Raw genomic sequence first — 57,130 nt, 5'->3', positions numbered from 1 at the left:
GTTCGCCATACGGGAGAGGGCGCCCGCGGAAGCGAGCCCGATTCCCATTCCGGTGATAGAATTGCTGAGATCAAACGGCGGGAGTCCGCTCATGGAGTAGCAGCCTATGTCGGACGCGTAGTAGGATTTGCCGTAATCCTCCTCGAGTATCTTAATGGCTGTAAAAATAGGCCTTTCGGGACAGCCGGTGCAAAAAACCGGGTTCCTCTTCGCAACGGGCTGTTTCAAAAAGCTAGCCGCTTTCTCTTTATGTTTTTCGGTAAATTCGCTTCTTTCCTTTATTCTCTCTTTTTCGTAATTCGAGCGCGTGTTCTTAAGTAAAAAATTCCCGACGCCCTTGGCTATATGATCCGGCGTGTACTCGCCCGCCTGAGGGAGAATATCCTTGCCGAATATATCGAGACCCAGCTTGGACCTCTGGGCGATGGACCTTATCTGCTCTTCGAGAAGATTGGGCATTCCCTCCTCCACTATGAGCACCGCTTTTTTGTCCCGCAGGAATAATATTATCTCTTCAGGCACGAGCGGGTTCGTTACATTTAAATTGAGAATCGGTATTCTCGATTCCCCGTGGAGGTTCGCCTCGCCCAGATTGTAGAGGCACCTCATCAGGGAGTTGAATATCATTCCGTGCGTGATGATTCCTATATCGCTGTCGTTGCCCTCGAAGAACTCGTTAAGCTTTCTCTCGAGAATAAATCTCCTGGCCGCGGGAATCCTCTCATGGTACTTCTTCTTTTCATGGTCGAACGTATATGGGGGAAGGGGAATCTTCTCGAGATCGGTCATCAAGTCATCAAGGCGGTTATTCATGCTTATCACCGGGTCATCGTTGTCCTTGCACCTCATCTTGTTTCTTATATGGGCTACTCGCGTGGAGAGAAGAAACATAACGGGCATATTGGAATACTCGGAGAGCTCGAATCCCGCCTCTACCATATTCGCCACATGCTCGAGGTCCCCCCTCGGGTCTATCACTGCCATCGTTGACTTAAGCGCGAACGGAAGAGCGCGTTCGGCGACGCAGGTGCTGTCGCAGCCATAATCTTCCCCTACGATTATCATAGCGCCGCCCGTGACCCCGGACGACGATATATGGGAGAGGGCGTCTGAAGCCACATTCGTACCGACGATCTTCCAGTTCACCGATCCGCGTATGGGATAGCTTATAGAAGCGGATAGAAGAGACGCCGCCGACGCTTCGTTCCCCGAGCAGTCGAAATAAATTCCCTTATCTTTAAGCACGGCCTCGTATGAATCTGAAATCGCGTCTATCAAACCTGCGGTCGGAGAGCCGGGATAGCCTCCCAGATAACTTACCCTGGACTGAAGAAACGCTTTCAGTATCGCGAGCGGAGTGTCACCAAAGAGGGTTTGGCCCTTTCCGTAATTCAGTTGATCGAGTAGTTCTTTTGAATATGCCATAGCTTCTCCAGCTTCTGAGCCACATTAGAACTTCCGAATGTAATAATCTACCAGAAAAGGGATATTTTTACCAAAAAATAAAATCTGAAAATACTAATAAAGCGCTCGACTATCTGCCGTATTCCGGGATAGCCAGTCTGTTCTTTACATGTTTGAAATACTCCATCAAAGCCAGCTCCTGGCCCGGCGTCACCAGATAAAAAGGCCTTTTCAGCTTTACGGTCTCAAGCGCGGTCAGGGGGCCGATTTTTAAATAATGAATCAGGAAACAGGCTATCATCAGATTCGTACGACCCATTCCGGCGTAGCAATGTACGGCAATCCGTCTGTTATTTTTAACCTCGGACTCGGTGAACTCGACGAATTCCTCAAAATCACGAAGCTGGGGCGCTCCGAAATCGTCCACAGGGATGTGCTTTACGGTAAACCCGCTGTAATCCCTGAAATGCTCCTCTTCCTCAAGGTTTACTATTGTCTCGATTCCCATGGCCCACAGATAATCAAGGTCTTCTTCGAGATCGTAAAACAAGCCGGGCCTTTCCATACCGGCAATCTTGTCCTCTATCACCCAGGAAAACCTGTCAGGCACGGCTGACTCCTCCCCTTTTTAAGCTCGGCCACGAATTTATCCGCCTGTCTGGTGGGCTCGGGAAGCCTGTACCCCCGTGCGCAAGCAAGCGCAATATCCCGCGCCGAGTCCGTATCTATTTTATGCCCCACGGATACGAATACGGGCTTTATCCCGTCCCTGGTCCTTAAAACAGCGCCTATGCATCCCCCCTTTTTTGATAAAAGGGGCGACCACGAGCCCTTATCCCCCCCCGGCTCCTCAAACGTCCCGTAGAGCCTCTTTTTGGCGACTCCGAGCGCAGGCGTATCAAGCAGAACACCTACGTGGCACGCTATACCGAAACCGCGCGGGTGCGCTATGCCCTGACCGTCTATCATGAGAAGATCGGGCTTATTCCGGAGCTTTCGGTATGTCCGGATGATGGCCGGTCCTTCTCTGAATGCGAGCAAACCGGGGATATAAGGGAAATTATTCTCAACTTCGGAAAATACGCGTTCGATCTCCACCATATCCGGATACGAGAATAATATTATTCCGCAGAGGAGCTTGTTCTCCTCCGTGAGTACGGCTAAATCGGCTCCTGCTATGGTCCGCGGTTTCCCCAGGACCGGAGAATTTATTACTCTTTTGCTCAATTCCCTCTGAATTTCAAACGCTTCTTTAACAGACGGCGGATCACCGCCGTAAAGCCGTTCGATTCTGCTTAAATCAATGGAATCCATATATCTCCCTGATGACCCTTTTGAATCTCGGAGCGTAAATCAACTCAAAGGCAAGCTCCTTTCCCGGAAAGAGCCTGAGCGCGAAATTTCTTACTTTCACCACGTGCTCAAGCGCTTCCTCCCTTGTCATTGCCGTCTGATACATGAGGGATATGGTGAAATCCGCCATAAACCTGAGCATCTTGATCTTCCTGTTCTCTTCCGTAATTTCTTCTCTGGTGGGTTTTACATTTTCCATTTTTAATAAAAACGGTATTTCGCCGCCCCTAGTCTTTAGTATAAGAAGTATACCTCAAGCCCGCGGCCAAACAGAAGCTCCCCTCAAGCCCGGCCATAGTTAGCGGTTTATTTGTCCAAGCGTGTAAAATTCGGTAGAATCAACGGCATCCGCGGCCACAGGCGAGGAACAAGATATGAAGCTCAGAATGGCGTTTGTCATGGACCCCGTTGGGACGATCAATACAGAGAAAGACACAACATTCGTGCTGATGCTCGAAGCTCAGGCAAGGGGTCACGAAGTATGGTACCTCGAGCTCAAGGACATATTCGTGAAGAACGCCAGGGCATTCGGTAACGCAACGGAGCTCACACTCAAGAGGGGGCAGAATTATTACAAACTCGGCGCAACCGGGACGGTAGAGATGGAAAGCTTCGATGCCGTATGGATGAGGAAAGACCCCCCTTTCAATCAGGATTATATATACGCCACTTACATACTGAGTCTCATTGACGAGAAAAAAACCAAGGTAATAAACGAGCCCCGGGGCATAAGAGAGTCAAACGAGAAGCTATATACCCTTTACTTTCCCGAATGGATACCCGAATCCCTGGTCACAAAAGACCTTACGCAGCTGAGCACTTTCCTGGCCGAGGTCGGGGGGGAGATTGTGGTAAAACCGCTCGACGGCCACGGAGGGGAAGGCGTTTTCTACGTCCGGGAAGGAGACAGAAACGCTAACGTGATACTGGAAACCGTCACGGATTTCGGAAAACGCTACGTACTCGCGCAGAAATTCATAGAGAAGGTAAGCGAGGGGGACAAGAGGATTATACTCCTAAACGGCGAGCCTCTCGGGGCTGTGCTCAGAGTGCCCAAAGGGGGAGGCGAATTCAGGTGTAATTTCCATTCCGGCGGAAGCGCCGCGAAATCCGACCTTACCGAAAGGGACATCGAGATATGCGAGGCTCTCGGGCCCAAACTCAGGGAGGACGGGCTTTACTTCGTCGGCATCGATGTCATCGGCGGCTATATAACGGAGATAAATACGACCAGCCCAACCGGGGTACAGGAAATAAACAGGCTTAACGGGGTTAAGCTCGAGGCCGAGGTCATAGACTTCGCGGAGGAGCTTTGCTCGAACTTACGCGCCCGGTAAAAAAGCCTATAATTTAGAATTTGATAGTGCAGCTGAAAACAGGAGTTGACTATGAAAATATCGAAAGAGGACGTTTTAAAGGTCGCCGAGCTTGCGAGGCTGGAATTCGGGGAGGAAGAGCTTGAGAAATTCACGGAGCAGCTCGGAAACATCCTTAGTTATATTGAAAATCTGAACAAACTGGATACAGACGGGGTAGAGCCCACTTCGCACGTGCTCGACGTAGCCACTCCCCTTAGAGAGGACGAGGTTCAGGACTGGCTCACGCCGGGTGAGGCGCTTCAAAACGCGCCCGAGGGAGTGGACGGTTTCTTTGTCGTCCCGCAGGTCATTGAGGACTAAGGAGAATTACATATGGAACTGCCTTTTTTGACAATCTCAGAAGCGTCCAGGCTGATAGAATCAAAGGAAATTTCCCCTGTCGAGCTTACGGGATCCATACTTGAAAGAATCGGCGCGGTCGATCAAAAGCTCAATTCATACATAACCGTACTGGCCGACAAAGCGCTCGAGTCCGCGAAAGCAGCCGAGAAGGAGATTTCCTCGGGCAGTTACCGCGGCCCGCTCCACGGTATCCCGCTCGGACTCAAGGACATATTCGTCATGAAAGGCGCCCCGTCAACATGCGGGTCGAAGATGCTTGAGAACTTTTTCTCCCCGTACGACGCCACAGTGACGGGGAAGCTGCTCGACGCAGGGGCGGTAATTGTCGGGAAAAACAATATGGACGAATTCGCCATGGGTTCTTCCACCGAAACCTCTTATTACGGACGAACGAACAATCCATGGGATACGGGAAGGGTTCCCGGGGGCTCGAGCGGCGGCTCCGCTGCCGCGGCAGCGGCCTCCCTGTGTCTCGGGTCGGTAGGGACCGACACGGGGGGCTCAATACGCCAGCCGGCGTCTTTCTGCGGTGTGGTCGGCATGAAGCCGACGTACGGGCGGGTGAGCAGGTTCGGCATGATCGCATTCGCCTCGTCGCTCGATCAGGCGGGCCCCCTTACGAAAACCGTCCGGGACACGGCTATAATCCTTAACGCGATATCGGGCCACGATGTCAAAGACTCCACATGCGTAAATATCCCGGCGCCGGATTACACCATCAGCCTCAGGGACGACATAAAGGGGATGAAAATCGGCGTGCCCGGGGAATATTTCATAGAGGGAATGGACGGGGAAGTAGAGGAGGCGGCCAGGAAGGCCATAGCGCTACTCGAAGACCTGGGGGGAGAGGTAATTGAAATATCCCTTCCCCATACGGAGTACGCGGTCCTCACGTACTATATAATCGCCCCGTCCGAGGCGAGCTCCAATCTGGCCAGGTACGACGGCGTGAGGTACGGATTCCGCGCCGAGGAAGCCGGGTCACTCAGGGAGATGTATTTAAAAACACGGGCCGAAGGGTTCGGGAGCGAGGTAAAAAGGAGAATAATGCTCGGCACTTATGCCCTTTCCGCGGGGTATTACGACGCATATTATGTGAAGGCGCAGAAGGTGAGGACGCTCATTAGAAGGGATTTCGACGAGGCCTTTAAGAAAGTGGATGTCATAGCCGCGCCGACCACGCCTGAGGTAGCGTTTAAGTTCGGAGACAAGACGGACGACCCGGTCAAGATGTATTTATCGGATGTGTTAACCATCCCCTGCAATATAGCCGGACTGCCCGGAATATCAGTCCCTTGCGGGTTTTCATCAGACGGGCTTCCCATAGGTATTCAGGTGCTCGGTAAAGCTTTCGAAGAGGGGTCTGTGCTGCACGCGGCGCACGCGTATGAGCGGCACGCGAAGTGGTACGAGAAGAGACCCGGGATATAAAATAATCGATGTTCCATTTTCATATCTGAAACGGTAATATGTAGATAGGGAGATACGAACCATGACTGAGAAGAAAAGGGTCTGCATGATATGCGGGAAGCCGTCCGAAGCTTCAATCTGCGAATCATGCAAGGCGCAAATTCAGGGTGAGGCGGCGGAGAAAAAAATTAAAGCGGAAAAACAGGCGGCAGTCGGCTCTGAGGTTGAAAAGGACAAAATAGTTAAAAAGCACGAGCAACGAAAGAAAATAATTACCGAGGACTGACTGAGATTAAACCATTCCTTTACTTGCCCCTATTTGTCCCAAATCGCGAGCGCCCTTTTATAGGTCCGGCTTTTGGAATAGCCGGACTGTTTTGAGACCCGGCTTACGGCATCCTTCAAGCTCGTACCCTGATTTTTAAATGATTCGAGGGAGTTATCAATAGCGTCAATATCTACCTCGTCCGTTTTGCCTGAAACACCTTCAACAACAATTACAATCTCGCCCTTGACAGCATTGCGCTCTTCGAGGATGGCTATTATCCGAGAAAGCTTCCCCCTCAAGGTCTCCTCATACAGCTTGGTTAACTCCCTCGACAGAGAAACGTCCCTGTCTCCGAGCACTTCCGACATCACCGTCAACGTCTTTATAACCCTTTTCGGGGATTCATAGAATATGAGGGTTTCAGGGTAGCTCTTTATCCGCTCCAGAAAACCGGTCAACGCCTTTTTAGCTCTGGGCGGAAATCCGAAAAAGGCGAAACTAGACGTGGGGAGTCCCGAGACGCTTAAAGCGGATACTGCCGCAGACGGGCCCGGAACTGTCAGCACCTCTATATTTTGCTCCGAGGCAAGCTTGACGAGTCTGTAACCAGGGTCGGAAACCCCGGGCGTGCCCGCGTCTGAAACGAGGGCTATACTCCTTCCCTCCTTCAGTACAGATAGGAGATCCTTCGCTTTTTCTTTCTCATTGTGCTCGTGGTAACTGACAAGGGGTATGGTAATTCCGTAGCGCGAGAGGAGCTTCTTCGTAACCCTGGTGTCCTCACAGGCAATTATATCTACTTCCTTAAGCACCCGGAGCGCCCGTACTGTAATATCCTGGAGATTGCCGATCGGGGTTGAAACGATATAGAGCCGCGCACTCATTTAGTCAAAACATACCCTGACATAAGCAAGAGCTCGATTTTTATTTTCACCACTCGCACGGGCCCTACAGAGGTTAAAATCATAAATCTTTCAAAGAAAACTTCTATTTTCAGTCAATATTACATCTCTTATGCGACTCGTAATTTATACATTTATCGTTATCCTTTCCGCCGTCGAGGTTATCCAACCCGATCCCGCCGTCAAGAAAGTCTTCCCCGTCATTGCCCTCGATGTAGTCATCGCCGTCCCCTCCGTAAAGGACATCGTTATCCCTCCCGCCTCGGAGGTCGTCATTGCCCGCGTCGCCGTAAATAATATCTTCGCCGGAGCCGCCCGTAATCGTATCGTCGCCATCGCCGCCGCAAATAACGTCGTTGCCGTCAAGACCCTTGATTGTGTCATCCCCTCCCATACCAACGATTACGTCCGAACTGAACGTTCCGTTTAAGGTATCGTCCCCATCCGTACCCACGATACTAGCCACTTTACCCTGGCATGTCGGGGGAGCCTGAGGTTTCGCCTCATCCTGAGCGAAAGAAAAATCAGCACTGATCAGAATAAAACCCAATAGGGCCAAGACACTCACGATTGTTATTTTCATCATAACCCTCCCTGAATAATATATTTAATTTCAATTAAACAATTTCGCGGAGAAAAAGTCAAGCCGCCTCGCCCTCCCCGCGGGCGGCAACCTTGAAAACATAACGGAAAACCGGCATCTAAATACTCCAAAGGCAAACGGATCGGAGGATATAAAAATGCTTATTCACCTTTCATTAATGGCGATCATATTTCTACTGCCCGTAGCAGCGGGCGCGGAGCCGGAAAGCCCGGTATGCAGTCAAAACCGGGACGGCATAGTCAAGGATTATTACCCCGATGGAAAAATCAAGACCGAATGGATGTGCAGGGACGGACATTTGAACGGAGAAACCAAACTCTATTACGGAAACGGGAAGTTAGAGAAGAATTCGATGTATGTAAATGATGTAAGACAGGGCGTGACGTACGGATACTACGAAAGCGGCGAACTGAAAAGCGTCTGTAATTATAAAGCGGGGAAGCTTGACGGGCCCCATAAAATCCTTGACGAGGACGGCCTTATCAAGGAATTTACAGTCTATAAAAACGGGGTAGATGTGGGAATCGAGTGACAGGTTCGAAAAAGAGCATATTAAGCGATTATGAGATGGCGGAGGGCGAGGGATTCGAACCCCCAAGTCGGTAAGGACGCCGGTTTTCAAGACCTTTATAGTGTCTGCTCATAACTTTCTGATATTATTGAAGTATTTGCAACTCCCCTTCAACTGATTTTGTACGGAAAGAATAATGATGGCTGGCTCCTGGAAAATGCCTGGAAAGGAACATTGTTATAATTCAAGAATATTCATTCGCTATATTACGCGAGAAGAGCGGCAAGATAGCAGATGCCCGAACTATTTGCTCAAATCGGAGGGCTGAGGAATAAGATTTCTATATTATCACGTTCTTTACAAACGAGATGGTCTTATTCGTAGAACCTAACCGGCTGCACGATTTTGCGTCAAACCCGTTTTAAAGCAATAAAGCGTCTTCTGCCGTCTCGGCTCTCCTTATAATCCTTGCCTTTCCATCTCCTACCAAAACAACGGGCGGGCGGGGGAAAATGAAAGCACTTGACTGAGGGATGTTATACGCGCCCACGTTTTTAATAACGAGCCTGTCTCCGGGACTGAGTTCCGGAAGATTTGCTCTGCATATGATGTCTGTCTGAAGACAAAGCGGACCGTAAACGGTCGTTTCTTTTAACTCTCCTTTTGGCTCAGATACAAATTCTATGTCCTGATATTTCCAGAAGGAGGTGGGAAGAAGGTTGATACCACTGTCTATTACTACCGCTCTTCCCCCAGTTGGAATATCTTTAACGGCGACGACCGTGGAGATGAGATCGACCGCATTGCTCACTATTGCTCGTCCGGGCTCCAATATGAGAATTGGCAATTCGCTTTGTTTAAATCCATCCAAAACCGGCTCGGCGACGGCTTCTGCATAAGGAGAGAGCGAATCGACCGCGGGGAATCCGCCTCCCATATCGAGATATTGTATTTCCGCATTGTACCGCTCGCGCGCCTCTTTCGCGAAGCGAACGGCCTCTTTCGCCGCTCTCTTATAAGCCTCGGCTTCTTTCGGCCAGATTAGTTTTATGTTTTTGGCAGGGGCGCTGTTTTCACCATCGGGCTTGATTATATAACTTGTAAGGTGAATGTGAAGCCCTGTGACCCGGAGCAGATTCTGTTGTGAACATTCTCTTAGAATTTGAGCTGCTTCGCCGGATTCGAGGTTGAAACCGAATCTGTCGGGCAGCTGGTCTATCCCTACATCCGTATTGATTCTGATTCCTATGTTAACCGGTTTTTTGCGTTCAGAGGCGATCCCTTCCAGTGTTTTAAGTTCATGATAATGATCAACGTTAATTAATGCCCCTTCATTGAGGGCTTTTTCAAGCTCTTTCTTTCTCTTATAAGGGCCGTTAAATACTATGGAGCTTCCGGAAACGCGGAGCTTTCTTGCCAGTTCATATTCAAAACCCGATGCTACCTCGGCCCAGGTCCCGTCGCGGTGAATAATATCCAGGATACCGGGGAGGTAATTGACCTTGTACGAATAGGCGATCTCCACTCTGGGGTACTTGTCGGAGAATTCCGCACGGAATGTGCTCAGGTTCTTTCTTATTACGTCTGCCGAGGCGACGAATAGAGGGGAACCGTATCTTTGAACGAGATCATGTATGTTATATTCACGGACTTGCTTCATGAGAAGTCATCAAGATGCGTAAATCCTACTCTCTTTAACTAAGTCTCTACCAGCGGAAATATAATCGGCGGTTTAATTAAAAAATACCCGGATTAGGCAAAGCCGGTGAATTTGGATATATATTTTAATCCCGTGTCGGGCAGGACCGCGACAATATGCTCGTTTTCTTCGGATTCGACTGCATGTTTCATTGCAGCCGCAACAGCAGCGCCGCTCGATCCGCCCGCCAAAATTCCTTCCTCTCTCAAAAGCCCGCTGACGGTCTTAAGCGCTTCTTCGTCGTCAACCTGGATTATTTCGTCCACATAGTCGAAGTTGACAACCCCCGGTATGAAATTCTTGCCGATTCCTTCTATATCAAAATCGGAAGCCTCCGCCAGTAATCCTTGCTCCAGATAGGCCTTGAATACCGAGCCCACGGGTTCAACACCGATTATTTTTATGCTCTTTTTCTTTTCTTTTAAATACCTGCCTACGCCTGTTATTGTTCCGCCCGTTCCTATGCCGCATAAAACTGTATCGACTTTCCCTTCCGTATCGCGCCAAATCTCGGGGCCGGTTGTTTTAAAATGGGCCTCGGGGTTAAGCTGATTAAAGTACTGATTAACATAGAATGCGCCCTTTTCCCTCGCTATTTTCTGAGCCACCTTATAACAGCTTTTTTCATCCTGCGGAGGGAGTCCTTTCGGAGTTAGAACCACTTCAGCCCCGTAGAGCTTAAGCGCCTGTATTTTCTCCTTGCTAATCGTTTCGGGGAGCGTAAATATGCATCTGTAATTTTTAACGGCGCCGATAAGGGCGAACGCGACTCCCATGTTTCCGGATGTGGCTTCGACTATGGTGCCTCCGGGTTTAAGAATGCCTCTGCGTTCGGCATCTTCCACTATGTATATGGCGACCCTGTCTTTAATGCTTCCGCTCGGATTGTAAAGCTCCAGTTTCGCGTAAATCCCGCTTTTTATTCCCTCCGTTAAATTACCAAGTTTAACCAGAGGGGTATTCCCGATAAGCTCTAAAATGTCGTTCGCCACATTCATCGGCCGCCCTTTATTTTTTTCAGAATCTGTCCGGCCCGCTCCGTTTTCTTATCCTCGAAGAACCTGATTAAGCTCTTTCTGTAAATGCCGCTTCTAGCCTCGGCGATTGCAGCGGGAAGAGATTTTTTAAAGTGCTCAAATGCCCAGATGTCGGGTCTTGAAATATTTAGCCTGATGAAGTCCGTCGCACCGATATCACCGAGCCCGTCTCCCGGATATACGGCTACGTTATGTTTAAAAAGCGCTACTGTCAGCTCCTGCGCCGTAACGCCCGTCTCAGAAACGTCTATTACCATGGAAAACCCGTACTTGGGCTCTACCGGAATGGACACCCCCTCGGTATCGTTAACTATACCTTTAATGATCTCAAAGTTACGCCTGATTATGTCCCGGGATTCTTTGACATAATCATTGTCCTTAAGGGCGGCTAAAGCTCCGTACTGAGCAATAAGATTGGTATTAAGCCTGGTTAAAGAAGTTTTCGTAATCATGCAGGCTCTCAATAGCTCGGTATGGCCCGCGAGAAAACCTATCCTTACTCCTGCCATCCCGTATCCGTGGGATACGCTGAATGTGGAAACGACGTTATCGACATTTGTCTCCCTGAAGAGTGAGCTCATAGGATGGTGTTTTGAACCGGGGTCGATCTGATGAGTATTATGTGTAATATCGTTAATTACGATGATTCCGTGTCTCCAGGCAATTTCTACAAGCTCGATCAGTTCGTCCTTCATCTGAACAGTGCCGAACGGGTTCAGGGGATCACAAACTATTATCGCCTTCGTTCCCGGGGTGATACGCTCCGCTACCTGATCCGGATCTAATCTGTATCCGTTTTCGGAGTCAAGGGGAATCCTGACCGGCCTGCCGCCTGCCATCAGGATTGACGATTCGAAGTGGAAGTAGCCGGGATCTGTTATTATTACTTCGTTTCCCGGATTTATTATGGTTTGAAGCACATAGGATATGGCCGCCTGACTGCCTTCCGTTCCTATTACCTCGAACTCATCGCTCCTCTCCCGTTTGAATTTTAAATTCGCGCAAACCTCTCTTAAAGGATTAATCAAGTCTGGGGAATAGGGGTTGACGTTTGATTCGTCGGTATGTTTACGCATCGCTTCCACTGCGCTCTCAGGGGGTCCGGCGTAGCATGTCATCCAGCCGAAGTCAGCCCACTTTCTCTTATCTAAATCGATTCTCCCCTCTTTGTATAAGTCTCCGGTATCGAGACCAAGTATATTGATCGCGTCGCGGTAGGTCATATAGTTCCACATCCCGTGAGGGCTGTCGATGACGGATTTGACCCTGTCCGATAACACCTTGCTCAGAAAAGGCGAATTCCGTTGGCTGCTTTCCCACCCGAGCACAAATCTTTCCTTTTTCATGAGTTTCTCGTCTTAATGAATGATTCAGGTACGTCCAAATTCAATTTCTCATCAGAACCACCGCGTAAATCCCGTAAGGGTCCATCCGGATTTCCGGATCCTTGAAGCCCGCTTCCCGAGCCCAGCCTATCACTAGCTCTTTGGGGCGGAGGTGCCATACGCAGCTTTCACCCTCCTGATTTACCAGAGTTCTGGCAATAAGCTCTATTTGTCTGTTATACGTCTGTACGTTAAATAGAAGTGCTCCGGGGTTCAGTATGTCTTTTAATTCGAAGAGGTGCTTCTTTATCAATTCGTCGTCGTGAATAATTCCGTAGAGGCCAGCTTCGATTATGAGGTCCGGTCGGGGGGGAATCCGACTCAAACTCTCCCTGTCAAGAGCGTCACCGATCTCGTAGCTTACGTTTTGCTTCATCTCCGACCGCTCGGCTATGGCCTCGCTTTCCTTGAGGGTTCTTTCATTGATATCCCGCAACAGTACCTTTACGTTAGAATTTTTTTCCTGGAGTGCGTCATAAATATAGTCGGCCTTACCGGAAGCCAGGTCGACTATGAAGGTCTCCTTCCCGTTTCTTTTCCCCAGGTAGTTCGTGATCATATCCTTTTGGATTTGCTTCACCGCCCTGAAAGCCTTGCAGGTAGTCTGATCAAGAAAAGCGGCATCTAACGCTTTCCCGATGCGAAATTTGCCGTGCGGTCTGTTTTCATATATATAGTTCATGACTATCCCTGAATCAAAACCGTGGCGGTAACCGATTCTTAATCCGTCGGATAACTGACCTACGGTTCTTAAAAAAAGCGAAATGAGTTTGTAATAATATTTTCTTGGCCGATACCAGGGCAGGGGCTCCTGAAGCTCTTCAAAACTTGGAATTCCGTTACGCAGCATACCATTTTATCTCCTCGTCTTCTCTGTCGGCGTAAATGGCATCGGCGACCGTTTTTACCTCTTCGGCGCGCTTTTTTTTCTCCGGAGTATTCGCGCTTGGCTCAAAATACTTCTCCAGGTAGCCGAGATGTGCCTTGACGTCACTACGGACTTCGTCTATTACCTTTCGGCTTTTCGGGTCCGCTACACCGTAGTACAAATCGAGCAAAGAAGAAAAATGTATAAGAGACCCCCACGCATATGCGAAATCATCGAACGGGTCGTTGTAGGATTCAAGAATGTCGTAAATTTTCTGTCCTATTTCGGGCGGTTTGTAGGTCTCCGGCTTTTCGCCAAGCTCCCTGGCCCTGTCCGAAAAGAGTTTGGCGTGCTTTGCGTTATCGGCGATTATCTTCGCGGCAACGAGCTTCGTTTCAAGGTCCTTTATGGATTTCAGCTTTTCACCGAACAGATCCACCCAGGCAAGCATTCCATACGTGTGCCTGCTGAATGCCTTGGCAAGCCGTTTAGGGTCTGAAAGAACTTCTTTTAATTTACCGGGATTACGTATGCTCATTAGCTTTAATCTCGTTAGGCGTTTTGCAATTTATCTTCAGTACATCTTCTTTAAAATATTCATAATTTCCTCGTCCCCTTTTGCGGGGACCTCCCAATCGACCTGAACAACTTTTACGCCCTGGGACTCGAGCGCATCTTTGAAAATATCGAGGCCGATATTTATTACCTGTATTTCCTGACCGAGTATATTCGTTTTATGAGCGCTCCCCGATATACGGGCTGAGATAGATTTTTCCATCTCGGCAAGCGCCTGATCGGCAATTTCACCGGACTCGGCTTCAACCGCCATTACCAAATCCGAGCCGCCTGCCCGGGATATCTCATCTGTCAACAGTCCTGCATCCTTGAGCGCGTACTTTGCTTTATCAGTTGCCATGACAGCAACCGCTTTTTTAACATTTTCTTTTTCCGTGATGCTCTTTGATATTCGCATAAGCCGGAGCGCATCTTGATAGTGGTTCTTTTTTATAATGAATTTCAACACTAACTCATTCTCCCGTTTTTTTACCTGATTGTACGCACTCAATCTCCCGCCCCCGTAACCTCGTATTCTATGGGACAGGACTTTGTGACTGCGTTGCTTACGAAGCAGTATTTTCTTGCAAGAGCTATGATTTCTTCTAAATTTTTTTGCGGCAGAGAGCTTATTACCTTTACAATGATGCTGGTGAAAGTGAAACTCTTTATATCCGTTTCCCCAAGCACCTTCACGGTCATGTCATCGAGTTTTATTTTTTTGTTCTTGGCGGCGTAGACGAGCGCAAGGCAAAAGCACGAAGCTATTGAGGAGAGAAAGAGCTCTGTGGGCATCATCCCCGTATCCTCCCCGCTAAACTTATGAGGCTCGTCAATGTTGACTTGAAACTGTCTTGCCATAACTTCGACCTGATATCTTTTTTTCCAGACTGCTTCGACCTCTAACATAACGTCCCGTCAGTAATTATTTTAATCGACTATGCGGCTCTCTTAAAATCTCCCTGTAGTGTTCAACATGTTTAAGCGCCGCATTTTCCCAGCTGTACATTTGAGCGGTTTTTTCTCCGTTTTCAACAAGGCGAGACCTGAACTCGGGATTCTCCAGAACCATTAGAATCTGATGGGCGAGAGCTTTATAGTCGTCGGGATAAATAAGCACTGAATTCTTCCCGTCCTCGAGAAACTCCGTCATAGGTTCTATATTTGATGAAATAACGGGAACCCCGGCTGCCATCGCCTCAAGCAAAACCAGTCCCCATCCCTCCTTGACGGAAGGAAACACGAATACATCGGCCGCGTTGTAAAGAAGGGACATTTCGGCGCCGGGAACATTCCCCAGTACGAAGATATCGTTATCCGGCTTTAACCCGAGCTTCCCCAGCTCCGTAAAAAACTCCTCGCGGTAGGCTCTATAATCGAATAGAGTCTCCCCCCCGCCAATCAACCATACTAATTTCCCGCCCTTGGATTTTATATATGCTCTCGCAATGTTAAACGCTCTGAGCGCGGTTATGGTGTTTTTGCGTGGCTCGATCCCCCCTATGCTCAACATCACTTTACAGCCGCCCACAGAAAAACCTTCTTTGGCCTTCTCCTTTGTTTCTTTACCGTGACCTGTCTTAAATGTTTTAAAATCGACCCCGTTATTGATGACAGTAGAATTAAGGGAGTATTCAGAACGAAGCTCCCTGTCCCAAAATTTGCTTACAGAGATTACGTAGTCGGGTTTTACGATACTTTTTTTCTGGCATTCGATGAGTGAGTCCGATGTAAAATCATCTATGTGGTGGATGGTTCTGACATAGAATCCGATAAGGCCCATTTCACGAAGACCGAGCAGCGCATTTGCCGAGATGCAATCTTCCGCGTGGAGAATATCGTAATCAACATTTACTCCGGCGAGGTAGTCGGTATATATTTCAATGTAGTCTTTTATTTTGTCATCTATACTTTCATATTTTCTTTCGGGGCAGGGGATAAGCGTGTAAGGGGCTCTTACCTCCCCTGAAAAGTCATTCCCGGCGGAAAGCGCGTATATATGCACGTCGTGTTTCAAGCGCGCTAAGCTCTCGGCCAGATTTATCGTGTGCGTAACTCCGCCCCTGGGTTTTGTCGAGTATGTAAGAAGAGCAATCTTAAGCGGTTTCATTTAATTCCCTGAGTTCGATTCTCGAGATTAGAAATCTGATACCATAACAAATACCGATAGAGATATCCGCACCTGAGGTCTCTCCCATCCCGATCAGAGTTTTTGCTACATTCGCTACATGGTCTGCGTTTTTCGTGATAATGCCGGATATCAAATCCAAGGCGGCCTCCGGGCCCTCTCCGAGAGCGGCCTCGTTCAAAAAACTGATGCTGTATATAGTTGTCTTGTTCTTTGCCAGTCTTGCGATCTCTTCAGAAGCCTTCTTGAAGAAGCTAATCGGGGTTGTCTCGTTTTTGTCGATTATCTGTGCGCCCGTGTTCAGGCTCAATATGAGACCGGCCAGAAAATCATCGCATGAGGGTGTGAGTCCGGGGCCGAGTCCGAGAATCGATTCTGCGTTTTCGGTTATGGTTTCGAGCTCACCGTAGAACAGCCCCCACATGAGCCTTTCTATGTGCGGCCTCGCTTTCCCGGAGACCGTTGGCTCCTGCTCCTTGAGGAATATTTCCATCGGGCCGTAGAGTTCCAGGTTTTCCGAAAGCGGGATCAGTCCTTCTCTGGAGGGACATGTATAAATTACATCCTGCAGAACCCTCAGATTTAAGTTTATTTCTTCAAGGCTCAAGTCCGTGTACAGTTCCGAGAGTTTTGGCGGATACCATGTGGACGCATTCTCGAGATTGATTAAAAACCCGTTTTCTTCAATGCCTAATTTGTTTTCATTCAGGATTATTTCCATACCTTCTTTTATGTTGACTGATTTAAAACTGAGGCCCCCGGGTTTCTCGAGCACTATGGATGTCGGGCTGATAAATTCTTTGTTGGCGATTACTTTAATAAGTATGTCACCGCCGTCTCCGATATAGAACGCATGATCGAAAACGCCCTGCACTACTGCTTTATTCCTCGATTTTGTTAGTGTGTTTAGCGCCCTGTGGCCGATTGCTTTCGCCTCTAGTATAGAGGAGCTTTTTTTCTCTTCAGTATTCATTTGGGCAGGATGTGATAAAATCAAAATTCTCTAATAGCTCTCATAGATTATAGCGGCGTTCGATACGAAGTATCTTCCTTGTGAATGAAATCGTATATCGTTCAGTCATATTTCTTCCAGCGCGGACGCTTGCCTCCGGGATACGAGGTGTAGAGAATAATTTTTCTCCTGACATCCCAGGGGATAATCAGGTACACCGGAACGAATATTTTTCTCCAAAAAAAGGGGATAACCCCCTTTTTGCGATAAGGCTTGGCGCATGCCTCCGGATATTGAGAGATCATTTGATCGTCGGCGGCTTCTAGTAAGTATTTCTCAGCGTTTTCTCTAAGCCAGTGTCCAAAACCCATTAGATAATCTCCAGCATTTGCTAATTTTATGAATCCAAGCACGCAAACTATGTCAATTATGCTTGGTCTTAATTTCGTTTTGCCAGCTTGGCCAGCCCCGCCTGCGCCGCTAGAGCAATCGGTTCCATGAGCGCCCCTATTGGAGGTGAATAAACGTTCTCCATCCATGCGAGGTCTTCAAGCGTTACACCGCGCTTTATAACGAATGCAAGGAAGTCGGCCCTTTCTTTAATCCCTTCCCCGCCCGACATCTGGGCTCCCATTATACGATGCGTCTCGGGGTCGGCAATGAGTTTAACCCTTATCCTGCTTACTCCAGGATAGTATCTAGCTCTTGAAATCCCCGTAGCGAAAGCTACGAGATGAGGTATTCCCAGGGCTTTGTGCAATGTTTCTCCGAGTGACACTCCGCCGATCTGAACCTTGCCCCCTACCATTCCCCAAGGGATGTAGACAGGGTCGTAGGAACGGTCATCACCTGCCGCGTTCGCACCGGCAACTCGTCCCTGGGAGTATGCATGGCTCCCGGAGAGTCCCTGTATGGGTATGTCCGTGACGCCGTGTATGATTTCCGTGCAGTCGCCTGAGGCGAACACGTCTTTCGCCGAGGTGCGCATGTGGTCATCGACTATTATTCCGCCCGTTGCTCCGAGCTCGATTCCGGCATCGCGTGACAGGTGATTGTTCGGCTTCTTGGATGCGGCGACAACTACCGCGTCGCAGTCTATCTCTCCGGAACTCGTGACCACGGTATTAACTTTTCCGTTAGAACCCTTGAATTCGAGCACTCCGGTTCCGAAATGAATCTTTGCTCCCATCTCTTCCAGGGATTCCCTCACAGGTTCCATAATGTCCGGGTCGGCGACCTCGGACATGAGCCAGGCCCCCTCGTCGATCAGGTGGGTCTCGAGCCCTCTGTGCGCCAGGTTTCCCGCCATCTCAATCCCTATAGGTGTCGCGGAAACGACTACTATCTTCTTTATTTGGTCGAGAACCTTATCAAACTCCATCGCGCGCCTTATATTCTTCACGTAGTGAATCCCGTCCATATTGATGCCGGGTATATCGGGCTCGTCGTATTCAAATCCCGTGGCAATTACCAGACGGTCCCACCCGAATGGCTCGGAACCCACGCTCACCGCACGATTTTCAAGATCGATGCCCGTGACCTTCGTCTGTAGCTGCAGATCAATCCCGATCTCGGCATAGTGCTCTGAGGTTTGAAGGAAAAGGTTTTTGAAATCGGGGATTTCTCTCCCGTGCACAAACGGGATGCCGCAGGGGCTGTAGGCTACATCCTCATATTCCGTAAAAAGTGTGATCGAGGCATCGGGAGCCACGGCCTTTGCCGTTGAAGCGGCCGAAATCCCTCCGGCGCCTCCGCCTATAATCACAATTCGCAAATTATCTTGGGCCATTTATTTTACCTTTTAATCTATGGTTGATGTTCCTGTCGTCTCACACATCCTGAAAGCTGATTAACTTACTTCTATAGGCTTGATAAACTTTCTGAACCTTACTTTTTTATCCGCAGCCCTCTCAAAATCGGGGAGCGCCGAACATTCGCCGCAGCTGACGCAGCCCGCAAGGCTGCTTTTGGAAGCCTGGTCATACTTTGAAAGCACCTTTGCCGCCTCGGTGTATACGTACTCCATTATTTCAGGACTGGGCGGTTTTATATCCTCCATCGGAGTCCCCGCCACGGGCCTGAAAGGAACGATGAAGGGATATACTCCGATTTCGGCGCATAAAGCGGCACCCTCTATAACAGTCTCGGGCCTTTCGCCGAGACCTACCAGGACATAGGTGCTTACCTGCCACCTGCCGAACACATCCACCGCTTCTTTCCATGTTTCGATATATTTATCAAGCCCGATTCTTGCTTTACCGGGTGTCACCCTTTCAAAAACCTCAGGGTCAAACGTCTCGATATGCACGCCTAAAGAATCGACTCCGGAATCCTTTAATCTCCTGAGCCAGGAGAGGTCGTCCGGGGGAATTATCTGCAGCTGAATCGGGATACCGGTCGCTCGTTTAACCTCCCGGCATATCTCGGCATATTTGTTTAATGCTTTCTCCTCATCGGGCGCGACGCCTGAGGTAAATACTATATTCGTTATCCCATCCAGCTCCTTGGCGAGCCTGATAGTTTCAACCAGGCTTTTGGCGTTTTTAAACCCCACTGTGCTTCTGTCCTTTAGGGTAAGCTCTATACCGCAGAACATGCACCTTCTGTCGTCCTGCCAAAAATCACAGGTTTGAAGCAGGGTTGTGGCAAATGTGGTCGGGCAGTGCAGTAGGCCGATTTTCTGCATCGGTATTCCCGCGGATGTTTCGTACCCGTGGAATTTTGCGCTGCCCATCAACTCCACCTGAGCAAGTGCAATGTCGTCTTTGAATATCCAGTACTCGCTGTTTATCTGGTCCAGATGATACGGGGAGGAATCAACGAAATCTCCGACAACGGGAATATTTGCCTCACTGTCCGGAAGTATCTTTAAATGTATACCTCCGGTGGGCCCCGCTCCGCCGCTCCTTATGCTTTTTGTGTCGGGGATCTTCAGACCTCGACTTTGCAATTCTACCTTTAGGGTCCTAGTGTCCATTTTTAGCCCCCTAGCCTTTTATTTACACAACAAACCGCCTGCAGCTCATCTATCAGACAAACTGTGGTACTGCGGTCTTATCCTGTCGGACTGTTCTTACTCTATCGAAGAGATACCGAGAGTATCAGACAGTCCACGTGCTAAACATCATTGCGCCTGCTCTATGGTGCTCGATCACGATATCCAGTATATCGGTCGGATGTATCGGTGTTACCCCTTCGATAAAGTTCGATTCATTCTGACCGAGTAGAGCTGCCGCCGAAAAACGGCACGCATATACCGTAATTCCTTCGCTGAGCAACCTGTTAACCAGATTAGGATACAGCTGAATACCGGCGCCGTAACCGTCGTCTCCCACATTCGGCCATCCCCGGTATACCGGTATGCCCGAAGCCGGACCATAAAAAAGAACGGTGACTCCGTAACCCTTTCTCTTGGCCCTTATAGCCGTGAGCATATTGATGCCCGCAACAGAACCCTCGTATGGAACCGAGTGTATGAGGAAAAGAGCTTTTTCTCCTTCCTTGGCCTGGTGATCCGGGAAGAGCTTCTCCTCATAATTAACCAAGGCCTTCCCCGCTTCCGGTCTATCCGCTTTTACTCTATCTACTGACATAATTATTTACCTCCGTTAGTTTATTTAATTTTAATAGTCCGGCAAACTGCTCACCGTATGTTCCTATATTCGTTGGTAATTTTCGTTCGATTCTCTTACTGTTAGGTTCGTATTCCCCGCTTTGAATCGAGAAAAGAACGTGTCTTTATGTCAATCCTGTAATACCGCGTCCTGTTGACCCCATCTATCCCCCATCATATTATAATCAACGAATAAATTCAATCTTACATTTACTTCCGCACGCTTATTCCCAAAGACTATCACACGCGGTACTGATCTCAGAGCCGTTGTATAGCGATTCAATGAACTATCTCCGTACCGCCTTCTCCTCTTATCGCCTCTTCGATACTTTGAAGCGAAGTTATTATCGTTTTCTTTCCGCCTGAGCGCAGAAATTTTATTGCCGCCTCTATCTTGGGTCCCATGCTGCCGGGGGGGAAATGTCCTTCTGCAAAGTAGCGCTCGGCCTCTTCAAGCGTTATTTTCGACAGGCTTTTCTCTTTGGGCGTCCCGTAAAAAATTGCTACTTTGTCTACGGGTGTTATTAGCAGAAGAATCTCGGCGCTTATAAGGCTTGCAAGCTTCTCAGCGGCGAAATCCTTATCAATAACCGCGGCTACTCCCTTAAGTTTTCCTCTTTTATCCTGTATTACGGGGATTCCCCCGCCCCCGCAGGCAATGACAACATAGTCTTCACTCGCCATCTTCGTTATTTCATTTTTTTCAACTATGTCGATAGGCTTGGGCGACGGGACTATACGCCTGTATCCCCTTCCCGAATCTTTTTTCATGACCCAGCCTTCTCTTTTTTGAAGCTGTTTCATTTCCCCTTCGCTGAAAAAGGGACCGATAAATTTCGTCGGGTTTTTAAATGCCGGATCGTTCTCGGAAACCACGACCTGCGTAACATACGCGACGACAGATTTATTGATTTTCTTTTGAATGAATATGTTTTTAAGACTCTGCTCTATCATGTATCCAATCTGACCCTGAGTCATAGCATTACATACGTCGAGCGGCATAGGCGGAACGGAGGCGGACAGACATTCCTGCTGCATTAGAAAATTCCCCACCTGAGGGCCGTTCCCGTGTGTAATTAGAATCTTGTATCCCATATCGAAAAGTACAAGCAGCTTCCTGCACATCTCATATGTTTTAATCATCTGCTCGGCATATGTGCTCTTGCCCGTATGTCCCATAAGAGCATTGCCTCCGAATGCTACCACCGCAGCTTTCATATTTTTTCTCTCCATTAGATTTCAATATCCGCCTTGCCCCTCGTTGCAATCCATCCCGCGACTCTGGACGCAAGGGCGTTTGTCGGAAGTACCAGGACTCCCTCCGCTCTCAATTTTTCTTCCTGTTCTTTAAGACCTTGCGGGTCTTTCTCCGTGCCGCAAACATGAGATACAAATGCAAGATTGTGGCCTTTTTTCTTTGCTGCTTCTTTTGCCTGTTTTAACGCGGGCAGAAGGTCGCCAGCCGGGTCGGGGCTGGCTAAATATCCCAACACTATGTCGAACAGTATCACAGCCACATTGGATTTGGCCGCCTCGTCTATCAGTCTCCTGCTCCTTAAAGTTGCGTCTATCATCGGATGGGGACGTCCCACGGTGAACTCTTCTTCTCCCAGGTCCACGCAGGTATGACGCTCACTCCGGTTAGAATCCTTAAGCCTGTAATCTTTGTTCAGCGGGGCGTTTGAATAGATATTCCCCAGAATCGGCTCAAGAACCTGCTGAGCCTCATAGCAGAGAGTGCCTCCCGAGAATAGTCCGCGGAGGTACCGCTGTTTCGGGTCAAGAGATTTCACATATTTCCCCGCTTGCTTCCTCCAGTCGCCGCTCCGGAGTCCATTCAGGCTTTTACCGTTGCCCCGGGCTAACCTCAATGCGCCGAGAGCCGCATCCTCGAGAGTGGAAGCAAAGAGCAGTTTCCCGTTTTCTTCCTTTAAATCACTGCCCAGGAAGCAAATGACCGCCGGTTTGCTTGAGCGCCCGACCGAGTTCAAAATCTTCTCGGCCACATTCGTTGAAGGAGGTTTCGATACAAGGACAAGAACTTCTGTGGAAGCGTCGTTTTCAAGCAGTCCAAGCGCTTCCAATGTCATAATGCCGCCTACTTCTTCTGATAAATCCCTGCCTCCGACCCCGATTGCATGCGTTATTCCCGATCCCAGATTATCGATCAGGCAGGTGACCTCCTGGAGGCCGGTTCCGGAAGCCGCGACTACGCCAATCGGACCGCGGTTTAACAAGTTTGAGAATCCGAGTCCCACCCCGTTTATTACGGATGTGCCGCATCCCGGGCCCATTACCAATAATCCCTTTCCCCTCGCCCTTTCCTTTAGCTCTATTTCTTCCTCAATAGTCATGTTGTCGCTGAATAAAAATGTATGGAGTCCCGTGTTGATAGCTTTTGCGACTTCGAGCTTCGCAAATTTTCCCGGCACGGAAACGACTGCAACGTTAGCACCCGGCATAGCGCCGTAAGCCGAGGCCAGGTTCTTGTGCTGTGTATGTGATACCGGACTGAATTCTTCAGGCGCAAGAAGGGAATCGAGTTGTTTGATAGCGTCGTTGCCTATATCCAGAGATTGGGCCTGGACCGCGACAACCAGATCATTGGCGGTTGCCGAATCAGGGGTCTTCTCGAGCAATCCGACTTCTCTCAGCATCGCCAGATTAGCCTCGGTCGCCATAATTGCGGAGGCGTTTTTTACCCCAGGAAGAGCAGATAATTTCCGGCTGATCTCCATGAGTTTCATTGAATCCTGATAATGATTTTTTTTAACCGTGTTTACCGTTACCATCAGTTTCCGCCACTTCTCCAAATCTAATAACGCAAGCCCTCCTTTTTAACTATGCGGCCAGATTGTAATTATCTCCGAAAGCCCTAACTGCGCTGGCAAAACACTCATAAGGAGCATGTACGATTCCCGCCCCTATCTGCCCCGCTCCCGAGCTCTTGTGAACAACCGCGCTATTAATGCTGGGCAGAATCCCCGTCTCGACGACTTTCCTTAAGTCTATTCCCGTAGGGGTTCCTTCAAAATCCAGACACGGAATGCCGAACTTGGAGTTTCTCGCGGATGTAATTTGACCCATCTCCTCAGTTATGCTTACCGCTCCCCGGAATCCTCCTCCCGCAAACGAGGCCATGGAAGGAGCCGCCGCGATGGCAAATCCTCCGAGCCCCATAGTTTCAATAATAGAGCTGTCTCCAATGTCGGGGGCGCCGTCCTGAGCGCCGTAGCCCGGATTATAAAGAGCGTCTAAAAGATATGGGGCGGGGGCGGTAAACCATCTGTCACCTAGGCCGCTTACCCTGATGCCGAAATCGGTGCCGTTTCTGGACATAACCGTAACTATTGTGGAATTTTTTATATCGCTTGCGCCGTCCATAGCCAGCTTGCAGGCCGTCATAGTTATATTCAGAAAGAAATGGCTGTTTCCGGCTATAAACCTGTAGACCTGGAAAGCCTGGTCTCGTGATAGCTTGAGAGAAAAAAGCGGCTCAGTAATGATTTTCAAAAACAGATTTGTTGAAGCGGCATGCCGGTTATGACATTCATCACCCATCTGTATTCCCTGAGCCAGAATGCTCCAGATTGATATGCCGCCGGTTTTTGCGAGTACTTTTTTCATTGCAGGCGCGAATTCGTCTCTTATGAACCGGAGCCTGTCGATCGTACCTTCGTCTACCGCGCCGAACCAGAGAGCTCTTCCTCCACCCTCATTGAAGGTGGAGTGAGCTGTTTTACCGCTGGTCGAATCCTTTGTGACAATTACCGGCATTGAAGAGGAAATGATTCCCGTCATGGGGCCGACGGAGTCATGATGATGATTGGGAGACAACTTTATTTTATTTGATCTCATCAGCTTCTCAGCTTCACCTGTGTCTCGGGCGAGGCCCTCAAATATTAAAGCTCCGCATACCGCTCTTTTCATAGGATCGCACATATTTTCCCAGTCAATCGGCGGCCCCGAATGAAGTATCGTACGGGGAGTCATGCCCGGGATCGCGTTAAGCGCAGTATCGACATCGGAGAGGACAGGCTCTGAGGATAATATTCTTTCCATGGCAAGAGTGTTTGCATTATTAATACGCTCAGCGATATATTTGACTTTATTTTCTTCCATTTCAGCTTCAGCCATTGGCTCCCCCTACCCTTCAGAGGGCGATACTGCCAGTATCCACAGCAATTTCGCCTGTATGTCGCCTAAATTCTTCCATTTATGATCCAGGTGCGTCCTGAAATGCAGGCTATCTCCCGTACCGAGAACATAGGTTTTATCTTTTACTTTAAATTCAACTTTGCCACTCAGACAGTAAACTAATTCTTCGCCCGGATGGTTTATAGCTTTTCTACCGCTCGACGCTCCTTTATCTACAACAGCGTATGCCGCCGTCATAATGAAGTCCCCGTACTTCTTTGCCGATATGGCTCTCAAGTCGAGCCCTTTCTTAAATGTTAGAATCGGCTCCCTCTTCTTCGAAGGAACAAAAACGACGTCTTTATCCTCCAGTTCCTGCTCTATGAAAAAGCTGACCTTTTTCCCTAACGCGTCCGAGAGTTTCATCATTGTAGTGATAGTGGGTATGATGCCGTTTGACTCTATCTTATGAATTGCGGCGGCCGAGATGCCGGATCTTTCCGAAAGGTCTTTAAGAGACAGATTCTTCCCCGTGCGAAGCGCCTTTATCTTTTCTCCGAGTTTGGAGACTATGTGTTCAATATGATTTCTCTCTTTATCCATTACCCACCTGTGTCGAGCTGGTTTCATTAAGACCTGTTAACGGTCTTTCATTAAAATCCCAGAAGAGCTCTTTATCAGATCCGCCGTCGGTAAAATAAACTTTTTTTTCAGTAGTCACCGTTCCTATACTCTCGCATGCGAGGTCCAGCCTGTTGAATTTTTCTTTGACTATTAATGTTTTATCAGGCCTTAGCGATAAGATGAATCCAAAACTCGGGAACGTGAGCAGCCATTCGTTTAAAGGAATCTCAAAGGGTCTTGGCATATTGCTAATATCCAGCTCCGCTCCCTTACCGGAACTTTCAAGAAGCATAAGTATTGAACCGATAACACCCGCCATACTTACATCCTTTGCGGTATCCGCTACTCCGTCCTCGGCTATCTCGGAAATTGCCTCCAATTGCCTTGTCGCTTCCACGCCTTCCAGCATGCTTGAGGAATCCCAAAAGTTAAATCCTGAAATGAATTTCCCTTTTAAATTTGATATAAAAACCAATTTGTCTCCTGCCTGGGCGCTGAAGCTTGTAAGCAGTTTTTTTGCTTTGCCAAGTATAAACACGGAAAGCGAAGGACATTCGGCATTCTGAGAGATGTGTCCTCCCACCACGGGGACATTGTAGCGGACGGCGTTATCTCTGATGCCGCGAAGGACCTCGCCGGCGTTTTTCGGGTCCCGGGAAAAAAGCACGTCAATAATAGCAATCGGCCTTCCGCCCATTGCGTATATGTCATTTACATTTGCGAGAACGGATGTGCGCCCTGCGAGGTAGGGATCGGATTTTAAAAGGGGTTGATATACTCCCTCCGCCGCCAGGAGCAGATAATCGTCCTTGTACCTGATAGCCGCAGCGTCATCGCCCAGCAAAATGTCGCTCCCTTCCATCCGGCAATGCTTAGGGAAATAGTTCCAGATGTCCCTGATATCCCGTTTCTGAATTATTCTTGCCGAGGACTGTAAGCTTTGAATTAACTCCCGCATGATTTTCCCTTTAACGATTTAAGCGGAATCCAGATCAGCCTCCATCAACTGATGAGGGAACCCCTGGTAGGTCTCGGCCTCTCCTATCGGTGTCCAGCCCAACCTTTTGAAAAATCTCACATTTTGAGGCTGAACGTACGCTAGAAATTTTTTGCAGCTGCCCGACTTCATAGTTTGTACCGCGAATCTTACAAGACCGGCACCCACACGTCCGTTGCGGTAACCGCGCGCAACGCTCAGACGCCCGCCGACCCATGTATCACCTTCTTTTCTATAACACCTGACCGCCCCTATTACCTTGCCGTTCGGCTGATCTACCGAGATTATATTTATAACTTTATGAAAAGGGTCTGTATCGTATTTATCTATATCCGTTTCACTAAAAATCTTCTGCTCTTTGACGAATACATCGTGGCGAAGACGGAAATAGTCCTCAAGCTCCTTGTCATCTTCGGCAATTTTAAAAATAAACTTTTCCACAGGACTATCATTAGCGACCGTCTACTATACTTGACACTTTATCAACTTTAGGAAATCAAGTCAAGCATATTTTCGCGGGCCGGATTTATGAGAAAATGAGGATTTTCCGGCAAGAAAAACCATTAAAGTCGGCCCGCATTCGGGCGAGAATGGAAAAAACATAATGAAAATGGCTTGTTAGTCACACAGGGATCGGCTGTTCGCGCCGCGCATGAAAATTAAGGTTGACTATAAAGATGATATTTCCTAGAATATATAAAATATAAACTATAGGAAACCCGAATGCCTATTTATGAATACCACTGTTCCCGCTGTAAAAAAGATGTCAGTATATTCTTCCTAAGTTTCTCTGAAGCCGAAAATGAAGAAGCTCATTGCCCCGAATGCGGGAACAAGGAGCTCGCGAGAGTCTTTTCAAGCGTTTCTGTTATTAAAGGAAATTCCAACTCCCAAGGGAGCAAAGCTTCAAATAATAGCGCGAAAGAAGACGATACCAGGTCTCTCGCGGCAGCTATGGATAAGGCTGTTTGCGAGTCGGGCGCCGATTACGGCGATGATTTCAAAGAAGTGAAAAGCCGTTTGGAAAAAGGAGAATCCGCTAATTCGATTGAGAAGTCGCTGCGCAAACGTGTAGGGGAGAGTATGCAAACGCACTGAATGATAAAATCTCGTATTTATTGTGCTCTAGCATAATAAATCCAAGGAGGACGTAATATGAGCATAGTACAAAGAAAAAAGGTTTTTGATAATCACTCCCACATAGGTCCTGTCCCGGGGTTTGCATACTACGGTCTGCCGGAGGCGGTTAAACCGACTACCGACTATCAAAAAACCGATGATTATATAAAAGGGATGGACAAGCACGGCGTGGACCGTGCGCTGATAATGTCTAATTACGGGTACCCTGATTCGGCTCAGCCTTTTACATTAAATCCCCTGGTTGGCGAAAGCGTACAATCCACCGACCGTCTGCTGGGGCTAGTTTGGGTTTCAGCATTACCTAAAGATAAAGAACGCACAACCGAAGCACTTAAACTGATAGGCGAGAAAGGCTTGGTAGGGTTAAAGACTACGTGCCTTCTTGGAGGGACTTTTGATCCAGGTCAATGGGATGAAGAATCGGCTGAGCTATGGAAGATGATTCTGGATGCGGCTGCGGACAACGATATGCCTTTACACATACACACAAGTCCGGGCGGCGGGTCGGATATAGACAATGCCCTTGCTTTGATAAAGGACTATGGGAAACGTGTCAAGATCCATGTTGTGCACATGGGCGGGGGCGTCAGCGGTCATATAAAATTTGTCCCGAGATTTTTTGACCTGGTGGAACAGGGATACAAAGTCTATACCGATTCTTCATGGGCTGTCGGATTCGGCTCGTCATGGATACTGAAAGAGATAGAAGAGAGAGGAATAGGGGGAGACCGGTTTCTTTTCGGGTCGGACATCCCGTGGAGCGACTTTGCATCTGAATACTGGAAAATCGAGGGAGCGGACATCTCGGAACAGTTAAAAGAGGATATATTCTGGAATAACGCGGAAAGTCTTTACGGGAAATTCTGGTAATAATCGGTTTTGTTCTCGTTTCGAGGATGTTTTTCCAATGCCGGGACTTGTGTATTTTTCTTAGTAGCGGATTTAATTCAGGCTTAGAAAATACTTAGAAAGGCAAACTGGGCGAGATACAGAATTCATCCACAAACCACTCGTAACCAAACTGCATTCATTCAATAATTCTGGCGGAGGGCGAGGGATTCGAACCCCCAAGTCCGTAAGGACGCCGGTTTTCAAGACCGGTGCATTAGCCGTTCTGCCAGCCCTCCGGTGGCAAATAGTTAAAGTAGATTACGCTGTGTTTGAGTTTTGAGCAAACTCGATGGCTGCGATATTGATAGCATATTGACAGAAATTACTCAACGATTCAAGAGCTTCTGCTGCCCAATTTTCAGGATGAGTATACCTCATTATCTCACTGAGATCATTATGGCTCAGTTTGCTGCCGCCTGCCATATTACAGCTGCTAAATACCGGATACCGATAATACCCTTCAACGGCCCTATAGTATTTTTCTATTCAAATGAACCCGTAAAGAAAAAAATGATATCCGACAGATCTTATACCTGTTTGACGGCTTTTTCCCGCTCCCAATACCTGAGCTTACGGCACCTCTTAACGAATTCGGAGGCTGCGGCGCTCTTATCGAGCTTTACACAACCATCATCCAAATTGTCCGCGACCCCGGTGCTCCTGAGAAGAGGCATTGCGGAGTCGGTATAAGCTATAAATTTTAAATGAGCGGACGCATCGGATACGAAATCCTTTGCAGTAGCTTCTTTTGAAAGAAGCTCGGCTCCTTCATCGGAGGGCAGAACCGCTACAGCGTCATAAAGCACCGAGGGACCGCCGTTTACCTTTTCGTCAGCTTCTATCCACGAGCCGTCGCTCGCTTCAACGCCGCCCACGACCGGGGCTACGACGTCGAGCGCCGCGCCTTCAGATTCAAGGGCTTTCTTTAGCGCGTTGAAAATCTTTATATCGACCCCGTCCGTTACGAGAACACCGACCTTTCTCCCCTTAAAGCTATCCGGTCCGTTCAAAAGAATGCTGAGAGCCTCGGATTTCTGAAGATTTTGGAGCGTTTTTCTGGCCGCGTCAGCCTTCCCGGGCTTATTTTTTAATCCCAGACCGGTGATCACTTTGTCCGCAAGACCTTGATCAATATTCAAAAGATGCGAGACAACCCGCTCCCGGATTTCAAGCTTGTTTACCTTACTCAGCTCGAATACCAGCGCATCCGCTATATGGCCTTGTTCGATCTCAGTCTGGCTTATATAAAACTGACGGGCCTGGCTGTAGTGATCCGCAAAACTTTCCGAGCGTATGCGGAGCTTCTCCCCGCTCTCTTCAGACGGATACGAATTGAACCCCCGCTCGGGCGATTCACGCGGCCCGCCTTCTTCGCCCTCCCAGGAATTAGGCTCGTAATTGGCACGGCCTGTCGGGTTCTTCATTGCCATATGCCCGTCCTGCTGGAAGTGGTGCATAGGACATTTAGGCGCATTAACCGGGATATGGGTAAAGTTCGGGCCGCCGAGACGCTTTAACTGCGTATCGAGGTATGAGAAATTACGCCCCTGCAGCAACGGATCATTTGAAAAATCGATACCCGGTACGACGTTCGAGGTACAAAAAGCGACCTGCTCAGTCTCGGCGAAGAAATTATCCACGCACCGGTCCAGCACCAGCCTCCCTACCGTTCTTACGGGGATTTCCTCTTCAGGGATTATTTTAGTCGCGTCCAGCACATCGAACTCAAAGGAATCGGCAAACTCCTCATCGAATATTTGCAGGCCCAATTCCCATTCGGGATAGTCGCCTGACTTTATAGCGTTCCACAAGTCGCGGCGGTGATAATCGGGATCGGCACCGTTTATTTTGAGAGCTTCGTTCCAAAGAACCGATTGCAGGCCCTGTTTAGGCTTCCAGTGGAATTTAACAAACATCGATTTTCCTTTTTTATTCACCATCCTGAACGTGTGAACTCCGAAGCCCTCCATGAACCGGAAGGAGCGCGGGATAGCCCGGTCCGACATGACCCACATGGCCATATGCATGCTTTCCGGCATCAACGACATAAAATCCCAGAAATTATCATGCGCCGTCGCCGCCTGAGGGAATCCGCAGTCGGGCTCCTCCTTTGCCGCGTGTATAAGGTCGGGAAATTTGATGGCATCCTGTATGAAAAACACCGGTATGTTGTTTCCGACTATATCCCAGTTGCCTTCACGAGTGTAGAGCTTAACCGCAAAGCCCCTGACGTCACGCGCCAGATCGCCGGACCCTTTATTGCCCGCAACAGTCGAGAATCTTACGAAGGCCTGAGTCTTCTCCCCGGCCCTCTGAAACAAATCGGCGCTCGTGATATCGGCCAGAGATTCATAAGTCTCCAGATAGCCGTGCGCTCCGAACCCGCGCGCGTGAACGACACGCTCAGGAATACGCTCGTGGTCGAAGTGAAACATCTTCTCACGGAAGTGAAAGTCCTCGAGGGCGGTTGGACCTCTTGCTCCGATTTTGAGGGAATTCTGATCGTCCGATACCGGTATGCCCTGCTGTGTGGTAAGAATCTGCTCGCTTCCCTCCGCAGTCTGATGCGTTTCACCGCCTCTACCCGTTTGCACATTCTGATCGGCGTACTGTTTAGTCTTAAAGTTTTTTGCCGAGCCTCGCTTTTTATTATCCTTGTTACGATTCTTCTTCGCTTTGTTTTTCATAGACCACTCCTATTAAGCTTTTTTCGAACTTGTATGTAATTGAGTCGCAAAACCTGTGCCAGTCAGAGGATATTCAGATTATTCAAGGAAGATAGTCAGTTAGGAATATCGAGGTTTTCAATTGACCCGGATTAAACGACGGGTGAAAAATATTGTACACCTGCGGGTGATGAATATATAACTATTTTTAAGGGGGAAGGAGAACTCATTCAACATCTGATAGTAAATTTTATTATTATCTGGAATTAACGAGTGATAGAAAGCAGTACAACAAAATTATAATATGATAAAATTTGATAATATTATGGAAGTAGACAGAATTGTTAGATTGGTAACTGAAACACTACCTGAAGTAAATGACCCCCCAGGAATAGAATATCTAAATCCTGACTCAAGTGCCTATAAGATAAACACACTTTATCATGTGTCTGTTCCTGAGTTACATGAACAGCGACTAATCGAATTGCTTAGCAAGCAACCGGAATTGAGTCAATACGATGGCGGGAATGCTTCACGTTCTCCCAGTAGTAGCCAATCAGTAAGACTGAAGAATTTTTCAGATTGGATACTTGCACAATCAAGGTTTAGAGACCCGAAAGAAGTCGTAAATCAGCTTGAGACATTCGTAAACCAAAACACTACCACCTGCACAGAAGTAGTGGTATTTTGGGGAATCCATCCTGCTGAGATTGTTGAGGTTTATAATGGTATTAAATTACTACCCTTAGAATCGCTAGCCGCTAGTGTGCCTAAGGAAGATTTGATAGGTGTTAATAGGTATGTTCACCCGGTCGATAAATCTTTCTCATCTAGTCCTCGTCCGAGAGCTGCTTTAGCCCGAGAGTTTGAGCATAGTCCGATCCTTAAAGTTCCTGGGGACTCTACAAAATCAGGTCAAGATAAATCACGACAACAACTGATGGAAGAAATTGTTCACTTACTAGTCGTTTTTGATAAGACACCTGTTTGTAAAGTTGCCCACTGGTACCAGACAGAAGAAAATACACCTCTCATTGGTGGAGTACGCGCATGGAGCGGTATAAGTGCAAATTTAGGTAGTACACTCAATAAAGAAATTCCACAAAAAAAGTATGAAGCAACAAGTCTTCAAAGTTTTATCAAACAATATGTGGAACTCAAACCCGAAATCAAGGACCAGCTTAGAACCCCATTGGAGCGTCTAAATTCTGCTATGCTCTGGTATAGTTCTGGAGATGTCTATAACGCTGCAATCGACTTAAGAACCGCCATGGAATCATTATTAACATATGACCTCGAACATGATGCACCCATCGCATTCAACATCAGACTTAGGGGAGCTCTCCTATTAGGTGGAGAATATAATGTAAAAAATTGGAATTACGAAAGGTTTAAACTACTTTATAAAATATGCAGTCACGCCGTTCATAAAGGTAAGGTAAAAAGGACTTACTCATATACCACACTTGAGAACGTTAAAGAACGAAAAAGTCCTCATTCAGTGTTAGCAGAAGGATTCGAATTGCATACACAACTAATTGAGAAAATCATTGAAGACGGTGAGTTCCCAGACTGGGATAAGTTAGTTCTTGGTATTACTGAATGACCAATTAAATGTATCAATGAAATAAGGCAGGTACCAAATATTCGCAACTATAACCGGATTCCCTAGGTTTACCATACAGGACTACTCAGGTCTTCCAATCTTCCCGGACGAAAAAGGTTAAGCGCTTTAGGATTATTGTATCCTCCGTAACCGCCGCAGTCGCAAGGGGTGCTTACCCCTTCACACTCGTAACAATCACTTCCAACCCAGCCGCTTACCTTGGAGCCGCACCCGGTCATGAACCCGAACGTAAGAAGCAAACAAAGTGTCAGGACAAACCTTTTCATATTACCCTCCCCGGAAAAGGCCGTATTCTCAATACTATCACAGATACTATTATTTATTAACATCCAGTGGAGGTTTTCGCAGCACCTCACCCGCCCCCTCGAGAACAAGCATAGAGCTATCTGTACCGATTGCAACTACGAAGAGGATTGAATTGCGCGTATCGTGGGAATGCTAAAGAAGTTTTGCTAGGTCATCGTCAGAGAGCTCGATGGGCTCCACGGTTTCGTTTATGTTTTCTCTGAAGTGGGAGAGGTCGACTCCCTTGAGGTAACAGGTGAGTAAGGACCTTATATGCTTATGACTTACGACAAGCACCTTTTCTCCCGGATACCTGAGCGCGATTTCTCTAATCGTGCGCACGATCCTCTGCTGGACCTCCTCAAGCGTCTCTGGCGCGTTTGGGATGGGGATGCTCGTATCGCCCTCGATGAACCACTCTTTAAAACGGGACGACGGATCGCTTAAAAGGTCGTCATACTTCTGCCCGTTCCAGTCCCCGTGATCGAGCTCCCTCAGGTCCCGGTGAATCTCAAGGGGGAGATTTAACTTCCCGGAGTAGAACTCGGATGTCTGACTCGCGCGCTGAAGGGGGCTTGAGACTATCCTGTCGAAGCCGTATTTCTCAATGACAGGGAGCGTGTCCCTCGCCTCGGCCCATCCGACCTCACAGAGGGGGAGGTCTGTAGTGCCGATCAGTCTGTGCTCAAGATTCCACTCCGTCTTGCAGTGGCGACCAAGATATATCTTCGCTGTTTTAGTCGATTCGTTCATTTATTTACAGGAGTTACGTGAGCTTTAGCTGAAATCAAAGCTTGAAATCAGGAACAATATACCAAAGGCAGCAGAGTTCGGCAATACGCATTTTAAGGGTTGGACCCCGCCTGTTTCTCTTCCGCATTCTGATTATCCTGCTCATGGGCCAGGCTGCTTCTCTTAAGCTCGGGCAGGTATTTCCCGCCGAGCATAATATGGCCCGTGTCGACCCCTTCGCTCAGCCTGTTAATAAGGTAATCCCTGTCGAGACCGAGAATATTGACACCGTGGTCGGACTCCACCAGACAGAGCATCTTGATTTTCTCGCCGTTACGGTTGGCGACCTCATAAATAGCCGAGTAGTTGAGAAGCGCAGCCTCGACTGTGCCGCACGGAAGAGAGGGGTTCCTCGCCCCTGAATAATACTCGCTCTGCCCGAACCACGTCGGGTCCGGATAGCCGTGGAAGTGGAGTATGGGAAGCCCTTCCTTAATGAGATCCGGGGCATAGAGAGCCGTGGCCAGAGCCTGGGCGAGTATCACATAGGTGTCGAACGACGGCCTGATATCCCTCCGGTGCAGGTCGACCCCTTTCGGCGTCTCAAGATATAATTTCCCCTTTATCAGCCCTATCCTCACTATATCGGTTTCCGGGTTAAGGTTGGTCTTGTCGCTTCCCGAACGGGACGTAACTATCCAGATATCGGGCACCTGCTGATAAATCTCCTCTCCCCTGATGACAGATCTTACATACCATCTGCCTTCGCCGTTCTGTCTCAATTTATCGTCTTTAAGGCTTTCAACATTTTTCAAGCCGTCCCACTCCTCTTTAGTTAGGGTGACCGGCCCTTGATATCCGGGCGCTTCCGCTATCGCTATGAAGCCGTACGACACGCCCGTCCTGCCCTCGAGTATCTTCTCCACAACGTCCCTGTGGGAAAGCCTCGAAACTTTTTCGCTGAACTTGGAGCCATGCGGAAACAGGGAAGTAGGCTCGATCCGCCTGCCGAGCTCGGCAAGCTGCCCGGCGAACAATGACTGGGATGGGTCGTATTCCCCCTTCTTGAACCTGTTGAGCACAGGGGGCTTTATAGGAGCGTATATTTTCGGAATCAGTGAATTTAAAATAAAATCGTCAAGCTCTTCGTTAACGTAGATGGAATCCGACAGGTTCATGTTCACGAGCGAAAACCTGTCGGGGGCGATTCCCATTACGATCTCGGACATCGTGGTTATGAGGTTCTTGAGTCCTATCGCTATCTTCCTGTCATAACTGGTGGCGCCGTCGGCGAATTCGGGCTCAAGCGGCATAAGGGTAATTATCTGCGTGTTGAACGGGTCCTGTACGTATCTGGCAGTGAAGTCGTCCGCCCAGCCGCTTATCTTCAGGATTTCCATAACGGAGCGGTCGGGCTTCCGCGTATGGACATAAATCCTCTCGGCAACGCCGCTCAGAATATTTCTCATGAGGGAATACACCCTCTTTACATCCACTACCGCATGAATGTTACTCTTAACCTTTCTGGTACGCAGAATCTTGGAAACAAGACCCGGAGGCACCTCCGCGGCCTCATCCCAGGGTATTACCTGAACTCCGTTTTCCCTGAGCTTTTCCTCGAGCTTATCCCTGAACCTTTTAACAATCTGATTCCCGTAATTAGCGGGCAAAGGCCTGAATGTTACCCTTACCCTTTTCGCCATCTCGGCAGGCATTCGGGGATTGACGAGCTCTTTTTGAACCGGCATTCCCGCAAGAGCGATTATTGTCTCAAGCTCCAGGTCCGCTAATATATAATCATCCATCTTTCCCAAACTCCAGATACTTCCCATTCCCTGAGAACCGCCCGCAATATAAGAGTATGTAGTTTTTTGACTCAATTAAATGCATCAGGATTCAAAATATAAAAATGTATCTCTATTAATTTTTTCTGTCGTATAAAAATTAACCGCTTATCAATTATAGACTACTGCGCGTGGTTACTCAATAAACGACCGGAAAGGGTTAGATCGGCAATTATTATAGACTACGGAACAAATATGACAATTATTTTATAACGCGGCAGGCGGATGATCAGGCGGCCCGACCGGTTTGCAGCTCATTCAGTACCTCTTCCATTTGATTCCTTACCGTTCGCATAAGCTCGTCTCTGCCTTCTCTTCCTGGGGGGAGGTCTTCGACGTGAATCGGCGGCAATATTCTTATTTTCATAGTGCCGGGTTTCAACACCCTTGAATCTTTAGGCATTATCTGAAGCCCCCCCGTAATAACCATTGGAACGACCGGAACACGGGCGAGCATCGCTATGAAAAAGCCGCCCTTCTGAAAAGGAAGCAGTTTCCCGTCTTTCCCTCTCGTACCTTCGGGGGCGATCATTACCGAGGGCCCGGAGCGAATATTGCTAACGATCCTTTTTACCTCTTTCGTATCCCTGCCTGAGCCGTCCCTCGCGACAAAGTAGTGGCCGGCGAGCTTCGATACCCAGCCTATAAACGGCATACCGGCTACCTCTTTTTTCATTACCGCTTTCCAGTCAATCGGCAGCGCGGCCATGTAGGCGAATATATCGAATACGCTCTGATGGTTATACATTATGATAGAGGGCTCGGCGGGAAGATTCTCAAGCCCCCTGACATCGAGCTTTACGCCGGTAGTGAAGAGGATAATACGCGCCCACGGCCTGACCGCGTATTTAACAGCCGATGAGGGGGAAATCACAGCCAGAATAATCCCTATGATGCCGAAAAAAACAGTATAAACAATAAACGCGATCCAGCTAATTACGGTTCTGATCATGTTCGTATCTTAAAGAATAATCGACTTTGAGTCACGGAATTAATTTAATCGCAGCGCCGCGATATTCAACCCTCGGCGCCTGACATTATCCTGAGCGCTCCCGGAACGACCTCCACCCTGTGCTTGCCCGGTTCGAGGTAAAAAGGCTCCCCGTCCATGTGCGCCGGCACCGCGCGAGTAAGCGTTATCTCCATCATGCTCCCGCGCCTGAGCTCCACCTCGGCCAGTCCGGAATGAGTCCCCTGAAGCACTTTGGGGATTTTTAAGAGCCTGTCGAGCGAAGGCATGTCTTTGATGATATGGAAATCAAGAAAAGCGTCGTCAACGCTGGCGTCCGGGGCGAGCTTAAACTTGCCCCCCTGGTAAACCCCGTTAGACGCCCCTGTGAGCAAGAGCACTCCGCTGTAACTCCAGCCGTCGATTGCGAGCTCCACCCCAAACCCCTTAAAGGAGAGCGCCTCCCGGACGGCTCCCATCAGATAGCCAAGCTGACCCCTCATGCGCTTTAGCTTTTTAAAGCGGTGGGAAACGGAGCCGTCGAGCCCTATACCGAGCCCGTTTATAAAATAGGTCTCCCCCAGCCTGCCGAGGTCAACCTGCCTCTCGAAACCTGAAAAAAGCGTATCTACGGCGCGTTCGGCGTCAAGGGAAATCCCCGCCGATTTGGGGAAATCGTTTCCGCTCCCCGAAGGCAGGGCGCCGAAAACGAGCGAGGACCCGATAATGCCGTTTACGATCTCGTGCGAGGTGCCGTCGCCGCCGACCGATACGATATGAGTGAACCCTTCGTTCCGGGCATTGCGCGCGAGTGCGGTCGCCTCTCCCGGACCGGAGGTGAATTTATGCTCGTAGGGAACGTTATGTTTATCGATAAGCGTTTTGACCGAATGGAAAAATCCGGCTGTCCTGCCCTGACCGGCCGCCGGGTTGATAATGAATAAATATCTCAAGTCTTTCAAAATTCAGCCTTTCGAGTAAAATCTAAGCAGATTTAACATAGCATTTTTCAACATTCATTACAAAACTAATCCCGCTGTACTTGAAAAATGCAATATTATATGTTAGATAAATTTGTTTTATCAAAATTAAAATCGGCATGATTCAGGAGGCAGTTTAATGGTAGAAGAAACCCAAACTACCGATCAGGTTAGTGAGGTAATCAGCATGAAGCAACTTCTCGAAGCCGGGGTGCATTTCGGTCATCAGATAAGTCACTGGAACCCCAAAATGAAGGATTATATCTTCGGGAACAGAAACGGAATTCACATCATCGATCTTCAACAGACAGTGGGACTTTTCAAGAAGGCTTACGGCTTTGTTCGGGATACCGTCGCCGACGGGGGGGAGGTGCTTTTCGTAGGCACGAAAAAGCAGGCACAGGGGATAATAGCGGAAGAGACAGCGAAGGCGGGCATTCCTTATGTTAATACGCGCTGGCTGGGAGGCACGCTTACCAATTTCCACACGATCAGATCCCGGGTGGACTACCTGCTCGAATTAAAGAAACTCGAAGAGGAAGGCCAGATGGAGCGGCTCCCCAAGAAGGAAGCGAAAGGGCTTAAGAGGGAGATACAGAAGCTTGAGCACCTGCTCGGCGGAATCGTAAATATGAAAAGAATCCCGCAAGCGCTCTATATAGTAGATACGAGGAAGGAACACATCGCGGTCCATGAAGCGCGGAGACTCGGGATTCCGATAGTGGCTGTAGTGGACACGAACTCCGACCCGGCGGACGCCGATTATATAATTCCGAGCAACGACGACGCAATAAGGGCCATAAAGCTTTTTACATCGAGAATTGCGGATGCCTGTATCGAAGGCAAGCACATATACGAGCAGAAACTTCAGGCAGGGGAAGTTGTCAAGAAAGAAGAAGAATCTCAGGTCGTCGTTGAGAGAAAGGTATTCGTGTTCAAGGAATTCGGAGAAGAAACGAGGAAAGAAGAGTCGACCTCCGTAGCGGTATCGGAGAGCACGCCCGGAGAGGGGGAATTCAAAGCTCCCGCTCAGCAAAATGATTCAGAAAAAAAAGAGAAACAGACCGCCAAGGCTGAAACTGAGAGCAAGCCTGAAGCCGCTGAGAAGACAGCACCGGCAGAAACTCCTTCCGACGACGCCACTGACGAGTCTTAATCGCCCGTTGCTCGCGGCATAACCGGAACGGATCAATTCAGAGAAGAAAGCAAGGAGGAATTATTATACGATGGCTGATATTACGGCACAGATGGTTAAAGAAATAAGAGACCGGACGGGCGCGCCTTTTATCGATTGCAAGAAAGCGCTCGAGGAGGTTTCCGGCGATTTCGATAAAGCGATCGAGATATTAAAGATTAAAGGCGTGGCAAAAGCGTCGAAAAAAGTCGGCAGGGAAACACCGGAGGGCACTATAACATCTTACATACACGCCGGCGGGAAGATCGGGGTTCTGGTTGAAATCAACTGCGAGACAGATTTTGTAGCCAGGAACGAGGAATTCCAGGCATTCGCCAAGGAGATCGCGCTGCAGATAGCGGCCGGGAATCCCAGATACGTCAGCCGGGAGCGTATACCCGATTCCGAGCTCGAAAAAGAGAAGGAAATAATGAAGGCTCAGGTAATAGAATCGGGGAAACCCGAAAACATCGCCGAGAAGATAGTCGAGGGGAAGATTGAAAAATTTTATGAAGAGGTATGCTTGCTGGATCAGACCTATATAAGAGACACCAAAGTAAAGATTAACGATCTGCTGCAGGCGCTGATAGCGAAGATCGGAGAGAATATCAGAGTAAGAAGATTTGAGAGATTTCAGTTGGGAGAACCGATAGATTAATCCTAGAAAAAATATGAATTCTCCGGAAACTTTACCCACCCCCAAGTATAAGAAAGTCCTTCTCAAGCTGAGCGGAGAGGGATTGCAGAGTCCTGAAGGATATGGAATAAGCGCGCAGGCGCTTGAAACCATATCCGATGAAATCTCCGAAGTTAACAGCCTGGGGATCGAAACGGCCATTGTCATTGGAGGGGGCAATATATTCCGGGGTGTCGCCGGGACAACAACCGGCATTGACAGGTCCACCGGGGACTATATGGGCATGCTGGCCACGGTGATAAACGCGCTCGCCCTCCAGGATGCCATGGAAAAAAGAGGCATTCGCACAAGAGTGCAAACCGCCCTTGAAATAAGACAGGTAGCCGAGCCCTACATCAGACGGCGCGCCATCAGGCACCTTGAAAAGGGTAGAGTTGTTATTTTCGCCGCAGGAACCGGCAACCCTTTCTTTACAACAGACACGGCGGCCACCCTGAGGGCGCTTGAAATAGGCGCCGACCTGATACTCAAGGCCACAAAGGTTGACGGCGTCTACGACAAGGACCCGATGAAACATGAAGACGCCGTTAAATTCACAGAGTTGAGCTATATGCAGGTACTAAAAAAAGAGCTTAAAATTATGGACGCGACAGCCATCTCACTGTGCATGCAGGGGAACATCCCGATAATAGTATTCAATCTATTCGAACGCGGAAATATTAAGAAAATAATAATGGGAGAGAAATTAGGAACCATGGTAAGGAGCGAGAAAGATGAGTGAAGAAATAGACCTGGAGGAACTGCTTCTTGAAGCAGAGGAAAAAATGAACAAATCCGTGCATGTGTTCGATTCCGAGCTATCAAAGATCAGGACCGGAAGGGCTTCGACCGCTCTTGTCGAGCACATAATGGTTGATTATTACGGAACTCAGACCCCGATCAACCAGCTGGCAACGATATCCACCCCCGAGGCGCGAACAATATTAATTCAGCCCTGGGACATGAACGCTATCGGGGATATTGAGAAGGCGATTATGACATCGGACCTCGGCGTAACCCCTTCAAATGACGGGAAAGTAATCAGAATCGGCATACCGCTTCTTACCGAAGAGCGCAGGAAAGAACTCGTAAAACATGTAAGTAAAGTGGCGGAGGATTACAGGGTTTCGGTCAGACAGATCAGAAAAGACATGAACCACAAAATAAAAGAGGCCGAGAAAGAACAGCATATCGCCGAAGATGAGGTCAAGAAAAACCTGAATAATATTCAGGAACTTACCGACAATTTCATCCAGAAAATCAACGAACGACTGGAGAGAAAAGAAAAGGAAATCCTCGAAGTCTAGCGTCTCCGAACGGCTCATCTTCCGTAGAGCCTCGTAGAAATATATAAGCTCCTCTCTGATCCGGCTTTTTCATTGTAGGTCTTAACAGATTGCTTTATAATTAGGATGAAAAGCAAATTGCTACCGAACGGAGATGAGAGATTCACTATCAAGCGTTTTTTCGTATCTTTTCATGACAGCGGTTTTTATTTCCGTGATTTCCGCTTTCGGAATAATTTTAATACTTATACGCTCATTTATCGTTGAAATAAGCGAAATCGAGAAACAAACGGGATTTATTTTCTTATATATATTCCTGGCGTGTATAATTCTGGCTCCGATTTTTCTTTTTATATCGAACAAGCTGGAAAAATACGGCAAGCGGGTGGATGAGGTTTAACAGCGCCTTATATACAATTCGCAAGAGACTAAAGAAAATGCATTAATTCCGACAGTGGTTTAAAATGAACAAGAAAGAAAGCCCATCTGTTCTTGTAAGATCGAGTGATAAGGATTTCTCACACCTTGAGGGGATTCTCAAAAAACGAAATGTCGAATTCCTTCAGTCACCAACTAAAGAGGAATTTATCGGAAAGCTGCGGAAAGATTTCATCAGCGTGGCCATAATCGATACAACTTCCGGTGATGTTTCCACCCACGAATTGATAACGGTCATAAAATCAATTTCTCCTAAAACCGACGTTATCACAATTACGGATCCCGGAGAGAACGAGGGCGCCAAAACCGGATTCGACAACCCCCTTGACAATCTCGTTTACGCTTATATCGAAACCCCCGTTAACCCTAACTACCTCGCAACCCTTACAATGAAAGCCCTTGAGAAGCAGAAATTGATGAAGTCGGTCGAGAAAGCGTCACAAAATAGAGGGAAAAGTAATATGGAACCCGGGAAAAGCGGCGCCGAAAGCCAGCTCCTGTCGGCATCCGTGAACAGTCTGAATTCGGCCGTAATGGTCACTGACATGAACCGGGATATTATCTACATAAACAAGGCGCACGTGAGAACCTTCGGGTACCTGCGCGAAGAACTCAAGGGAAAGAAGAGCGACATACTCTACCCGCTTGAAGACGCTTCAGGAGTGAGCAGCAAGATTTACGAGGCCTTGATTATGGTGGGGTGGGAAGGTGAGCGACTCGCGCTCAGGAAAGACGGAAGCGCGTTCCCGACTTATGAGAAAACATCGGTCATCAAGGACGAGGGCGGAAGGCAGATCGGAATTGTGTCCGTCATAGATGATATAACCAAGCAGAAAAGGCTCCAGCAGGCGCTCAAGGAATCAGAAGAGCGTTACAGGACTTTTGTGGAGACGGCCAAGAGCGCGATCATAGCGGTAAACGAAGAGGGGAAGATTATACTTTTTAACCCTGCCGCGAAAGAAATTTTCGGATACGAAAAAGAAGAAATTCTCGACAGGGAATTCAGTTCTTTATTCCCGGACAGGTATCAAGAGATAATAAGCTCGGAAATCGGAAACGGCAGAGGAAGCGCGGCTGTCTATTTCGTCGAGTCCGCTTCAGAGCTCGCCGGACTCAACAAAGAGGGCGAGGAATTCCCCGTAGACATATCGTTATCAACCTGCAAGATAGAGGGCCAATCGATTTTGACCGCGATCATATTTGACATAACCGAAAGAAAAAACCTCGAGGAGCAGGTACTGCAGTCAGCGAAGCTGGCCGCGGTCGGAGAGCTTATATCGGGAGTTACCCATGAGGTGAACAACCCGCTTGCGGTCGTAATAGGGTACGCCGAAATGCTGCTTTCGGAGCAGGATATGAACAATGAAGAATCCAGAGAGGCGATTAAATCAATCCACGGCGAAGCCGAACGGGCAAGAAAGGTCATCCAGAACCTCCTCTCTTTCGCACGGAAGCACAGCCCGGAGAAAGAGGTCATAGAGATTAACGACATTCTGGAAAAAACACTCGGGCTTACGGAATACGAGCTAAAGAAGCATTCCGTAAAAGTGATAAAAGAACTGGACCCTGATTTGCCGGATACGGTGGGGGATCCGAATCAGCTCCAGCAGGTGTTTCTCAATTTGATCATAAATTCACAGCATGCAATGATGGAAACCGGGGACGATAGGCAGCTCACCGTGAGAACAAAGGTTAAAGAGAAACAGTCCCCGGGCAAACCAGGCATGATTCCGGTAATCGAAATTTCATTTGAGGACAACGGACCCGGAATTCCCGAGAAAATTATGAAAAAAATATTCGATCCGTTCTACACGACAAAAGACAAAGGGAAAGGCACGGGACTCGGACTTTCAGTATCGTTCGGAATTATCAAGGAGCACGGCGGGGAAATCTACGCGAGACCGAACGAGGAAAAGGGGGTCACTTTTTTTATCGACCTGCCGGTCTGAGAAAGCTCGTATTCAAGAGGATTCGATCCACTCGCGACATTTGAGTGAGCAAATCAGCGTGAGCGGGGCGTAATCTTCGTGATTCCACCCATGTAAGGCACGAGGACCGGAGGGACTTTAATACTCCCGTCTTCTTCCTGGAAATTCTCCAGTATCGCAATCACCGTTCTGCCCACCGCGAGACCGGAGCCATTCAGGGTATGCACGAGTCGGGGTTTACCCCCGCCTGCTGGCCTGAATCGGATAGAAGCCCTCCTCGCCTGAAAATCCTCGAAGTTACTGCAGGACGAAATCTCCCTGTAGGTTTTCTCACTCGGCACCCAGACCTCGATATCGTAGGTCTTTGCGGAGGAGAAGCCCATATCCCCCGTACACAGAACCACGATCCTGTAAGGAAGCCCGAGAAGCTCAAGCACCCTCGCCGCGTCTGAGGTCAGGGACTCATGCTCCTCATAAGAGCTTTCGGGGCCTGAAAATTTTACAAGCTCAACCTTATTGAACTGATGCTGCCTGATTATCCCCCGGACGTCTTTTCCGTAAGATCCCGCCTCGCTTCTGAAACAAGGGGTGTACGCGACGTATTTTACAGGCAGCCGGTCTTCGCTCAGTATCTCGTCCCGGTGTATGTTCGTCACGGGGACCTCGGCAGTTGGCACCAGGTAATAATCAGTGCCGTCTATCTTAAAGAGGTCCTCTTCGAACTTGGGCAGATTCCCCGTACCGATAAAGCTCTCGCTGTTAGCCATGAAGGGCGGAAGCACCTCGGTGTATCCGTGCTCTTTCGTATGGAGGTCGAGCATGAAATTGATAAGAGCCCTCTCGAGCCTCGCTCCCGGGCCCTTGTAAAGAGCGAATCTGGCCCCTGTAATCTTGGCGGCCCTGTCGAGGTCGATAATGTCAAGGTCCTTTCCGAGCTCCACGTGATCCCTGGGCTCGAAGTCGAAAACCGGAGGCTCTCCCCACTTCCTCACCTCGACGTTGTCCGAGGAATCCTTTCCCACCGGTACAGACCCGTGCGGGATATTAGGTATTTCCAGCATGAAAGCCCTGAAATTCTCCTCGATCCCCGCCCTCCTGTTTCCAAGATCCTTAATCTTCTCGGAAAGTGTCTTAAGCTCGGCCTGAAGCCTGTCGGCTTCCCCGTTCTTCCCTTCTCTCTTGAGAGCGCCGACCTTTTTCGAGCCAAGATTCCTCTCGTGCTCAAGCTTTTCCACAGTCTTTATGATTTCTTTTCTTTCACTGTCGAGAGTCCTGAATTTTTCGGAATCTATTTCAGTCCCGCGCGCCTTGAGCTTTACTATTACGTTTTCAAGATTCTCTTCAAGGTATTTTGAATCGAGCATATTCGTTTACCCCTTTATGACACCCATGGGTCTAAGTTTCGCCACTTTTTTTGCAATGCCGGCATCGTGAACCACGTCGCATACCTCCTCCGCATCCTTGTAGGCGTCGGGCATCTCTTCAGCCACCGTTTTCCTTCCCCTCGCCATCACTATCACACCCTCCCGCTCCAGCTCGGAGAGAAGATCCCGCCCCCTTCCCTCCTTTAGAGCCTTTCTCCTCGAAAGCACGCGCCCCGCCCCGTGACAGCATGTGCCGAAAGTCTCATCGAGCGCGGTCTCGGTACCCACGAGGACAAACGACCCCCTGCCCATATCCCCGGGAATGAATACCGGCTGCCCCACCTCCCTGTAAGCCTCCGGTATCAGCTCGTGCCCTTTTGGAAACGCCCTCGTAGCCCCCTTCCTGTGAACGCAGACGACTTTACTTTCGCCGTTAATATTATGCTCCTCGAATTTTGCTATATTATGGCTGACGTCATATACAAGGCGGCCGTTCAGCTCTGCCGGACCTATGTCGAACACCTCGTAAAAGGCCTTCCTCGCAGAATCCATCATTACCTGCCTGTTCACCCACGCGTAATTGACAGCCGCCGCAAAGGCCCGGAGATACTCCCGCCCTTCAGGAGAACCGATGTGCGCGCACGCGAGCTGCTTGTCGGGGAGCTCTATCCCGGCGCGTCTCATATATGAGAGCATCGTATCTATATAGTCCGTGCATATCTGATGACCGAAGCCCCTTGAGCCGGAGTGTATCAGCACCGAGACGCGCCCCTCGTGGAGGCCGAAGGCATCGGCCACGGCCGGGTCATAAATTGTGTCTACCACATTAATCTCCAGAAAATGATTGCCAGACCCGAGGGTGCCGATTTGGTCCCCGCCTCTCTTAAGGGCTTTTTCACTTACCGCACCGATGTCAGCGCCGGGAAAAGCGCCCCCGTCCTCGATTTTTTCAAGATCATCTTCTTCTCCGTACCCGCGGTCGACTATCCAGCGCGCGCCCTTGGAAAAAAGCCTTTTATAATCCTCCTCCGAGAGCTTTATACTCCCGCTCACACCCGCGCCGCAGGGTATCCGGTTGAAGAGCGCCCCGACCAGCTGCCTCAACCGTGGTCTTACATCCGCCTCGGCCAGGTCGGTAGTCATAAGCCTGACGCCGCAGTTGATATCGTATCCTACCCCGCCCGGAGAAATGACCCCCTCCTCGGAATCCACCGCGGCTATACCTCCTATGGGAAACCCGTATCCCCAGTGTATATCGGGCATAGCCAGAGAGTACTTTTTTATTCCGGGCAGACAGGCCACGTTTACGAGCTGTTCAAGGGCCTTGTCCTCTTTTATCCTTTCGAGCATCCTCTCGCTCGCGTAAAGCCTCGCGGGGACGAGCATACCGTCCGTCCTGGGTATCTCCCAAAGATTTTCCCTAACCTTTTCCAGTCTCATGCAAAGTATCTACCGTACGCGTAAGCCAGTAACAATAAAGGAATATTTAATCATCATATGTCAAAAACCACTTCGGCCATTAATCTATCATTCGCTCCGACTATTTTCAAATTATGGTAGGTTGCGGCTTTAATATCCAGCTCAAGCTCGTGCCTCCGGGGATCGGTTTTTTCCCCGTGCAATACAGCCTGTAATTTATTTGTCGCGATTAATTTGATATCTATGTCCCTGAAAACCTTTTTTTCAGCCTGATGGAGATAAAGTATCTCGCCAAGCATCCTTATAAGAATCTCTTCTCCGTTTTCGCCCTCGACTTCAAATCCGATTTTCTCCGCTGCTTCCACACTCTCTCTATCCGTTATGAGACTCATCAGCCCTAGCGCCGCGCTCTTGAGCAGCTCTTCAAATGTTTTCCCGGAGATCCCCACACGGATGTCGGCCGTGTGGTCGAGTATCTTGAATGGCATATCCCGATATTCTAACATGAACCCCCGGCACACGGGCCTTCGGGGATTTGCAAAAACGACATCTATCGGGTTGCCGGAAGAAACAGTTGTAATAAAAGCGGTTATCATACACAGTTGTAATAAACGATTACGGAGGAAACAGTGGGAAGGCTCAATAAAGAAATCGAACTGACGTACCTGGGACATTCAACCTTTAAAATCAAATCGCCCGGCGGGAAAGTGACAATAGTGGACCCCTGGGTTATGAACAATCCGGCCTGTCCCGAGGATTTGAAGGAAGTCTGCGACGTCGACATAATTGCGGTCACACACGCACACTTCGATCATATAGGCGACGCAGTAGAGATAGGGAAAAAGCATCAGCCGAAGGTGGTAGGAATATTCGAGACTTGCGTATGGCTCAATTCGAAGGGGGTCGAAAACATATCGCCCATGAACAAAGGGGGCACTCAGGAAGTGGACGGAATAAAGTTCACCATGGTGCACGCGGACCACAGCTGCGGAATACAGGAAGAAGACGGATCTATAATCTACGGCGGCGAAGCGGCGGGATATGTAATTGAGTTTGAAAACGGCTTTAAGGTATATCACGCAGGCGACACGGCCGTATTCGGCGATATGAAGCTGATAGCGGAGATATACAAACCGGAACTGGCAATGATACCGATAGGCGATCTTTACACGATGTCCCCTCTCGAGGCATCGCACGCATGCAGATTCCTGTCCGCGAAATACGTCATACCCATGCATTACGCCACCTTTCCCGCGCTCACGGGCACGCCGGCCAAATTAAGAGAGCTGACAGGGGACATTAAAGGACTCGAAATCATAGAACTCAAGCCAGGTGATACACTGAGCTGACATCGCGACATAACATTGAGTCTTCCGCAATTCATAACAGAGATGGGAAATCGACCGCGCCAATCAAATTCATAATTTTATTTACACTTGTTATTTGCCGCGCATAAACGACGGCGTCGCGCGATTCGGGCTCTCCGGCAAGGGAGACAAGCAGGTAGAGGCGAGGCTCGAACGTGTACTCACCGCGGAATTCTCTATCGAGGAAGGAGAAAACTGCCCCGAATTCCTTTTACACCTATTCTTAAAAATTCATTCCGGAAGCGGTCTCGTCTTTCAGCGGACCCATCAATTACACATAGATGGAAATTTGTGAAAACCCCCTCTGGAAAGCGCTTTTAGGTTTGACAAGAGACCTCTCCTGTGCTAATAATTATCGTTTGGATTTTAAACAGGGGAGTTGTGTCTTTAGAGCGTTATGTTTGAAGGAATATCCGAGAAATTAAACTCTACTTTAAAGAAAGTCAGGGGTTACGGGAAGCTGAGCGAAAGCAATATTCAGGACGCCCTCCGCGAGGTACGCCTGAGCCTGCTTGAAGCGGATGTTAACTTCAAGGTTGTAAGGGAATTCGTAGATTCCGTCAAAAACCGCTCGCTCGGACAGGAGGTTATGCAGAGCCTCTCGCCCGGTCAGCAATTCGTAAAAATCGTACACGAAGAATTAATCAAGGTGCTGGGTGAGGAAAGCTCCGAACTGGACCTGAAATCCACACCTCCCGTGGGAATAATGCTCGTCGGACTCCAGGGATCGGGTAAAACCACTTCGGCTTCGAAACTGGCAAAACATCTCAAGGAAAAATTAAACAGAAGTCCTTATCTGGTTCCCGCTGACGTGTACAGACCCGCCGCCATAGATCAGCTCAAGGTGCTGGCGAAACAAACGGGGGCGGGGATATACGATACAAAGCCCGGCGAAAAACCCGTCGACATCTGCGTGAACGCAATGGAGGAAGCCCGGAACGGCGGTTACGACACCGTCATCATTGATACGGCCGGGCGGCTACACATAGACGAGGAACTGATGGATGAGCTCAGAAGCATAAAGGCGGATGTAAATCCTCATCAGGTGCTCCTCGTCGCGGACGCCATGACGGGACAGGATGCGGTTAACGTATCCTCAAGCTTCGACGAAGCGCTGGACATAGACGGGGTGGTACTGACCAAGATGGACGGGGACGCGAGGGGCGGCGCGGCGCTTTCTATAAAGGCCGTAACCGGAAAACCCATAAAATTTTTCGGAACGGGCGAGAAGCTCGATGCGCTTGAGGTTTTTCATCCCGACAGGATCGCTTCCAGAATCCTCGGTATGGGCGATGTGCTTACCTTAGTTGAGAAAGCGCAGACGGCATTCGAGGACAAGCAGGCCGAACAAATGGCCAAGAAGCTCCTCAAGAATCAGTTTACACTCGCTGACTTCCGCGAAGCGATGCTGGCAATGGGCAAACTGGGCCCGCTTGACAGCATGACCCAGATGATTCCGGGAATGAAGCAGATTGCCAACGACCCCAAAGCACTCGATATGGCCGAAAAAGAGATAAAGAAAAGTATCGCAATCATAGACTCGATGACTGAAAAAGAGAGACTTAATCATACAATACTGAACGGGAGCAGACGGAAGAGAATAGCCGGAGGAAGCGGGACTAAAGTGCAGGATATTAACCGACTTATTAAAAACTATATGCAGATGAGGGGCATGATGAAGAATATGGGGAAGATGGGAAAGATGGCCAAAAGAATGATGAAAATGATGTAGTTAAGTTAACATTACTAACAAAAGAATATATAATATCATCAGGCAATTAAGGAGGTAAAAGTATTTTGGTAAAGATCAGACTTATGAGAATCGGATCCAAGAAAAGGCCTTTTTACAGGATTGTGGCTGCGGATTCACGTTCGCCCAGAGACGGGAAATTTCTAGAGATTCTGGGTTATTATGACCCCAAGAAAAAACCGCATGTTCTTGAAGTCAACACCGAAAGGGTAAAAGACTGGATATCCAAAGGGGCTCAAACATCCGAGAGAGTAGGAAAACTGATCTCCGAGTTAAACTAACCGCTGAGACTGAAACGGTATAGAAAATACTTAAAGATAGTTGTTACACAACACAGGGGAGGTATCAGTTATGGATAAGCTTACAGACCTTGTTGCTCTTATTGCGAAATCTCTTGTGGATAACCCTGACCAGGTCGAGGTACGCGAGGTTTCGGGCGAGCAGACAGCTGTTCTCGAGTTAAAGGTTGCTCAGGAAGATCTCGGAAAGATCATTGGGAAACAGGGGAAAACCGCAAAAGCGATAAGGACAATCCTTAGCGCCTCAGCCGCGAAAATGAGAAGGCGGGCCGTACTTGAGATCCTGGAATAATTGATACCCCATCCGTTGAAATGGGTCTCATAAAATACGGAAAGATCACCAGGGCACACGGGATATCAGGGGAGGTAAAACTTACACCCTTCAGCCGCGAGCTTCATAGCCTTTCCTCACTTAAGACAATTTTCATTGAGACGGGGCCCGGCCTGAGTCCGGTAGAGACCAGAGTTCTACAATGCAGGCCTCACAAGAGCTCGGCCATAGTAAGACTAGAAGGTGTAGATTCCGTAGACGACGCGGATAAACTAACCGGGAAGAATGTCTATATAGACAATTCCCAGCTTCCCCCGCTTAAAGAGGACGAATTCTACTGGTTCCAGCTTATAGGCCTTGATATTTATACCGATGACGGGCGTTATTTGGGAGAGGTTCAAGAGCTGATTGACAGGGCATATCAAAGCGTGCTCGTCGTAAAGGACGGAGATAAAGAACTCCTTATTCCGCTTACGGAGCCTTTCGTAAAGGAAATCAACCTCAAAGAGTCAAAAATAATAACATCCAATTTAAAAGGGCTTATTATTCAGGAATAAATAAACTCCACCTTCTTACCTAAAGTTATGAAATTCGACATTATAACAATATTTCCGGAATTCTTTGAGTCCCCTTTTTCTTTCGGAATCTTTCAAAAGGCCCGGGAGAAAAAACTGATGGAAATGAATGCGCATGACTTGAGGGATTTCACCGAAAACAAGCACAGAACCGTTGACGATACACCGTACGGAGGCGGGGGCGGGATGCTCATGAAGCCCGAGCCGATCGGGAAGGCGATAGACAGCATAAAAAGGAAGGACCTGAAATCGGTTGTAATTCTGACCACGCCGGGGGGGGAGATATTCACGGACCGGACCGCGAGGGAGCTGTCCCGATTCGATCAGCTCGTTATCATTTGCGGCAGGTACGAAGGAATAGACGAGAGGGTAAGGGACGCGTATGTCGACAGGGAGATTTCAATCGGGGATTATGTGCTGTCAGGCGGGGAGTACGCAGCTTCCGTGATTGTCGACAGCGTGGCAAGGTTCATTCCCGGAGTCCTGGGCAACGCGCAGTCCCCGGAAAGCGAATCGTTTAAAGACGGGCTTCTGGAGTACCCTCAGTATACAAGGCCTGAGAGCTATGCGGGCAGGAAGGCCCCGGAGATTCTACTTTCAGGACACCACCAGGCCGTAAGCCAGTGGAGAAGAGATCAGAGTCTGGAAAAAACCTATATCAAAAGGCCCGATCTACTGGACCGGGCGAAAATATCCCTCGAAGACATAAACCATATAAAAACCCTTAAAAGAACGCACTCCCCTTTTTTCAGGGCGTATATTGCATTAATTCATTATCCCGTATACAATAATCGGCTTACTGTTATAAATACCGCGTTCACAAACCTGGATGTACATGATATATCCAGGGCGGGAACTACGTACGGGATCAGGAAGTTCTATCTCGTGCAGCCCAATCCCGAACAGCAGAGGCTGGCCGAACGCGTGTTGAAACATTGGACCGATGGTGAGGGGGCGTCGCATAACAGGTCGCGGTCGAGGGCACTCGAGTTTGTCGAAATTAAAGACACACTCCAAGACGCGGTGAAAGATATAGAAAGCGCCGAGGGACAGAAACCGAGGATCGTGGTAACGGACGCCCGTCCGCGGGAAAACATGATCGGTTACGGGGAGCTCAGGGAAAAGATGTTTAAAAAGGAAAACGAGCCGTACCTGATACTCTTCGGAACAGGCTGGGGATTGGCGGAAGATATACTCAAAAGCGCCGATTATACTTTAAAACCGGTGAGCGGCTACACGGATTACAATCACCTTTCGGTCAGGAGCGCAGCAGCAATAATAATGGACAGATTATTCTCATGTGCAATATGAGAAGGGAGAAGTAAGATGAACCTTGTAATAGAAATTGAAAAATCCATGATGAGAACGGACCTTCCCGATTTCCGCGCGGGGGATACGGTCGCCATACACTACAAGATTAAAGAGGGCGACAGGGAGAGAATACAGGTCTTCGAGGGCGTGGTGATAGCTAAGAAGGGCGGAGGCGTGCGGGAGACCTTTATCGTGAGAAAGGTTTCTTACGGCGTCGGAGTTGAAAGGATATTCCCGCTTCACTCGCCGCTGATTGATAAGATCGAGGTTAAGAGGAAGGGTAAGGTAAGAAGGGCGAAGCTCTACTACCTTAGAGGCCGCTCGAAGAAGGCCAGCAGAATCAGGGAAAGGTCAAGATACGATCAAATAGGCGCTGAAAAGAAATCCCCGAAAACGGCGGCTGCTGAACCGGTAGCAGAGGAAGCTACGCCCGAAGCAACTGAAGAAACAGCTACCGCGGAGTAAATCCGCTTCTATATCCAGAATATACAATAGTATCCCGGACTGGTACGGGTAACGGTCGGCCCGCAAGAAGCAGTTCTGAATTGCATAATCCCGCAGCGGGATTACGGATGGAGCTTGGACGTGATGCGGTAATGGTCACAGATTAAAGTGGATTCGGGATTCCCCGATGACGAGCACCTTTTTGCTCCCTATAAGGATTCACCCCGTTATCACAAATCATCGATTTTAACCAGCGTGTCGTTTTCAAAACAGAGATACGGGGCAGGGTATTACCGTTCATAATTTCCCGTAATTTTGTTATACTTCGGGATTGATTCAGATTCGAGCCGCGTATCGAAAGCGCGGAATGCCCCCTCTAACAGGTAAATCCTGAGAAAAACAGATACCCGCCAGATTCTAACCCTGAATTGTTAAGGGTATAAGAAATCCTACTTGCCCTGCCAGACCGGTTCCCGTTTCTCGAGAAAAGCGTCTATACCCTCTTCGGCGTCACGGGCCATCATATTCTCCACCATTACCCGGCAGCAGTGCTCATAGGCTCCCCCCAAATCCTTATCCAGCTGCTCGTAAAAGGCCTTTTTACCAATCTTGAGCGTAAGGGGGGATTTCGAGGCAATTTTCTCCGCCAGCTCATATGCCGCCTGATCGAGCTCCTGAGACGGCGCAACACGGTTAACGAGCCCCATTTCATAGGCGCGGGCGGCAGAGATGAAGTCACCCGTCAATAACATCTCCATAGCCTGTTTCCTGGCGATATTACGCGAAAGGGCGACCATAGGGGTGGAGCAAAATAGGCCTATATTGACGCCCGGGGTGGCGAATCTCGCGCTCTCGTCGGCAACCGCCAGATCGCACGTAGCTACCAGCTGGCAGCCTGCCGCCGTGGCGACACCGTGAACCTTGGCAATCACGGGCTTGGCGCAATTAATTATGGAAAGCATCATCCTGGCGCTGGTCTGAAAGGTTTTCTCATAGAATGATTTTTCAGGATTTGCCCTCAGATCCCTCATATCGTGGCCGGCGCAAAATCCCTTTCCCGAACCTGACAGAATTACAACCCTGACAGAAGGGTCACCGGACAGCGATTCGAACTCCTCGATGAGAGCTTCCATGCAATCAATTGAAAGAGAGTTATACGATTTAGGCCTGTTAATTATCAGATCACATATCGCACCGTTATCGCTCCTGATTACAAGATCCTCTGCGTTTGTATTTATTAACTGCATTAAAAGCCTCCAATGTGCAGGGAATGTTAATGGGGAATATTAATAATATAGTATACCAAGAAGGTATCGGCTAGTTCAAACAGTTTTTCAGAAAGGGACCGGGAACAGGATGGATTAGTCGAACAGGGGGCGGGTTTCAGTCCGTACTCACTCTATCCGTCAGAACCGTTACTTTGTCGTCTCTTACCTCGGCGAGCCCGCCTTCAATGATGAGCTTTTTCTCAACCGCGTCTTTTTTGTACTTAAGCTCACCCGCACTCAGGGTGGTAATGAAAGGCACGTGGCCCGGCAGGACTCCGAATTCACCAACCTCGCCCGGGGCCACTACTTCATCCACCCTGTCATCAACAACAAGCTTGACTGGTGTGATTACCTGAAGATGAATTTCCGCCAATTTTTATCTCCTCAATTACGTCAGCTCTCAAATAGAAACACTTAAGCTACCCCGGAGTCAAATCGGATGCCCGGGGTCTCGCGGGTTTCAATTAAGATACGATCTGTTTTGCTTTCTCGTGCACTTCTTCAAGATTCCCGACCATGTAGAAAGCCTGCTCGGGGACCTCGTCCATATTGCCGTCGATAACCTCTTTAAAGGCCTCGATCGTCTCCTTAATCGGAACATACTTACCGGGCGTTCCGGTGAACTGTTCGGCAACGTGGAAGGGCTGAGAGAGAAACCGCTGCACTTTTCTCGCCCTCGCCACAACGAGCTTGTCCTCCTCCGAGAGCTCGTCCATGCCGAGGATCGCGATTATTTCCTGAAGCTGCTTGTAGCGCTGGAGAACCTCCTGTACGTCACGCGCCACCTGATAATGCTCCTGTCCCACGATGTTCGGATCCAGGATTCGGGACGTCGAATCGAGCGGGTCAACGGCGGGGTAAATTCCAAGCTCCGTGAGCTGACGCGATAAAACGATCGTACCGTCGAGGTGAGCGAACGTGGTTGCGGGAGCGGGGTCAGTAAGGTCGTCCGCGGGAACGTAGATAGCCTGAACCGAGGTAATAGAGCCTTTCACCGTCGATGTAATTCTCTCCTGAAGCTCACCAAGGTCTGTAGCGAGCGTTGGCTGATAACCCACCGCTGAGGGGATTCTTCCAAGGAGCGCCGACACCTCGGAGCCTGCCTGTGTAAACCTGAATATATTGTCGATAAACAAGAGAACGTCCTGTCCCTGCTCGTCCCGGAAGAACTCAGCGAGAGTGAGCGCCGTCAGGGCTACCCTTGCCCTCGCTCCCGGCGGCTCGTTCATCTGCCCGAACACAAGTCCTGTGTTTCCGATAACGCCCGATTCCTTCATCTCCATCCAGAGGTCGTTTCCTTCACGGGTCCTCTCTCCGACTCCACCGAAAACGGAAACACCGCCGTATTCCTTGGCGACGTTATGTATAAGCTCCATCAGGAGAACAGTTTTCCCCACACCGGCGCCGCCGAAAAGACCGATCTTTCCTCCCTTGAGGAACGGGGCGATCAGGTCGATAACCTTGATGCCGGTCTCGAACAGCTCGAGCTTGGTGCTCTGCTCGACGAACTCGGGGGATTCCCGGTGAATGGGCCAGCGCTTCTCGGTGGCGACAGGGCCCATTTCGTCAATCGGCTCGCCTACTACGTTAATCATACGTCCGAGGGCTTCCTGGCCTACGGGAACCGTTATGCCCTCTCCGGTGTTAACCACGTCCTCGCCCCTTCTGATCCCTTCTGTCGAATCCATGGCGATGCAGCGTACGCGGTTGCCTCCCAGCTGCTGGGCCACCTCTACAATCAAATTCCATTCCTGATCGTTAATCAACGGGTTGGTAAGTTTAAGGGCCGTATAAATCGGCGGAAGGCCGCCTTCCTTGAATTCAACGTCAATAACAGGTCCCATAACCTGAATGACCTTTCCCATTTTGTTGCCGTTACTTGATTCCACTTTAATCCGCTCCTCCTTTCCTTAAAGCCTCGGTACCGTTCACGATGTCCATGAGCTCGGTAGTGATCATTGCCTGTCTGGTTTTGTTGGCTAAAAGGGTAAGTTTTTTTATAACGTCGTCCGCATTATTGGTGGCGTTTTCCATCGCTGTCATTCTCGAAGCATGTTCGCTTGTCAGCGACTCCTGAATCGCCCTTTGAACGCGGATCCGTATGTATTCTTTAAGAACTTTTTTTAATACGGCTTTCCTAGTCGGCTCGTAGAGATAGTCAATCGGAGGGGAATCATCTTCATTTTCCGCCTCAGGTTCGATCGGAAGAATCTTCTCATAAACCATGACCTGAGTAAGAGCCGATTTGAAGAAGTTGTAAACGAGAATTATTTCATCGCTTTCTTTCTTTATATATTCCTCGGTCAGCGCGGAGGCTACCTTTTCGGCGATCTCCTCATAGTTCCTTTCCGTTATCCCGGTGTAACTGTCCGCCACATCCACCTTCGTTCTGACGAAATGGTCTCTCCCCCTCCTGCCGAGGAAGGTGTATTTTATCTCCTTGTAGTGCTTCCCGTCTGTCACCACATAGGTCTCGAGCTTTCTTATAAGACTGCTGTTGAAGCTCCCGCAAAGCCCCCTGTCCGAAGTCATAAACACGAGGTGAAGCCTGTCTCTCTGTTCGGGTCTTCTGAGAAGCGGGTTCCATTTCGGATCGCAGCGTTTGGCTATGTTCAGCGTTATGTCCTGAATCGCGTCCGAATAAGGCCTGAAGGCCAGAAGAAGGTCCTGGGCCCTTCGCAGCTTCACCGCCGAAATCAATTTCATGGCGCTCATTATTCTCCGAGTGCCCTTTACGCTGCTGATCTTCGATCTAATCTGTCTTAGGCTGGCCATTTTATGTAATCTGTCTCTCCGGTTAGGGTTTTAAGTGCCGTTTATGTGAGATCCCCAAGCTGATTCTTGAGCTCGTCAAGCGCCTTTACGATACCCTCTTTTAAATCATCGGTAATCTCTTTCTTGGCTCTTATGTCCTTGAGGAGATCCGGGTACTTGGATTCGAAGAACGAATAGAGCTCTTTCTCATACTTCTTGACCGAATCGGCCGGATAATCGTCCACATAGCCGTTGGTTACCGCAAAAATTATCAGTATCTGCTTTTCCACTGCCAGAGGCTCGTACTGCCCCTGTTTAAGGGATTCCACAAGCCTGCTACCGCGGGCAAGCTGCATCTGCGTCGCCTTGTCGAGGTCAGAGGCGAACTGAGAAAACGCCTCCACCTCCCTGTACTGCGCCAGGTCAAGCCTGAGCGTACCGGCAACCTTTTTCATGGCCTTTACCTGCGCCGAGCCGCCTACCCTGGATACTGAAAGACCTACGTTAATAGCCGGTCTTACGCCTGAGTAAAAAAGGTCGCTCTCGAGGTAAATCTGGCCGTCAGTAATGGAAATAACGTTCGTAGGGATGTAGGCCGACACATCGCCCGCCTGGGTCTCGATTATCGGAAGCGCCGTGAGTGATCCTCCTCCGTCTTCGTCCCTCATCTTGGCGGCGCGCTCAAGCAGTCTCGAGTGAAGATAGAAAACGTCACCCGGATATGCCTCACGCCCGGGGGGACGCCTTAAGAGCAGGGAGAGCTGACGGTATGCCCATGCGTGCTTGGTGAGGTCGTCGTAGATAATCAGCGCGTGTCTGCCGGTATCCCGGAAATATTCTCCGAGCGCGCACCCGGCGTAAGGGGCTATGAACTGAAAAGGCGCGGGATCGCTCGCGTTTGCGGCCACGACGGTCGTATACTCCATCGCGCCGTGCTCTTTTAATTTATCGACAACCTGCGCCACGGTCGACTGCTTCTGACCTATCGCCACATAAATACAGTAAACGTCTTCTTCCTTCTGATTGATGATCGTGTCGACCGCAATAGCCGTTTTCCCGATCTGGCGGTCGCCCAAAATAAGCTCCCTCTGTCCCCTTCCTATCGGTATCATCGCGTCGATAGCCTTGATCCCCGTCTGTAGCGGCTCGTTAACGGACTGTCTGTACACGACGCCTGGGGCTTTAACCTCGATCGGTCTTGTTTCCGAAGTCTTGATCTCGCCCTTTCCGTCTATAGGCTGCCCGAGCGCGTTAACCACTCTCCCCTTCATATCATCCCCTACGGGAACCTCGGCGATTTTCCCGGTCCGCTTTACCATATCGCCTTCCTGGACTTCCTGGTCCTCGCCGAAAAGAGCGATACCGACGTTGTCCTCTTCGAGGTTAAGCACGAGCCCCATAGTCCCGCTTGAGAATTCCACCAGCTCTCCGGCCATCGCCTGATCCAGACCGTATGCGCGCGCTATGCCGTCCCCGATCGATATAACGGTCCCGACTTCAGATGTTTCGATCTTGGTTTCGTAA

Annotated in this window: 59 protein-coding genes, 1 tRNA gene and 1 pseudogene (2 of these 61 cut by a window edge); 21 read left to right on the top strand and 40 right to left on the bottom strand. The window is 49.1% G+C overall.

Annotated elements, in window-relative coordinates:
• From RIG61_10160 to RIG61_10145, 4 genes are all read right to left on the bottom strand, one after another.
• Positions 1 to 1,425 carry the 5' portion of an indolepyruvate ferredoxin oxidoreductase subunit alpha gene (locus tag RIG61_10160; protein MEQ9619523.1) on the bottom strand. The gene continues 705 nt to the left of window position 1, outside the view, so 1,425 of the gene's 2,130 nt are visible here — the first part of the coding sequence; the start codon lies at positions 1,423 to 1,425; its stop codon lies beyond the left edge, outside the window.
• Between the two features lie 109 nt (positions 1,426 to 1,534).
• Positions 1,535 to 2,014, bottom strand: a complete 480-nt coding sequence (locus tag RIG61_10155) for a dual specificity protein phosphatase family protein (GenBank protein ID MEQ9619522.1) — start codon at positions 2,012 to 2,014, stop codon at positions 1,535 to 1,537.
• The gene (gene nfi / locus RIG61_10150) at positions 1,990 to 2,718 is read right to left on the bottom strand and encodes a deoxyribonuclease V (protein ID MEQ9619521.1); all 729 of its coding nucleotides are present in this window, start codon (positions 2,716 to 2,718) and stop codon (positions 1,990 to 1,992) included. Before nfi ends, RIG61_10155 begins: the two co-directional genes overlap by 25 nt.
• On the bottom strand, positions 2,705 to 2,956 hold the full coding sequence (locus RIG61_10145; GenBank protein MEQ9619520.1) for a hypothetical protein: 252 nt from the start codon (positions 2,954 to 2,956) through the stop codon (positions 2,705 to 2,707). Before RIG61_10145 ends, nfi begins: the two co-directional genes overlap by 14 nt.
• Positions 2,957 to 3,131: 175 nt before the next feature.
• Between RIG61_10145 and gshB the strand changes: the two genes are divergently transcribed.
• The 4 genes from gshB (at position 3,132) to RIG61_10125 (ending at position 6,174) form a co-directional block, all read left to right on the top strand.
• Positions 3,132 to 4,094 carry a glutathione synthase gene (gene gshB, locus RIG61_10140; protein MEQ9619519.1) on the top strand — a complete coding sequence of 321 codons (963 nt, stop codon included), beginning with the start codon at positions 3,132 to 3,134 and terminating at the stop codon, positions 4,092 to 4,094.
• Between the two features lie 51 nt (positions 4,095 to 4,145).
• A complete protein-coding gene (gatC, locus tag RIG61_10135; protein MEQ9619518.1) occupies positions 4,146 to 4,436 on the top strand; it encodes an Asp-tRNA(Asn)/Glu-tRNA(Gln) amidotransferase subunit GatC in 291 nt (96 codons plus the stop codon).
• A 12-nt stretch (positions 4,437 to 4,448) separates the two neighbouring features.
• Entirely contained in the window at positions 4,449 to 5,909 is a 1,461-nt protein-coding gene (gene gatA / locus RIG61_10130; GenBank protein ID MEQ9619517.1) for an Asp-tRNA(Asn)/Glu-tRNA(Gln) amidotransferase subunit GatA, read from the top strand.
• A 61-nt stretch (positions 5,910 to 5,970) separates the two neighbouring features.
• Complete coding sequence (locus RIG61_10125) at positions 5,971 to 6,174, top strand: hypothetical protein (GenBank protein ID MEQ9619516.1); 204 nt, start codon at positions 5,971 to 5,973, stop codon at positions 6,172 to 6,174.
• 29 nt (positions 6,175 to 6,203) lie between these two features.
• On the opposite strand, the gene rsmI is transcribed toward RIG61_10125, so the two are convergent.
• Positions 6,204 to 7,040, bottom strand: a complete 837-nt coding sequence (gene rsmI / locus RIG61_10120; GenBank protein ID MEQ9619515.1) for a 16S rRNA (cytidine(1402)-2'-O)-methyltransferase — start codon at positions 7,038 to 7,040, stop codon at positions 6,204 to 6,206.
• Positions 7,041 to 7,149: 109 nt separating this feature from the next.
• The gene (locus RIG61_10115; protein MEQ9619514.1) at positions 7,150 to 7,641 is read right to left on the bottom strand and encodes a calcium-binding protein; all 492 of its coding nucleotides are present in this window, start codon (positions 7,639 to 7,641) and stop codon (positions 7,150 to 7,152) included.
• A gap of 157 nt (positions 7,642 to 7,798) precedes the next feature.
• Here RIG61_10115 and RIG61_10110 point away from each other — a divergent pair, with 157 nt between their 5' ends.
• Positions 7,799 to 8,194 (top strand): toxin-antitoxin system YwqK family antitoxin, encoded by a 396-nt coding sequence (locus RIG61_10110; protein ID MEQ9619513.1) that lies wholly within the window; start codon positions 7,799 to 7,801, stop codon positions 8,192 to 8,194.
• Between the two features lie 400 nt (positions 8,195 to 8,594).
• Here RIG61_10110 and RIG61_10105 read toward each other — a convergent pair whose 3' ends face one another.
• The 19 genes from RIG61_10105 to RIG61_10015 form a co-directional block, all read right to left on the bottom strand.
• Positions 8,595 to 9,833 (bottom strand): alanine racemase, encoded by a 1,239-nt coding sequence (locus tag RIG61_10105; protein ID MEQ9619512.1) that lies wholly within the window; start codon positions 9,831 to 9,833, stop codon positions 8,595 to 8,597.
• A 92-nt stretch (positions 9,834 to 9,925) separates the two neighbouring features.
• Positions 9,926 to 10,864, bottom strand: coding sequence for a cysteine synthase family protein (locus RIG61_10100; GenBank protein ID MEQ9619511.1), 939 nt, complete (start codon positions 10,862 to 10,864; stop codon positions 9,926 to 9,928).
• A gap of 2 nt (positions 10,865 to 10,866) precedes the next feature.
• Complete coding sequence (locus RIG61_10095; GenBank protein MEQ9619510.1) at positions 10,867 to 12,255, bottom strand: pyridoxal phosphate-dependent aminotransferase; 1,389 nt, start codon at positions 12,253 to 12,255, stop codon at positions 10,867 to 10,869.
• 40 nt (positions 12,256 to 12,295) lie between these two features.
• The gene (locus RIG61_10090) at positions 12,296 to 13,144 is read right to left on the bottom strand and encodes a class I SAM-dependent methyltransferase family protein (GenBank protein MEQ9619509.1); all 849 of its coding nucleotides are present in this window, start codon (positions 13,142 to 13,144) and stop codon (positions 12,296 to 12,298) included.
• On the bottom strand, positions 13,134 to 13,700 hold the full coding sequence (locus RIG61_10085; protein MEQ9619508.1) for a ferritin-like domain-containing protein: 567 nt from the start codon (positions 13,698 to 13,700) through the stop codon (positions 13,134 to 13,136). Before RIG61_10085 ends, RIG61_10090 begins: the two co-directional genes overlap by 11 nt.
• Positions 13,701 to 13,736: 36 nt before the next feature.
• Complete coding sequence (locus RIG61_10080; GenBank protein MEQ9619507.1) at positions 13,737 to 14,078, bottom strand: hypothetical protein; 342 nt, start codon at positions 14,076 to 14,078, stop codon at positions 13,737 to 13,739.
• A 146-nt stretch (positions 14,079 to 14,224) separates the two neighbouring features.
• Positions 14,225 to 14,626, bottom strand: coding sequence for an OsmC family protein (locus RIG61_10075; protein MEQ9619506.1), 402 nt, complete (start codon positions 14,624 to 14,626; stop codon positions 14,225 to 14,227).
• A 16-nt stretch (positions 14,627 to 14,642) separates the two neighbouring features.
• The gene (locus RIG61_10070; protein MEQ9619505.1) at positions 14,643 to 15,827 is read right to left on the bottom strand and encodes an MSMEG_0565 family glycosyltransferase; all 1,185 of its coding nucleotides are present in this window, start codon (positions 15,825 to 15,827) and stop codon (positions 14,643 to 14,645) included.
• Positions 15,814 to 16,818 carry a DUF2877 domain-containing protein gene (locus RIG61_10065; protein ID MEQ9619504.1) on the bottom strand — a complete coding sequence of 335 codons (1,005 nt, stop codon included), beginning with the start codon at positions 16,816 to 16,818 and terminating at the stop codon, positions 15,814 to 15,816. Before RIG61_10065 ends, RIG61_10070 begins: the two co-directional genes overlap by 14 nt.
• A gap of 101 nt (positions 16,819 to 16,919) precedes the next feature.
• Positions 16,920 to 17,168, bottom strand: a complete 249-nt coding sequence (locus RIG61_10060) for a hypothetical protein (protein ID MEQ9619503.1) — start codon at positions 17,166 to 17,168, stop codon at positions 16,920 to 16,922.
• A gap of 68 nt (positions 17,169 to 17,236) precedes the next feature.
• Positions 17,237 to 18,586 carry an FAD-dependent oxidoreductase gene (locus RIG61_10055; GenBank protein MEQ9619502.1) on the bottom strand — a complete coding sequence of 450 codons (1,350 nt, stop codon included), beginning with the start codon at positions 18,584 to 18,586 and terminating at the stop codon, positions 17,237 to 17,239.
• Positions 18,587 to 18,646: 60 nt separating this feature from the next.
• Positions 18,647 to 19,774: an MSMEG_0568 family radical SAM protein gene (locus RIG61_10050; GenBank protein ID MEQ9619501.1), complete on the bottom strand. Its 1,128-nt coding sequence runs from the start codon at positions 19,772 to 19,774 to the stop codon at positions 18,647 to 18,649.
• A 124-nt stretch (positions 19,775 to 19,898) separates the two neighbouring features.
• Complete coding sequence (locus RIG61_10045) at positions 19,899 to 20,390, bottom strand: MSMEG_0572 family nitrogen starvation response protein (GenBank protein ID MEQ9619500.1); 492 nt, start codon at positions 20,388 to 20,390, stop codon at positions 19,899 to 19,901.
• 299 nt (positions 20,391 to 20,689) lie between these two features.
• Positions 20,690 to 21,643 carry a carbamate kinase gene (arcC, locus tag RIG61_10040; GenBank protein ID MEQ9619499.1) on the bottom strand — a complete coding sequence of 318 codons (954 nt, stop codon included), beginning with the start codon at positions 21,641 to 21,643 and terminating at the stop codon, positions 20,690 to 20,692.
• Entirely contained in the window at positions 21,643 to 23,202 is a 1,560-nt protein-coding gene (gene fdrA / locus RIG61_10035) for an acyl-CoA synthetase FdrA (GenBank protein MEQ9619498.1), read from the bottom strand. The genes arcC and fdrA overlap by 1 nt, the downstream gene beginning before the upstream one ends.
• Positions 23,203 to 23,251: 49 nt before the next feature.
• On the bottom strand, positions 23,252 to 24,547 hold the full coding sequence (locus tag RIG61_10030) for a DUF1116 domain-containing protein (protein MEQ9619497.1): 1,296 nt from the start codon (positions 24,545 to 24,547) through the stop codon (positions 23,252 to 23,254).
• Between the two features lie 9 nt (positions 24,548 to 24,556).
• Complete coding sequence (locus RIG61_10025; GenBank protein MEQ9619496.1) at positions 24,557 to 25,150, bottom strand: cupin domain-containing protein; 594 nt, start codon at positions 25,148 to 25,150, stop codon at positions 24,557 to 24,559.
• A complete protein-coding gene (locus tag RIG61_10020; protein ID MEQ9619495.1) occupies positions 25,143 to 26,129 on the bottom strand; it encodes a sll0787 family AIR synthase-like protein in 987 nt (328 codons plus the stop codon). Before RIG61_10020 ends, RIG61_10025 begins: the two co-directional genes overlap by 8 nt.
• An 18-nt stretch (positions 26,130 to 26,147) precedes the next feature.
• Positions 26,148 to 26,609, bottom strand: a complete 462-nt coding sequence (locus tag RIG61_10015; protein ID MEQ9619494.1) for a GNAT family N-acetyltransferase — start codon at positions 26,607 to 26,609, stop codon at positions 26,148 to 26,150.
• Positions 26,610 to 26,891: 282 nt separating this feature from the next.
• On the opposite strand from RIG61_10015, the gene RIG61_10010 reads away from it, so the two are divergent.
• The gene (locus RIG61_10010; GenBank protein MEQ9619493.1) at positions 26,892 to 27,266 is read left to right on the top strand and encodes a zinc ribbon domain-containing protein; all 375 of its coding nucleotides are present in this window, start codon (positions 26,892 to 26,894) and stop codon (positions 27,264 to 27,266) included.
• Positions 27,267 to 27,323: 57 nt separating this feature from the next.
• Entirely contained in the window at positions 27,324 to 28,178 is an 855-nt protein-coding gene (locus tag RIG61_10005; GenBank protein ID MEQ9619492.1) for an amidohydrolase family protein, read from the top strand.
• A gap of 171 nt (positions 28,179 to 28,349) precedes the next feature.
• On the opposite strand, the gene RIG61_10000 is transcribed toward RIG61_10005, so the two are convergent.
• A tRNA-Ser gene (locus tag RIG61_10000) sits at positions 28,350 to 28,435 on the bottom strand.
• A gap of 291 nt (positions 28,436 to 28,726) precedes the next feature.
• On the bottom strand, positions 28,727 to 30,886 hold the full coding sequence (locus RIG61_09995; GenBank protein MEQ9619491.1) for a catalase: 2,160 nt from the start codon (positions 30,884 to 30,886) through the stop codon (positions 28,727 to 28,729).
• A 304-nt stretch (positions 30,887 to 31,190) separates the two neighbouring features.
• Here RIG61_09995 and RIG61_09990 point away from each other — a divergent pair, with 304 nt between their 5' ends.
• Complete coding sequence (locus RIG61_09990; protein MEQ9619490.1) at positions 31,191 to 32,471, top strand: hypothetical protein; 1,281 nt, start codon at positions 31,191 to 31,193, stop codon at positions 32,469 to 32,471.
• Between the two features lie 68 nt (positions 32,472 to 32,539).
• On the opposite strand, the gene RIG61_09985 is transcribed toward RIG61_09990, so the two are convergent.
• The 5 genes from RIG61_09985 to RIG61_09965 all read right to left on the bottom strand — a co-directional run bounded on the left by RIG61_09985 (position 32,540) and on the right by RIG61_09965 (position 37,264).
• Positions 32,540 to 32,758, bottom strand: coding sequence for a hypothetical protein (locus RIG61_09985; GenBank protein MEQ9619489.1), 219 nt, complete (start codon positions 32,756 to 32,758; stop codon positions 32,540 to 32,542).
• 172 nt (positions 32,759 to 32,930) lie between these two features.
• Positions 32,931 to 33,530, bottom strand: coding sequence for a histidine phosphatase family protein (locus RIG61_09980; GenBank protein ID MEQ9619488.1), 600 nt, complete (start codon positions 33,528 to 33,530; stop codon positions 32,931 to 32,933).
• A 92-nt stretch (positions 33,531 to 33,622) separates the two neighbouring features.
• Positions 33,623 to 35,341: a hypothetical protein gene (locus RIG61_09975; GenBank protein ID MEQ9619487.1), complete on the bottom strand. Its 1,719-nt coding sequence runs from the start codon at positions 35,339 to 35,341 to the stop codon at positions 33,623 to 33,625.
• 241 nt (positions 35,342 to 35,582) lie between these two features.
• Positions 35,583 to 36,305, bottom strand: a complete 723-nt coding sequence (locus RIG61_09970; GenBank protein ID MEQ9619486.1) for a lysophospholipid acyltransferase family protein — start codon at positions 36,303 to 36,305, stop codon at positions 35,583 to 35,585.
• Positions 36,306 to 36,370: 65 nt separating this feature from the next.
• The gene (locus RIG61_09965) at positions 36,371 to 37,264 is read right to left on the bottom strand and encodes a diacylglycerol kinase family lipid kinase (protein ID MEQ9619485.1); all 894 of its coding nucleotides are present in this window, start codon (positions 37,262 to 37,264) and stop codon (positions 36,371 to 36,373) included.
• 157 nt (positions 37,265 to 37,421) lie between these two features.
• Here RIG61_09965 and rpsB point away from each other — a divergent pair, with 157 nt between their 5' ends.
• From rpsB to RIG61_09935, 6 genes are all read left to right on the top strand, one after another.
• Complete coding sequence (gene rpsB / locus RIG61_09960) at positions 37,422 to 38,438, top strand: 30S ribosomal protein S2 (protein ID MEQ9619484.1); 1,017 nt, start codon at positions 37,422 to 37,424, stop codon at positions 38,436 to 38,438.
• A gap of 70 nt (positions 38,439 to 38,508) precedes the next feature.
• Positions 38,509 to 39,114 carry a translation elongation factor Ts gene (gene tsf, locus RIG61_09955; protein MEQ9619483.1) on the top strand — a complete coding sequence of 202 codons (606 nt, stop codon included), beginning with the start codon at positions 38,509 to 38,511 and terminating at the stop codon, positions 39,112 to 39,114.
• 13 nt (positions 39,115 to 39,127) lie between these two features.
• Positions 39,128 to 39,874: a UMP kinase gene (gene pyrH / locus RIG61_09950; GenBank protein MEQ9619482.1), complete on the top strand. Its 747-nt coding sequence runs from the start codon at positions 39,128 to 39,130 to the stop codon at positions 39,872 to 39,874.
• Entirely contained in the window at positions 39,867 to 40,439 is a 573-nt protein-coding gene (frr, locus tag RIG61_09945) for a ribosome recycling factor (GenBank protein ID MEQ9619481.1), read from the top strand. Before pyrH ends, frr begins: the two co-directional genes overlap by 8 nt.
• Positions 40,440 to 40,572: 133 nt before the next feature.
• Entirely contained in the window at positions 40,573 to 40,818 is a 246-nt protein-coding gene (locus tag RIG61_09940; GenBank protein MEQ9619480.1) for a hypothetical protein, read from the top strand.
• Between the two features lie 64 nt (positions 40,819 to 40,882).
• Positions 40,883 to 42,805: a PAS domain S-box protein gene (locus RIG61_09935; protein MEQ9619479.1), complete on the top strand. Its 1,923-nt coding sequence runs from the start codon at positions 40,883 to 40,885 to the stop codon at positions 42,803 to 42,805.
• Positions 42,806 to 42,858: 53 nt separating this feature from the next.
• On the opposite strand, the gene serS is transcribed toward RIG61_09935, so the two are convergent.
• From serS to RIG61_09920, 3 genes are read right to left on the bottom strand one after another with little or no spacing between them, the layout of a single operon-like run.
• On the bottom strand, positions 42,859 to 44,148 hold the full coding sequence (serS, locus tag RIG61_09930) for a serine--tRNA ligase (protein ID MEQ9619478.1): 1,290 nt from the start codon (positions 44,146 to 44,148) through the stop codon (positions 42,859 to 42,861).
• Positions 44,149 to 44,154: 6 nt separating this feature from the next.
• Positions 44,155 to 45,588 carry an RtcB family protein gene (locus tag RIG61_09925; protein MEQ9619477.1) on the bottom strand — a complete coding sequence of 478 codons (1,434 nt, stop codon included), beginning with the start codon at positions 45,586 to 45,588 and terminating at the stop codon, positions 44,155 to 44,157.
• Positions 45,589 to 45,641: 53 nt separating this feature from the next.
• Positions 45,642 to 46,055: an archease gene (locus RIG61_09920; protein MEQ9619476.1), complete on the bottom strand. Its 414-nt coding sequence runs from the start codon at positions 46,053 to 46,055 to the stop codon at positions 45,642 to 45,644.
• Between the two features lie 141 nt (positions 46,056 to 46,196).
• On the opposite strand from RIG61_09920, the gene RIG61_09915 reads away from it, so the two are divergent.
• The 7 genes and pseudogenes from RIG61_09915 (at position 46,197) to rplS (ending at position 51,488) form a co-directional block, all read left to right on the top strand.
• Positions 46,197 to 46,916, top strand: coding sequence for a metal-dependent hydrolase (locus RIG61_09915; protein MEQ9619475.1), 720 nt, complete (start codon positions 46,197 to 46,199; stop codon positions 46,914 to 46,916).
• Positions 46,917 to 47,331: 415 nt separating this feature from the next.
• Positions 47,332 to 48,666: a signal recognition particle protein gene (ffh, locus tag RIG61_09910; GenBank protein ID MEQ9619474.1), complete on the top strand. Its 1,335-nt coding sequence runs from the start codon at positions 47,332 to 47,334 to the stop codon at positions 48,664 to 48,666.
• A 62-nt stretch (positions 48,667 to 48,728) separates the two neighbouring features.
• A complete protein-coding gene (rpsP, locus tag RIG61_09905) occupies positions 48,729 to 48,965 on the top strand; it encodes a 30S ribosomal protein S16 (protein ID MEQ9619473.1) in 237 nt (78 codons plus the stop codon).
• Between the two features lie 70 nt (positions 48,966 to 49,035).
• A complete protein-coding gene (locus RIG61_09900) occupies positions 49,036 to 49,275 on the top strand; it encodes a KH domain-containing protein (GenBank protein MEQ9619472.1) in 240 nt (79 codons plus the stop codon).
• 20 nt (positions 49,276 to 49,295) lie between these two features.
• Entirely contained in the window at positions 49,296 to 49,811 is a 516-nt protein-coding gene (gene rimM / locus RIG61_09895; protein MEQ9619471.1) for a ribosome maturation factor RimM, read from the top strand.
• Between the two features lie 27 nt (positions 49,812 to 49,838).
• A complete protein-coding gene (gene trmD, locus RIG61_09890; GenBank protein MEQ9619470.1) occupies positions 49,839 to 51,140 on the top strand; it encodes a tRNA (guanosine(37)-N1)-methyltransferase TrmD in 1,302 nt (433 codons plus the stop codon).
• Positions 51,141 to 51,155: 15 nt separating this feature from the next.
• Positions 51,156 to 51,488, top strand: a pseudogene (rplS, locus tag RIG61_09885) (50S ribosomal protein L19).
• A gap of 545 nt (positions 51,489 to 52,033) precedes the next feature.
• On the opposite strand, the gene RIG61_09880 reads toward rplS, so the two are convergent.
• The 5 genes from RIG61_09880 to atpA form a co-directional block, all read right to left on the bottom strand.
• The gene (locus RIG61_09880) at positions 52,034 to 52,831 is read right to left on the bottom strand and encodes an enoyl-CoA hydratase (GenBank protein MEQ9619469.1); all 798 of its coding nucleotides are present in this window, start codon (positions 52,829 to 52,831) and stop codon (positions 52,034 to 52,036) included.
• Positions 52,832 to 52,967: 136 nt separating this feature from the next.
• Positions 52,968 to 53,225 (bottom strand): ATP synthase F1 subunit epsilon, encoded by a 258-nt coding sequence (gene atpC, locus RIG61_09875; GenBank protein ID MEQ9619468.1) that lies wholly within the window; start codon positions 53,223 to 53,225, stop codon positions 52,968 to 52,970.
• 91 nt (positions 53,226 to 53,316) lie between these two features.
• Entirely contained in the window at positions 53,317 to 54,717 is a 1,401-nt protein-coding gene (gene atpD, locus RIG61_09870; protein MEQ9619467.1) for a F0F1 ATP synthase subunit beta, read from the bottom strand.
• Between the two features lie 25 nt (positions 54,718 to 54,742).
• On the bottom strand, positions 54,743 to 55,627 hold the full coding sequence (atpG, locus tag RIG61_09865; protein MEQ9619466.1) for an ATP synthase F1 subunit gamma: 885 nt from the start codon (positions 55,625 to 55,627) through the stop codon (positions 54,743 to 54,745).
• 41 nt (positions 55,628 to 55,668) lie between these two features.
• Positions 55,669 to 57,130 carry the 3' portion of a F0F1 ATP synthase subunit alpha gene (gene atpA / locus RIG61_09860; protein MEQ9619465.1) on the bottom strand. The gene runs 56 nt beyond the window's last position, so only the last 1,462 of its 1,518 coding nucleotides appear in the window; its start codon lies beyond the right edge, outside the window; its stop codon occupies positions 55,669 to 55,671.

It is taken from the genome of Deltaproteobacteria bacterium (assembly GCA_040223695.1).
GTDB lineage: Bacteria > Desulfobacterota_D > UBA1144 > Nemesobacterales > UBA2774 > JAVKFU01.
The sequence above is the reverse complement of the archived record's forward strand: the minus strand, read 5'-3'. Positions and strand labels throughout refer to the sequence as shown.

Coding starts and splice junctions, on each gene's coding strand:
- rimM (MEQ9619471.1), top strand. CDS start 49,296: ATGGGTCTCATAAAATACGGAAAGATCACCAGGGCACACGGGATATCA.
- RIG61_10080 (MEQ9619507.1), bottom strand. CDS start 14,078: ATGGCAACTGATAAAGCAAAGTACGCGCTCAAGGATGCAGGACTGTTG.
- RIG61_09925 (MEQ9619477.1), bottom strand. CDS start 45,588: ATGAGACTGGAAAAGGTTAGGGAAAATCTTTGGGAGATACCCAGGACG.
- nfi (MEQ9619521.1), bottom strand. CDS start 2,718: ATGGATTCCATTGATTTAAGCAGAATCGAACGGCTTTACGGCGGTGAT.
- RIG61_09940 (MEQ9619480.1), top strand. CDS start 40,573: ATGAGAGATTCACTATCAAGCGTTTTTTCGTATCTTTTCATGACAGCG.
- fdrA (MEQ9619498.1), bottom strand. CDS start 23,202: ATGGTAACGGTAAACACGGTTAAAAAAAATCATTATCAGGATTCAATG.
- atpD (MEQ9619467.1), bottom strand. CDS start 54,717: ATGGGAAAGGTCATTCAGGTTATGGGACCTGTTATTGACGTTGAATTC.
- RIG61_09990 (MEQ9619490.1), top strand. CDS start 31,191: ATGGAAGTAGACAGAATTGTTAGATTGGTAACTGAAACACTACCTGAA.
- tsf (MEQ9619483.1), top strand. CDS start 38,509: ATGGCTGATATTACGGCACAGATGGTTAAAGAAATAAGAGACCGGACG.
- RIG61_09920 (MEQ9619476.1), bottom strand. CDS start 46,055: ATGCCATTCAAGATACTCGACCACACGGCCGACATCCGTGTGGGGATC.
- RIG61_09935 (MEQ9619479.1), top strand. CDS start 40,883: ATGAACAAGAAAGAAAGCCCATCTGTTCTTGTAAGATCGAGTGATAAG.
- serS (MEQ9619478.1), bottom strand. CDS start 44,148: ATGCTCGATTCAAAATACCTTGAAGAGAATCTTGAAAACGTAATAGTA.
- RIG61_10090 (MEQ9619509.1), bottom strand. CDS start 13,144: ATGCTGCGTAACGGAATTCCAAGTTTTGAAGAGCTTCAGGAGCCCCTG.
- RIG61_09995 (MEQ9619491.1), bottom strand. CDS start 30,886: ATGAAAAACAAAGCGAAGAAGAATCGTAACAAGGATAATAAAAAGCGA.
- RIG61_09980 (MEQ9619488.1), bottom strand. CDS start 33,530: ATGAACGAATCGACTAAAACAGCGAAGATATATCTTGGTCGCCACTGC.
- ffh (MEQ9619474.1), top strand. CDS start 47,332: ATGTTTGAAGGAATATCCGAGAAATTAAACTCTACTTTAAAGAAAGTC.
- RIG61_10110 (MEQ9619513.1), top strand. CDS start 7,799: ATGCTTATTCACCTTTCATTAATGGCGATCATATTTCTACTGCCCGTA.
- RIG61_09880 (MEQ9619469.1), bottom strand. CDS start 52,831: ATGCAGTTAATAAATACAAACGCAGAGGATCTTGTAATCAGGAGCGAT.
- RIG61_10045 (MEQ9619500.1), bottom strand. CDS start 20,390: ATGTCAGTAGATAGAGTAAAAGCGGATAGACCGGAAGCGGGGAAGGCC.
- RIG61_09970 (MEQ9619486.1), bottom strand. CDS start 36,305: ATGATCAGAACCGTAATTAGCTGGATCGCGTTTATTGTTTATACTGTT.
- RIG61_10075 (MEQ9619506.1), bottom strand. CDS start 14,626: ATGTTAGAGGTCGAAGCAGTCTGGAAAAAAAGATATCAGGTCGAAGTT.
- RIG61_10145 (MEQ9619520.1), bottom strand. CDS start 2,956: ATGGAAAATGTAAAACCCACCAGAGAAGAAATTACGGAAGAGAACAGG.
- RIG61_10070 (MEQ9619505.1), bottom strand. CDS start 15,827: ATGAAACCGCTTAAGATTGCTCTTCTTACATACTCGACAAAACCCAGG.
- RIG61_09985 (MEQ9619489.1), bottom strand. CDS start 32,758: ATGAAAAGGTTTGTCCTGACACTTTGTTTGCTTCTTACGTTCGGGTTC.
- RIG61_09975 (MEQ9619487.1), bottom strand. CDS start 35,341: ATGGGAAGTATCTGGAGTTTGGGAAAGATGGATGATTATATATTAGCG.
- rpsB (MEQ9619484.1), top strand. CDS start 37,422: ATGGTAGAAGAAACCCAAACTACCGATCAGGTTAGTGAGGTAATCAGC.
- gatC (MEQ9619518.1), top strand. CDS start 4,146: ATGAAAATATCGAAAGAGGACGTTTTAAAGGTCGCCGAGCTTGCGAGG.
- RIG61_10025 (MEQ9619496.1), bottom strand. CDS start 25,150: ATGGATAAAGAGAGAAATCATATTGAACACATAGTCTCCAAACTCGGA.
- RIG61_10005 (MEQ9619492.1), top strand. CDS start 27,324: ATGAGCATAGTACAAAGAAAAAAGGTTTTTGATAATCACTCCCACATA.
- RIG61_10095 (MEQ9619510.1), bottom strand. CDS start 12,255: ATGAAAAAGGAAAGATTTGTGCTCGGGTGGGAAAGCAGCCAACGGAAT.
- RIG61_10115 (MEQ9619514.1), bottom strand. CDS start 7,641: ATGAAAATAACAATCGTGAGTGTCTTGGCCCTATTGGGTTTTATTCTG.
- trmD (MEQ9619470.1), top strand. CDS start 49,839: ATGAAATTCGACATTATAACAATATTTCCGGAATTCTTTGAGTCCCCT.
- RIG61_09900 (MEQ9619472.1), top strand. CDS start 49,036: ATGGATAAGCTTACAGACCTTGTTGCTCTTATTGCGAAATCTCTTGTG.
- RIG61_10055 (MEQ9619502.1), bottom strand. CDS start 18,586: ATGGCCCAAGATAATTTGCGAATTGTGATTATAGGCGGAGGCGCCGGA.
- arcC (MEQ9619499.1), bottom strand. CDS start 21,643: ATGGAGAGAAAAAATATGAAAGCTGCGGTGGTAGCATTCGGAGGCAAT.
- RIG61_10030 (MEQ9619497.1), bottom strand. CDS start 24,547: ATGGCTGAAGCTGAAATGGAAGAAAATAAAGTCAAATATATCGCTGAG.
- RIG61_10065 (MEQ9619504.1), bottom strand. CDS start 16,818: ATGAATACTGAAGAGAAAAAAAGCTCCTCTATACTAGAGGCGAAAGCA.
- pyrH (MEQ9619482.1), top strand. CDS start 39,128: ATGAATTCTCCGGAAACTTTACCCACCCCCAAGTATAAGAAAGTCCTT.
- gshB (MEQ9619519.1), top strand. CDS start 3,132: ATGAAGCTCAGAATGGCGTTTGTCATGGACCCCGTTGGGACGATCAAT.
- RIG61_10085 (MEQ9619508.1), bottom strand. CDS start 13,700: ATGAGCATACGTAATCCCGGTAAATTAAAAGAAGTTCTTTCAGACCCT.
- RIG61_10060 (MEQ9619503.1), bottom strand. CDS start 17,168: ATGGGTTTTGGACACTGGCTTAGAGAAAACGCTGAGAAATACTTACTA.
- RIG61_10010 (MEQ9619493.1), top strand. CDS start 26,892: ATGCCTATTTATGAATACCACTGTTCCCGCTGTAAAAAAGATGTCAGT.
- RIG61_10020 (MEQ9619495.1), bottom strand. CDS start 26,129: ATGCGGGAGTTAATTCAAAGCTTACAGTCCTCGGCAAGAATAATTCAG.
- RIG61_10050 (MEQ9619501.1), bottom strand. CDS start 19,774: ATGGACACTAGGACCCTAAAGGTAGAATTGCAAAGTCGAGGTCTGAAG.
- RIG61_10105 (MEQ9619512.1), bottom strand. CDS start 9,833: ATGAAGCAAGTCCGTGAATATAACATACATGATCTCGTTCAAAGATAC.
- frr (MEQ9619481.1), top strand. CDS start 39,867: ATGAGTGAAGAAATAGACCTGGAGGAACTGCTTCTTGAAGCAGAGGAA.
- RIG61_10125 (MEQ9619516.1), top strand. CDS start 5,971: ATGACTGAGAAGAAAAGGGTCTGCATGATATGCGGGAAGCCGTCCGAA.
- rsmI (MEQ9619515.1), bottom strand. CDS start 7,040: ATGAGTGCGCGGCTCTATATCGTTTCAACCCCGATCGGCAATCTCCAG.
- atpG (MEQ9619466.1), bottom strand. CDS start 55,627: ATGGCCAGCCTAAGACAGATTAGATCGAAGATCAGCAGCGTAAAGGGC.
- gatA (MEQ9619517.1), top strand. CDS start 4,449: ATGGAACTGCCTTTTTTGACAATCTCAGAAGCGTCCAGGCTGATAGAA.